The sequence below is a fragment of the Rheinheimera sp. EpRS3 genome, assembly GCF_001513785.1.
In the GTDB taxonomy this organism is placed as follows: Bacteria; Pseudomonadota; Gammaproteobacteria; order Enterobacterales; family Alteromonadaceae; genus Alishewanella.
In genome coordinates this window covers 1,265,761-1,323,431 of record NZ_LNQS01000001.1, presented here as the reverse complement: position 1 = coordinate 1,323,431, position 57,671 = coordinate 1,265,761, and the positions used below count along the sequence as shown (strand labels likewise).

Here is a 57,671-nt window from a genome sequence, read left to right as displayed (position 1 = left end):
CGGCAGCGAATGCGCCGCCCTCTGCGGCCGGAACGATGTTGTGTTGTGCCAGCCAGCGCAGTACATCTGCATCGCTGTGCCAGTATTCAACGGCCTTGTCGTCGTTACGCGCTTCGGTATTAAGCAGGTCCATCGCAAGGTGATCACCCAGCATCGGTGCGGCGCTCAGGTTGTCGTCGTGCGGTTTTGCAGAAGCAGCCATATAGTAACCCCTAAAATTTAATTTGACAGGTTAGCACAAGTGCGCCAGACTTGCACAATAACCATTAAATTACAATTTTAATGGTTACTTAATTCATCTTAAGCCAAACTATACGGAGCTATCATGACAACGCCCAAAATGCTGCTTGCCGCAGCAAGCTTAACCGCTTCTTTGTATGCCAACAGTGCAGAAAATCCGCCACAGGTGCACCACCAGACCATAGATATACAGGGTGTAAAGGTGTTTTACCGCGAAGCCGGTTCAGTACAGGCACCTACAGTGTTGCTGCTGCATGGTTTTGGTGCCTCATCGTATATGTTTCGTCAGTTGATACCGCAACTGGCAACGAAATATCATGTTATCGCGCCGGACTTGCCGGGTTTTGGCCAAACTACGGTTAACAGCGGCGTCAACTTTAGCTACAGTTTCGACAATCTGGCTGCTGTTATTGACGCCTTCACCGTGGCGAAAAAGCTGGACCGCTATGCCCTGTACGTGTTCGATTACGGAGCTCCGGTGGGCTGGCGTCTGGCGGTAAACAACCCGCAAAAAATTACCGCCATCGTTAGCCAGAACGGCAATGGCTACGAAGAAGGTTTAAGCGCTGGCTGGGCTGATATGCAAAAAGCCTGGGCTAATCCTACAGCGGAAAACCGTGAAGCACTGCGCCGCTTTAATACCGTTGACATGCTGAAATGGCAATACACTGAAGGCGTTACAGATACGTCGCTGATTGCACCGGAAACTTATCAATTAGCTTATTCGGCAATTGAGCGTATTGGTGTAGAAGCACAGCTGGATCTTTTGGTTGACTATGGTCAGAACATTAAGCAGTACAGCCAGTTACACGATTATTTCCGCCTCCATCAACCGCCGTTGCTGGCTATTTGGGGCGAAAAAGACCCGTTCTTTTTACCGGCAGGCGCCAATGCCTTTAAACGTGATAACCCCAACGCTGAGGTGCAGTTCCTTAACACCGGCCATTTCGCCATTGAAACTCATGGCGGTGAAATCGCCACACAGATGCTGCAGTTTTTACAGCAGAGCATTAAAGCAAAAACCGAATAACCGCGGCGACGGCGGGCCTTGCCGACCAGGCCCGCCGGCAAATCTGGCCTAGTACGTGCTGTGCCCGTATCGTTACGGCTGCCTTCTTTGTCAATGCTTGTGCTAGTATGCCAAATATTGATAACTGCTTGATGAAACACACGCTTTGCTGAATCTCTTCCTGCCCAAACAAAAGCAGGTGCTATTAATTGCCCTGCCGATGATTGCCTCTAACCTGACTATTCCGCTGCTATCCCTGGTGGACACCGCCGTGGTTGGCCACCTTGAACACCCGTGGTATTTAGGTGGCGTGGCGCTGGGTAGCAGCCTTATCAGCCTGTTGTTTTTACTGCTGGGCTTTTTGCGCATGAGCACCACCGGCTTAACGGCGCAGGCGTTTGGCGCAGAAGATGCCAATGCTATACGCAATAGCCTGCTGCAGGCGGCTCTGGTGGCATTAGGGTTAGCCTTACTGCTGTTACTGCTGCACCCGGCGGTAATGCCGCTGGTGCAGTTGTTCAGCAATGCCGGCAGCGACGTGCTGGAGCAAGCCGGTATTTATTTTCAGATCCGCATCTGGAGTGCGCCGGCGGCGCTGCTGAATATGGTGTTACTGGGCTGGTTTTTAGGCCTGCACAATGCCCGCTACCCTATGTGGCTGTTGTTATGGAACCAAAGCCTGAATATCGTGCTGGATTTACTTTTTGTGCCGGTTTTCGGCTGGAATGTGGCCGGTGTGGCGGCAGCGTCGGTAATTGCCGATTACAGTACCTTGCTGCTGGGGTTGTATTTACTGCGCCGGCTGTGGCGGGCGCAGCAGCTTGGCACGGTAAGGCTGTTACAGCTGCAACAGCTTAGCGGCTATGGCCGTTTATTTGCGCTAAACCGCGATATTTTTATCCGCAGCCTGTGCCTGCAACTGGTATTTGTGTTTATCGCCTTTCGCGGTGCTGCCCTTGGCGATAGCGTAGTAGCCGCCAATGCCGTGCTACTGAGCTTTTTAATGCTGGTGTCTTACGCGCTGGATGGCTTTGCCTATGCCGCCGAAGCCATGACCGGAAAAGCGATGGGCGCAAAAGATCACAGTGAATTGCAGCTGCTGTTTGCCATACTGGCGCAGTGGGGCCTGTTGCTTGGCATCACGTTTAGCCTGCTGTTTTGGCTGGGCGGCCCGGCGCTGATAACGCTGCTTACTTCTATTACAGAGGTGCAACACATTGCGGCAGTTTACTTGCCCTGGCTTATCGCCCTGCCGTTAGTGGCGGTATGGAGTTACCTGCTGGATGGCATTTATATCGGTGCTACACAAGGGCGCAGCATGCGTAACAGCATGTTACTGTCGTTCGCCGGCTTTGCCCTGTGTTACGCACTGGCGCAAAGCGCCGGCAACCATGCGTTGTGGTTTGCCCTGTGCGTATTTATGCTGCTGCGCGGCCTTACGCTGGCCTGGCCGCTACGCCGTGGCGCGGCGGTATTGTTTAAGTAAAAAGCGTCAGCGCTGCTGTTCGCTAAAACGGCGTCGGGTGTTGTTGTAAAAACAGTGTCATATCATCCAGCATGGCCGGGGTTAACGGCAGGCTAAACGCCGCGATATTCTGCTGTAGCTGCGCCATATCGGTAGCGCCGATAATGGTAGACGTAACCCCCTCCACCTGATTAACCCACGCCAGCGCCAGACTGGTGGCACTGACATTATGGCTTTGCGCCAATTCAGTAAACGCCGCTATGGCGCTGTTCGACTGCGGCGTATCGCGAAACAAACCGTTGCGCTGCAACATACTCCAGCGTGTCCCGGATGGGCGGGCGCCATTCAGGTATTTGCCGCTTAAAGCACCACCGGCCAACGGCGACCAGGGTAAGTAGGCAATGTTTTCGTGCACACACTGCTCAATTAAATAGGGCCAGTCTTTGGTGTGCAGCGGGCTAAACTCATTTTGAATGGATACCATGCGCGGCACTTGGTGCTGTGCGCTTAACTGCAGATACTGGCTGATACCCCAGGGCGTTTCGTTTGATAAACCACAAAAACGAATTTTACCGGCTTTTACACAGCTATCCAGCGCCTGCAGTAAACCCAGTATTTGCTCTGTTTGCTGCTCACTGTTTACCGCAGAAAAACCAATACGGCCAACACGATGCTTACCAAAATGCGGCGACACCCGGTTAGGCCAGTGCAACTGATATAAGTCGAGATAATCGGTGTTTAAGCGCTGCAAGGAGTCATCTACTGCTTGTAACAACGTAGCCGGCGTCATATCGCCACCACAACGCACATGCGCCAGGCCATTGCCTGCCATTTTACTGGCCAGCACTATATCCGCGCGTTTGCCGGGGTTACGGCCAAGCCAGTTGCCAATAATGCGCTCAGTGCTGCCATAAGTGTCGGCAGTGGGCGGAATGGCATACATTTCAGCAGTATCAATAAAATTAACACCCTGCGCCAGCGCATAGTTTAGCTGGGCGTCAGCATCAGCCTGGTTGTTCTGGCATCCCCAGGTCATACTGCCCAAACACACTCTTGATACGTTAAGCTTGCTGCTGCCCAAAACGGAATATTGCATAATGGCCTCTTTATATTCTTTGCACCGGCTTTATAACTTGTGCGGCACCTTAGCCCAATAGCCGGGTACAGGCAACCGGCTGGTAAGAATTACCTGAATGTTAATAAAAAGATGAAATAACTACGTTTAGTTATGTTACCCCGTCAGCATTGCACCGGGTTGCCCGCACAAAATCACAAACCATTTAAACCATAAAAATCAACAAATTAAAAACAAACAAACCGCTAATTTTACGCTGATTTTCATTCTGGCCCGCATACTGCACCTATACTATTGTCCTGCTGCCTGGACACGTTCACTACCGGTAACCAATATGGGTTGCCGTTGAAGTTTTACTTATTAAGGAGAACCTACTATGGCACAGTTAAATACCCCGGATATGAAACATGTATCAGACATTATTCAGGTGCTGAATAGCGGCATAGAATTTTATAGTGATGCCAAAGACAAAGTTGAAGATAAGCATCTGGTGCAATTTTTTGACCGCATGGTTACCGCGCGTCGTATGGTAAAAGAACAGTTACAGCCATTTGCCATACAGGATGATGGTAAGCGTGAAGAAGGCTCAGCTTTTTCAGTTGAAGCCCGCAAAGTGTATACCAAAGTTATTGGCGCCATGTCTTCAGATAAAGACCACACCTATATCAGCCAACTGGAAGAAGTTGAAGACAAAACCCTCGAAGAGTTTCGCATAGCGTTAAAAGAAAAGCAGCCGCCGCAGTATGAAGCAGCTTTGCTGCAATCTATGGCAACGATGCAAGAGTGCCACGACGAAATGCGGGCGCTGAAAAAATCAACCCGCCACTAAAGCATTAATGTAATTGCTGACAAAGCCCCAGCGTCTGCTAAAGCCGCCGGGGCTTTTTACTATCAGCTACTTACTATCAGTTACTGAATATTATGCTGCTGCAACCACATTTCCAGCAATGTGACCTGCCACAATTTAGAGCCAAACCGGCCGGTGAATTGCTCTGGCTGCGCTAACATAGTGTCAATGTAATCCATATTAAACAGCTGGCGCTGGCGCGCTACAGGCTGGCTGAACACTTCTTTGGCCAGTTGCAGGTATTCGCCCTGCATTTTACGCAGCGCAGGCACCGGGAAATAACCTTTGGGCCGGTCAATCACTCCGGCCGGAATAATCTCTCTGGCCACCTGTTTTAATAAATATTTACCACCGTCACGCAGCTTCAGCGGGTGTGGCATCTGAAATGCCAGTTCTACCAGTTCGTGATCTAAAAAAGGTACCCGCGCTTCCAGGCCAAATGCCATGGTCATGTTGTCGACCCGTTTCAGCGGATCGTCTACCAGCATAGCGGTAGTATCCAGATGTAACGCTTTATCTACCGGCAGGCGTGCATCACAGTTGGCAAAATACTGCTGAATATAATTTAGCGAATAATTACGAAGGCAGAAATCAGGCGCCATCACCTGCGATAACTGCGACTGGTCCCAGGAGAAGTAAGCATCGGCATAACGCTGTGCCGCGTTGCTGTCAGTGGCGTCGGTCATCGGTGGATACCAGTGATAGCCGGCAAAGACTTCATCAGCGCCCTGCCCGCTTTGTACCACTTTAACGTGCTGGCTTACTGCTTGTGCCAGTAAATAAAAACCAATCACATCATGGCTTACCATCGGCTCTGACATCGCATCGATACAAGGCCGCAAATGAGCAAGCAAGGTGTCATGCCGGGCATGAATTTTGTGGTGCCGGGTAGCATAGTGGCTGGCAATAATGTCGGAATATTTAAACTCGTTGCCCTCTTCTTCTGCCACATTGTCAAAACCAATAGAAAACGTATGCAACTGCTTTTGTCCCAGCTCGCTAAGCATGCCAACCAGTAACGAAGAATCCAGCCCGCCGGACAATAATACCCCTACCGGGACATCAGCTTCCAACCGGCGTTTGGCACTGGCAAACAACGCATCTTTCAAAGATTGCTGCCAATCCTGCTCGCTGCGCTGGTTACTGTTATCCACGTCGGCATGCAACTGCCAGTAGCAGCCCTGCTGTAAGCCGCCATCAGCGCTGACTTTCAGCCAATGCCCCGGCAGCAGCTTATACACGCCGCTAAACAGCGTGTCGGCGCCGACTATAGCGCGAAACGACATATATTGATGTACTCCCAGCGGGTTAAGCCGGCTGGGTACCTCAGCGCACTTTAGTAACGATGGTAAGGTAGATGAAAACCACAACCCATTGCCGTTATGATGATAATACAGGGGTTTAATACCCAGCCTGTCACGAGCGAAGAAGGTGCTGTTGCTATCACGGTGCCAGATAGCAAAGGCAAACATGCCATTAAACCTTGCCAGGCAGTGCTCTTGCCACTGCGCGTAGGCTTTTAAAATAACCTCGGTATCACTGGTAGAAAAAAACTGATGCCCCAGTTGTTCCAGCTCATGGCGCAGTGCTTTGTAGTTATAAATACAACCGTTGAACACTATCGTCAGCCCAAGCCCGGCATCATGCATCGGCTGCGCCCCGGCAGCGGTTAAATCAATGACTTTAAGGCGCTGATGACCAAAACACACATTACCCTGTGCTGCCACGCCTCTGCCATCAGGGCCGCGCGCCGCCAGCACTTCTAACATTGCATCAACATAATGCGTTGATGCCTTACCGTCGAATCTGATTTCTCCTGCTATTCCGCACATACTTATCCTCTGCATTAATTGCTTACGACAGCCGGATCAAGCAACCCGGTCTGCCCTGAATTTCAGCATGTCTTACCACTTTATCCGGCTTTGACATTACGCCAACCCAAATACAGACTTTTTAAGTGTAGCCTTAATTGGCGGCCCTTACCGGGCAATACATCAATTCCCCTGTGCTACACTTAACTTTTAAGCAACAATTACTGAGGTATAGTTGACATGAATATTTGTATTTTATCTACCGATCAGGAGAAAGACGACCACCGGCTGCTGGAGGCTGCCAGGGCTAAAGGCCATACTGCTGAGTTATATAATATCCGTGACATCAGTATGGTGCTGGATACCGACAAACCCACTATGTGCTGGCGCGACAAAGACATTACCAAAACCTTTGATGCTATTATTCCGCGCTTAAACGTTAACTTTACGGATTACGGCACCAACGTATTACAGCAATTTATTTGCGGCCGCACTTACGTTAGCGAGTCACCTGCTGCGCTACGCCTGGGGCGCGACAAATTAAAATGCCTGCAGTATCTGCTGGCCCGGGGTTTACCCTTTCCTGCTACCGGTATTGCTTACACACCAGAAGGTTTTCGCCAACTGGCTAAAGTAATAGGTATGCCAATAATTATTAAACTGATTGAAAGCACCGAAGGCACCGGTATTTTTCTGGTTAACACCATAAAAGAGATGGATAACATTGTCAGAACTTTTAGCCAGCTGGGGGCGTCCTACATTATTCAGCGCTTTGTAACAGAAGCATCAGGTACTGACATCAGAGCCTTTGTAGTGGGTGGTAAAGTAGTAGCCAGCATGTGTCGCCGCTCACAGGATGGCGATTTCAGATCCAATGTCGCGCTTGGTGGTTGCTCAGAGCCTTATCAGCTAAGCGCAGCAGAAGAGCAAATGGTGTTATCTGCCACCGCATCTATTGGTATCAATGTCTCCGGTGTGGATTTTGTCCGTTCTAATGATGGCCCTATGCTGCTGGAGATAAACGTTTCACCCGACTTTACCGGCGAGCAGGGTATAGAAAAAGTAACCGGAGTTAATATTGCTGATGCCATCATTGATTTTGCTGTATCGCAAGTACATAAATTCTATGAAAGCCGGTATCCCAGTGCCAAAGTGCTTGAATTACAAAGAGGTATCTTATGTGCAGATGGATAGCCTATACCGGTAAACCGATATATCTGGATACACTGGTCACCAAACCCGATCATTCGCTGGTAGTACAAAGCCGGCACAGCCAAATGAACTACACCAAGAGTGGCCAGTTACTAAGCATAAACGGAGATGGCTTTGGCATTGGTTGGTATGACAAACGCGCCAGCCCTGGCCTGTTTAAAGATGATTTACCCGCCTGGCACAACACCAACCTGAATAATTTATGTCATCAGGTTAAATCGCATACCTTTATGGCGCATATCAGGGCCACCACCACGGGGGATATCCAACGTGCCAATTGCCACCCGTTCAGGTATAAAAACTGGTTGTTTCAGCATAACGGCCATATCAGCCATTTCCCTAAGCTGCGCCGCCAATTACAGCTGAAAATTGCGCCTGAGTTATACCCGCAACTGCAAGGCACTACCGATAGCGAAACGTTTTTTTTGCTGGCGATCACCTACGGTTTACTCGACAACCCCAAAGCCGCAATGCAGAAAATGGTCAGAGAAGTATTGCAGGCATTACACCAGATTGATAAAGACGGCGTACTGAATTTGTCTTGTGCTATATCTGACGGAACCAAGCTTTATACTCTGCGCTATTCCTACAACGAAGCACCGATGACGCAGTTTGTCTCCACAGACAGCCGTTGCATGGCAGAGTTTGAAGGCGGTAAACCACCCATTCCATCTGGCAGCACCATAGTGGTGTCAGAGCCGCTGGATAATGTCAGTGAAAAGTGGACCAAAATTGCTAATAACACTTTTACCACTATTTACCGTAACGATATTAATACTGAGCCTTTTATGGATGACTAACCCTCTGGTGTAATTTGCCCGCTGATAATTTAGTCAGCGGTTACTGGCAGTGGTGAGGCGTTTTGTATCATAATCGCTGCACTTATTTTTTAACTGAAGCGTAATGATGAAAATTATCAGTATTCTCACGACCATCCTGTTGGCCGTTACCTTAACCGCCTGCTCTGACACCCCAGGTGACACTAAACTAAAACAGCTGCTACAACAGCAGTATGATGCCCGATTCGAAGGTTTAGTTGAGATTAACGAGCTAAAGAAGCTTAACGGCTGGTCGGACAATGATAGCCACTACAGTGCTGAGGTGGCTTACAACATAGTGTTTAAAAAGTCGTTTAAAGCCTTTATGGACGAGCAAACAGAGCGGCCCGGCAACCCACTGGAAAAAATGGCGACGGGCATGTCTGCCGGCATGTTAAAACTGCAATATGGCGATTTTAAAGCCGGTGACGAGTATCAGGTAAAACAACAAACCCTGACACTTCGCATGACAGACAACGGCTGGATGCTAACTAACTAAGCCACTGGTGCACCGGCAGATCGCTCTGGCCGGTGCACTTGCTCTGGTGATACTGCCTGCTCAGCTAAATCACTTTTAACCAGCTGCATATCGTCCGGCTCAAGCGTTACTGTTTGCTCACCGGTGGTTTTTCCTTCCAGACATAAGGTAATTAACAGCGGAAAATGATCGGAGCCAATGCTGGGTAAACGCTTTATTTGCTGCAGGCTAAAGTGCCGGCTGTGAAACAGATGATCCAGCGGCCAGCGGACAAAAGGGTAAGCTGCATGAAAACTGTTAAACATGCCCCGGCCGATGCGCGGATCAAGTAACCCACTGACTTTACGAAATAACCGGGTGGTTTCTGACCAGGCTACATCGTTCAGATCACCGGTAACAATCAGCGGTTGTTTACACTTCGCCACACTAACCGCCAATACCAGCAGTTCGGCATCCCGCTCAGAAGAACTTTCATTTTCAGTTGGGCTTGGCGGCGCCGGATGGACAAAATGCATCACCACCCGCAGGCCACTGCTTAGCTCTACTTCGGCATGAATAGAAGGCACATCAGCCTCAACCAAATACTGCACTGCGCCATTATGCAGCGGTAAGCGTGAATACACATGCATACCATATAAATTGTCCAGCGGGCACTTTATGCTGTGCGGGTAATCAGCACTTAGCGTGTCCAGTTGCTGCTGCCACCACATATCAGATTCCAGCGTTACCAGCACATCGGGCTTATGCTGCTGCACCAGCTCAATAAGAGCAGGGGCATTACGGTTTGTCATCAATACATTAGACGTAATTATCGATACCGTTTGCCGGTCGGCACTGGCGGCTTTGGTTAAGGGTACCTCTGTGCGGTGTAAGCGGGTGTATGGCCAAATCCACCACGCCTGTACTGCAAGGCAGCCCAGCGCCAGTAAGATCAGCAACTGGCTGCTACCCCTGGTTAGATCAAGCATCGCCAGTTGCATAACCAATAGCAAGCCACTTAGCACGGCCAGCTGCAAACGGGGAAAGTCCAGCCCGCGTACTAACCAGTGTTTAATACGGCTAAGAGGTAACAGGGTAAGTAACAACAATATGGCAGTTAATACAGCAAAACTGGACAGCATTGATTATTCCGTTTCGTTAATAGTGGTTAACACTAACTGATAGCACCGCCACAGGCAATGCAAAAGCGTTGTCTGGCGCGGCAAGCCTGTTGTTCTGCCATCAACAACAGACCTGAAGCCGCCATAAATAAAAACGGCCACCCGCAGGCAGCCGTTGTTATATATGCTTAACAGTGACGATTAAAACGCTACTTCAATTTCTACCCGGCGGTTTGCTGCCCTGCCCTGCGCCGTTTTGTTATCCGCTATCGGCTCTGACGGCCCACGGCCTTCGGCTACAAGTTGCTCAGCCGCTAAACCCTGCTGCTGCAAAAAGGCCATAACCTGCTCTGCCCGCTGCTGCGATAGTTTGTTGTTGTAGGCCAACTGGCCGGAGCTATCGGTATGCCCAAGCACTGTAACATTCTGATACATTGTGCCTTTTAGCGATTCAACCACTGCACTAAGCTGGCGTTGTAATTCATCGCTGATATTGGCTCCGTCATGCGAAAACGCCGTGATGCCCGGAAAAGACACTTTAATGCGGTTATCGGCCAGTTCAGCCGTTGTTACGCCCGCAACAGGTTGCAACCTGGCAGCAAACACGGTTTGTGGCTTGGCCGTTTCGGCATTTACCGCCGCCGAACTTGCTGAGGTGTCGTTTTTTGAAGTACTGACACAGCCGGTTGATAGTAGCGCCACCATAACTGCGGCGGAAAGCGGTAACATGCGCAACATTTATACTCCGTTATTTAATGTTAAATACTGGCGCATACTTTAATGGTTTTATTTAAGCAAATAAACACCTTTATTTAACAACAAACAAAATAAACCACTTACTTATTTTCAATTATTCTGTTAGCTATTTACTTAATGTCGTGGTTTAGCGGATTGAACTTTAGCCCCAGATCCACTATGGTATCGCCATGCAAAGCCCTGAATGTTTTACCGCCAACACGCCATGCGTGCTGCGCGCTTACAATATCGCTATCGCCTTCCATTCCTGGGCCGGTTTTGCCCTGCGCAAAGCCGGCTGAACACTTTTTCTGTTTAAACCCTTGATGTCATTTTTGCTTCTCTGATCCGGAGCCTCGATGTTTTTCTGTTATCCCAAACGGCCTTACGGCGCCGTTGGCCGCGCTATTGCGGCACTGGCCTGCCAGCAACTGTTACCACTTAGTGCGTTGCAGCTGGCAAACATTGTGCATTTTATTGCCGACGATACGGCCAGGCACCGGCTTAGCACCAATGCCAGTTGTATCCGGCCCGGCAGTTCCGTTGAGCTGCATAATACCGACACCGACGAGCGCGGCTGGCTGCAATTGGTTTATCCATCACAAGCCTGCTATCGCCGAAGCTGTATCTCAATTGTCTCACCGTTAGGGGCTGCGCTGATTGGCAAAGCTCCCGACGCCAGTATTCAGTTAACCGTACTGCGCCAGCGTCTGCATTTTCGCGTGCTGACAGTACTGAACGTAACACACCGCCAAACCAGGAGATCTTAATGAAAACACCCGATATCACCGTATCTACCACCGACTTTGACCGGCTGGATCAGCTGCTTAGCAGCCTGCCTGCCGATACCATTGGCAGCGACACCCTGCGTCAGGAGCTGGAACGCGCCAACTTAGTCGCGCCTCAGCAACTGCCTGACGATGTGGTGAGTATGAATTCTACTGTACGTTTTAGCTTTGGTGACGGTAAAAGCAGTTGCTTAACACTGGTATACCCTAAAGACGCAGCGCAAAGTGGTGCCATTTCAATACTGGCGCCGGTAGGCAGCGCTTTACTGGGCCTGCGCGTGGGCAATAGCATTAACTGGCCCCTGCCAGGTGGTGATATGTCAACCATCACGGTAGACGAAGTGCTATACCAGCCAGAGCGTGAAGGCGCTTATCACCGCTAATATGCAGTGCTGCGGTTAAGCTGTTACAGCAGGCCGCAGCACAGGCATAACCAGCGACAAAATGGTACACTAACGCCGCTATTGCCGTATTGGCCGATAAACACTTTAACCAGCAGAGTAGTATATGCGTTTATTTTTCCGCTTAATCCGTCTGATTTTAACCCCTTTTATGCTGTTAGCCGAAAAGCTGACAACACCCAAGGCAATGGTACGCAGCCCGGCTGAACAAGCTGCCGTGGATGCCGCCTGCCAACAACTGGCGCTGTATCAGTTCAGTGCCTGCCCGTTTTGCATTAAAGTACGCAAAGAAATAGCGCGGCTGGGGCTTACTATCAGCAAGCGCAATGCACAGCATAATCAGCAATACCGTAGCGAGCTGGAAAACGGCGGTGGCAAAATAAAAGTACCTTGCCTGCGCATTGAAACTGCTGCCGGCGACGTGCAGTGGCTGTATGAATCCGCTGAAATTATCGCTTATTTACAGCAGCGTTTTGCCGCTACAGCGGATAGCCAAAACAGCTGAACTGCTATAAAATGCGCCACCTTAATTTCGCCTGAGCAGTACGCAGCGATGATGTCATCCAATGCGTTATACACGGATTTATCCGGTTTTTACGATTTAATGTGCTGCGACATCAACTACCCCGCGCAAAGTAATACGGTACAGCGGCTGCACCAGCTGCTGGGCAACGGCGGCAAAACTCACCTCGATTTAGCCTGTGGCACCGGCCCGCACATTCGCCATTTTATCGACTATGGCTACCAAAGCAGCGGGCTGGATTTAAACCAACCGATGCTGGATTTAGCAAAGGCACGCTGCCCGCAAGCCCATTTTATGCTGCAAAATATGTGCAGCTTTACACTGGATCAGCCGGTTGATTTAATTACCTGCTTTTTATACTCCATTCATTACAGTGCCAATATTGCTCAGCTAAACCAATGCCTTGCCAGTGTGTACGCAGCGCTGAATGCAGGCGGAATGTTTTGTTTTAATGCGGTAGATAAAGACAAGATTTGCAACAACAGCGCTGTGCGTCACAGCACCACACACGATGATAGCCACTTTGTGTTTGAATCGCTGTGGCACTACAGCGGCGATGGCGAGCAACAAGCGCTTAAACTGCGCATCGCCAGAACCTGCGGCGAAAATGTCCAGCTGTGGCAGGATGAACACCCTATGGTTGCCATCAGCTTTGCCCGGTTGCAGGCGCTATTAAGCCCTTATTTTGAAGTACATATATTGGCGCACGACTATGACAAAATATCCCCATGGGATACTACCTCCGGCAATGCGCTGTTTGTTTGTGTAAAACGCTGATAACTGAAACGCTTTTGGCTTTAACTTAATAGCCTGTTTAATTTATTCGCATTACCCCTGCGCATTGGCCGGATCAAGGTCTTTTAGCTGTTCTACAATATCTTCAGCATACTGCTCAATGCCCTGCCCAACAATAGGAGCATTATTCAGCGTTTTCAGTTTGCGGATATCTTCTATGCGAAACAGAATGCTGCCAGCGTTTTCTTTATCTTTAAACGCATAAATAACATCGTCCGAACCCCAGTAATGGACATTTTGCAAATAGATAAAACCATTAGTTAGCTTATTGCCGTTGATTTTTTCCAGCAACGGTTTTGCTACTTCAGCAAAGTAGTAATAAGACTCTATATTACCGCCCTCTTCAGGCACGTTAAACTGAATAAAAGTCCATACCAGCTCTTGCCCGGTGTTGTCACTCAGGGTTTCTATCTCGTTTGCGACGTTGCATCCCTGCAGAAAAACCAATGTTAGTAACAAGCCAAATATTCTGAACACGCTGAATCCTTTCCGGTATTGTTTATAGACGGCAAATAATATACCCGACTCTAAATTAACAACAAAATATAATTTATGGCCGCTGATAATTGCAGCGGCAGAGATATCTGGCTATTTCAGATATGGAAAAACCACAGCATACGGCAAAAAAAACCAGGATTTTCTCGTCAGTACACCACCTAAGCGTTACTCTGGCGCTAAATACCCTAAGGAGACTAACAGATGCGAATAATGCTAATGCTTGCTTTAATAGTTAGCCTGCCAACATTGGCTAAACCACAACTGGAACTGCTGTGGCAAACCGACGGCTTTCGCGTGCCCGAGTCTGTATTGGTGTATAAGCAGCAAGACGATAAATTTTTATTTGTGTCTGAAATTGATGGTGAAGGTAATGCCGCCGATGGCGAAGGTGGTGTAGCCCTGCTCAATACCGATGGCACCATGCGTGAGCATAACTGGCTGCGCGGCTTAAATGCCCCTAAAGGTTTGGCACAATACCAGGGCAAACTTTATGTAGCAGACTTAACCGAACTGGTGATTATTGATATTGCCACCGCTAAGGTAACAGCAAAAATTCCCGCGCCGGATGCAGTGTTTTTAAATGACGTAACGATAGATGAGCACGGCGTGGTGTATATCTCTGATACGCGCAAAAACCGCGTATACAAATATGCCAATGGTGTTATCAGTATCTGGCTGGAAGATATTATTGCTGCTAATGGTTTAAAGAGTATCGGCAGCGACTTATACATAGCTGCGGCAGACCTGCTGCTAAAAGCAGATAAAGGCGGCGAAATAACGCAAATAGCCAAAGGCTTCTCACAACGCGCCGACGGCTTGGAACCGGTAGGTAACGGTGATTTTATTGTCAGCTGCTGGGCCGGTATTATTTACTATGTTTACGCCGATGGCCGGATGGAACCTGTACTGGACACGCAGCAGCAAAAACTCAATACCGCCGATATCGGTTGGGATGCCAAAACAAACACCCTGTACGTACCGACTTTTTTCGGTAATTCAGTGGCCGCTTACCGGCTAACATATTAAAGTTGTGACGTTTGCCAGCGACTGGCATCGCTGGCAATCCTCTTTTAGTTCAAACCGGCTTTAGTTAAACCAAAAGCGGCATCTTGCGAGCCTGGTTCCATCAGCGCCAGAATTTGCATCCGGTTCCAGAAGTTAATCAGGCCGATGCTATAGGTCAGCTCAGAAATTTCCACATCGCTGAAATGATCTTTGGTCGCCTGGTACAGCTCGTTGCTTACTCCGGTATCTGCCAGTTTAGTCAGCGCCTCTGTCAGTGCCAGGGCAGCTTTTTCTTTGGCATTAAACAGCGGAGATTCGCGCCAGATGGCAACATGATAAATACGCAGCTCACGCTCGCCTTTAATTTTTGCCTGTTTGATATGCATATCCAGACAAAAAGCACAGCCGTTTAGCTGCGATGCACGGATATCGATCAGGCTTTTGATCAACGGGTCAATCGAGGTTTTATACGCTGCCATGCTGGCATCCATCAGCGCTTTGGTTAAAGCCGGTGCGGTTTCAAAGTGGTTCAGTCGTGCAGTCATAGTTATTGCTCCAAGGTTTTAAGTTAAAGTTGCAGAAAATCAATAGCCGCCACAGCTTCAGGCACCGCTGCAGCTTTTGTTTGCGGGTGATGGGTACCATCCACCCGGATAAAACGCACATCGGTAATGCCGATGTAACGCAAAGCAGTTGTCATATAAGGGGTAAATTGGTCGTCTGCTTCGTTGGGCTGGCCAATAAGAGGTGTGCCGTTAGCCATCACCACCAACACTTTTTTATTGCTTACCAGGCCAACTTTTTCGCCTTCGGCAGTAAAAGCAAAGGTGCGGCCGGCACGGGTAATATGGTCAAACCAGGCTTTTAATACAGATGGCAGGCCCAGGTTCCACATCGGCGATGAAATAAGCAGCGTATCGTGTGCCAGCAGTTGATCAACCAGTTGCTCAGACAACGCTGCAGCTTGTAGTTGTGTTTCTGTACGCAATTCAGGTTTGGTCAAAAAGGCACTAACCGTTAACGCATCCAGATGCGGCAGCTGCTGCTGTGCCAAATCCAGCACTGTTTCAGTTAATGCAGGGTAGCGCTGTTGTAATTTAGCCAACAGGTGGCTGGCAACGATTCTGGACGCCGAGCCGGTTAAATTCGGGCTGACCTTAATATGCAACAGTTTCATACATTCTCCTGGCAAAGCCGCGATTAATTTCGGCTTACGGTGTTGTTCTGATGTGCAAAGTCTAGCCTTTCATGCCATATTTGAAAGATACAAAACTAATGAATTTAGGTAGGACATAATGACCGGTTATCAGGCTATTTATCAGCGCTATAAACAGCAAATCCTAAACGGCAACCTGAAACCGGGTGAAAAAGTGCCAGCAATCCGCGTACTGGCCGCTGATTTGGGCGTAGCAAAAAAAACCGTCGAAACGGCCTATAACATTCTGACTGGAGAGGGTTATTTAGTCAGCAAAGGCGCACGCGGCACTCAGGTTAACCCTGATCTGCAGCTAAATATTACTAAAGCGCCGATAACCGTGCCGGTTGAAGATAGCAAACTGCAGAACTTAATTGACTTACGCGACAACCCGGGATTTTTCCGCTTGGGTATTCCGTCGTTGGATCAGTTTCCGTATAAAAAGTGGTTGTTGTTATCCGGCAAAGCCATCCGGGCGATGCGGCCGGAGCAAATGTTGACACCGCCGGTAATGGGCTATCCGCCGCTGCGTGAAGCCATTGCTAACTACGTGAATATCTCACGTGGCCTGAATTGCAGCGCCAGCCAGATTTGCATTACCAGCGGCTACAAACACAGTATTGCGTTGATTTTACAAGCGCTGGCGACACGACAAGATAAGGTAGTGTATGAAGATCCCGGGTATTTTTTCGGCCAGAAGCTGTTAAAACGCATTGTTGAAAACCTGCACTATGTGCCGGTTGACCGCCACGGGTTGAATGTCGATTATTTGCTGCAGCACCATCACGATGCCCGTTTTGTTATTACCACCCCGGCGCACCACAGCCCGCTGGCGGTTACCTTGTCACTGCCACGGCGGCAGCAGCTATTGGATTGGGCGCAAACCCAACAGGCCTGGATAGTGGAAGATGATTACGATGGCGAATTTCATTACACCAAAAAAGTGCTGCCGGCACTAAAAAGCCAGGATCCGGCTGACCGGGTTATTTATGTCGGTACTTTTAGCAAAACTATTATGCCGGCCATGCGGATCAGCTACATAGTGCTACCCAAAGCGTTGGTCAGCCGCTTTCACGAAACCGCGGAAATCGTCGAAACCAGCCTGCCGCTGCTGCCGCAGCAGATCCTCAGCCGCTTTATTGCTGAAGGACATTTTTTTAAACACTTAAAAAAGATGCGCGCACTGTATCAGGCACGGCGGCAAATGGTTTTAAACGCCTTGCAGCAGGTTTACCCAACTCAGTTTTATGTCGAGCTAACCGATGGCGGTATGCATGTTGTGGCATTCTTAAAAAGCGGCAGCCAGGACGAACAGTTGGCCGAAATCTGGCAGCAACACCGCTTGTTAGTATTTCCGCTGTCGGTATGGTACGCCGGTAAAAGCAAACGTTATGGTCTGGTAATAGGCTATACCAATATTACATCAGAGCAGCAAGCCATCGATGCCCTGCGCCTGCCTTACCAACAAACGCTGGCGCTGCTTGGCAGCTAACAGCTTTTTACTGCGCGGTTTGCCCGCCAACACCAGCAGAAAGCCAATTAATTGGTTGTTTTTCCAGGTGTGAAACCCGCCAGCATTGTCCAATAACAACATCTGCGACAATACAGGCCACGCCGGCCAACTAAACCCGGCGTTATGCCTTAATTTTTCCATCTTTTAACAATAAGATACACTTATCCACACAGTATCAGCCAAAATGCCAGCTGGTTACCGTGTACTTTTCGCCATAGACTGATTACCCCATGGCCACCGGAGGTATTGAAACGATGCTAAAATTGCCAGCCTTATTATATTGCTTAGTTGCGGCTTTTCCGTTATTTGCTAAAGAGCAACTCAGGTGGTGTGTCTGGGAATTTCCCGGCAATGTTAATTTCAATAACCCAGCAAAAACAGCCCAGGGTGTTTCAGTAGATTTTATGCAGGAAATGGCTCGTCGCGCCGGTTTTGAGCTATCAATCAGCAAAGCTACCCCCTCCAGCCGCTGTCTGAAAGAACTTGCCGATGGCGACAGCGATTTGGTAGTAGGTATTCTTAAAACCGGTGATGGCAGAGAGGCAATTGAATATATCCCTTATGGGGCCCGCCAGCCGGATCGGGTTTATTTGTCTGCAACGGACAACCGCAGGCTACAGCAAGTCACTGAATTATCTACCATGACGCTGGCAGCAATACGCAACTATGGTTTTCACCCTAAAGTTACAGCAATAGTTAACGCCATGCCGCCAAGCCAGGTTATACGGGTAAACTCTATTTACTCCGCGCTTGAAATTGTTGCCAAACACCGGGTAACAGCTGCACTGCTGCCGCCAAGCCAGGTCAGCGCCGTGTTGCAGGAAAATCCGGAGCTGGCAGCCCAGATTAGAGAAGTCAGTTTTCCGCTCAATATTGTTACGCCACAACCCGTATATATCGGCTTAGCCAAAAGCTGTCAGTGCCCAAAAATCTCGCAAGCGATACAACAAAGTATTGCGACAATGACCGCAGATGGCAGCATAAAGCATATATTTGGTGACAAGCTCATCGATTTTACCGATTAGCATCATCGTTTTAATTCACATCAGCAAATTAGCTTCTTACTATACTAGTTTGGCGGTTGTTTAACTCAGTGTCTGATCCCCTTCAGCATCAGCACTGCAGATAATAATAAAACGTTAACTAAAAGGAAGCTGACAATGAATAGACAAACTTTTAAAACCAGAGCGCTGGCTGGCATGATAAGCATGTTGCTGGTATCCGGTGCCGCCTTTGCCAGTGACAAAACCATGACTAAACCAGCTGGTGCCTCAGGTCAGGGGAGTGCTCAGCAGGGTGCAGTAAGAACTAACCTGTTTTGGTGGCCACAACAACTTGATTTGTCTGTGCTACGCGATCACGATACACGCTCTAACCCTTATGGCGCCAACTTCAGCTATGCTGACGCTTTTAATAAACTGGATTTAGACAGCGTAAAGCGAGACATCAACGCCCTGTTAACGCAGTCACAAGATTGGTGGCCAGCGGATTTTGGTAACTATGGCCCTTTCTTTATTCGCATGACCTGGCATAGTGCCGGTACCTATCGCACCCTGGACGGCCGTGGCGGCGCCGGTGGTGGCCAGCAGCGGTTCGACCCGCTAAACAGCTGGCCGGATAACGCAAGCCTCGATAAAGCCCGACGCTTATTATGGCCGGTAAAACAAAAATACGGCGAAGCCTTATCCTGGTCAGATCTTATTGTGCTGGCCGGCAATGTGGCGCTGGAGAATATGGGCTTTAAAACCTACGGCTTTGCCGGTGGCCGTGCCGACGACTGGGAACCCGATCTAGTGTACTGGGGGCCGGAAGTTGAAATGCTGGCCAGCGACCGTGAAGATAAAGACGGTAAGCTGCAACGCCCGCTGGGCGCGACCCACATGGGGTTGATCTACGTTAACCCGGAAGGCCCTAAAGGCGTACCGGACCCGCTCGGTTCAGCGAAAAATATCCGTATCGCCTTTGAGCGCATGGCCATGAACGATGAAGAAACCCTGGCGTTAATCGCCGGCGGCCATACTTTTGGTAAAATGCACGGTGCCCGTAAACCGGCAGAGTGTATGGAGGCAGAACCTGCCGCAGCCGGGGTGGAAGAGCAAGGGTTTGGCTGGAAAAATAACTGTGGCAAAGGCCATTCTGAAGATACGATTACCAGCGGTTTAGAAGGTGCCTGGACTCAGACGCCAACGCGCTGGACATCGCTGTATTTAAGCAACCTGCTTAACTTTGAATGGAAACAAACCCGCAGCCCGGCCGGTGCTATTCAGTGGGTGCCAACCGATGAATCACTGCATAAACTGGTACCGGATGCGCATATCAAAGGTAAATTTAACCCGCCGGTTATGACCACTGCGGATCTGGCGCTGAAGTTTGACCCGGAGTATCGCAAGATTGCCGAGCGCTTTTTAGCGGATCCGGAAGAATACCGCTTAGCCTTTGCCAAAGCCTGGTACAAACTGACCCACCGCGATATGGGGCCACCACGTAACTTTTTAGGTAAAGAAGTACCAAAAGAGGCGCTGATTTGGCAAGATCCGATTGACGAAAAAACCCAGTCCAACATTAAAGCCGGTGATGTTAAAACACTGAAAGCCAGTATTTTAAAATCTGGTTTAACCGTGCCTGAGTTGGTGCGTGTAGCCTGGGGCTCTGCTGCCAGCTATCGTGACACCGATATGCGTGGTGGTGCTAACGGTGCGCGCATTGCATTGGTGCCACAAAAAGATTGGGCAGTAAATAACCCGGCTGAAACAGCAAAAGTAATCAAAGCGCTAACAGCCATCCAGCAAGATTTTAATACCAGCCGTAAAAAAGTGTCACTGGCTGACTTAATCGTGTTGGGCGGCACGGCAGCAATTGAAAAAGCCGCCAAAGACGCCGGTTATAACGTTACAGTGCCGTTTACACCGGGCCGTGGTGATGCCACTCAGGACATGACAGACGTTAATGCCTTTAGCCTGCTTGAACTGACAGCTGATGGTTTCAGAAACTACTTCGACGCGGCAGCAAGCTACAAATCACCGACTGAGATGCTGGTAGATAAAGCCGATCAACTGGACCTGAGCATACCGGAAATGACCGTGCTGGTAGGTGGTTTACGTGCGCTGGATGCCAACTATCAGGGTGCCAAACATGGTGTGTTCACGGCTAAGCCAGGCACGTTAAACAACGACTTCTTCGTTAATCTGCTGGATATGTCTACGGTGTGGAAAAAGTCTGCCACAGACGGCATATACGAAGGTTTTGACCGTGCATCAGGCAACAAAAAGTGGACCGCCACCTCTGTTGATCTGATCTTTGGTTCAAACTCAGAGCTGCGCGCCGTGGCCGAGGTGTACGCCTTTGATAGCTCGAAGCAGAAGTTTGTTGATGACTTTGTTAAAGCCTGGACCAAGGTAATGAACCTGGACCGCTAACCGGCAGTTGTAACTAAAAGCAAGCTCCATCACGCAAAAGCGCTGCAACCGGAAAAGCTGCAGCGCTTTTTTATTCAGATGCCTGCTTGTCGCATTCAAACGTCTGCCGCCTTAGCGTCACGCCGGGTTGCGGCCCCAATTCAACCCGATACAACAGGTTGTAGTCCTGCTCCGTCAATGCGGCCATTTCAATATCACTTAGCAACCTAACCAGTTGCGGCACAGTATTGCTGTGCCCTACTACCAATACCGGCTGCCCCTGCGCGGTTAACTGTGCCACTAACTGCCCACTCTGATTCGGGTCGTAATCTGTTACACTAAGCTGCTTGGCAGCGGCCACTGCTGCAGCTGTTTGCTGGGTGCGCTGATACGGTGTGGCATACACGGCGGCCAGTGGAATATTGGCAAAATAATCGGCCAGTGCTTGTGCTCTGGCTCTACCGCATTCTGACAAAGGCGGATCTTTACTGTCGCCTTGCTTTTCGGCATGGCGCACCAGATACACCGTGTCAGCACTTAGTTGCAGAGCCAATAAACAGCTTAACGCGCCAAACCAGGCCACGAGTTTATTTAGTTTCAACTTGAGGAACCTCTATGCGGTACAACACAGCATCTACATCCCCCAGCGCATCGCGGTGCAGATAACGTTTTACAAACTGCATACCCAGTTTACGCATAACGCCAATTGAGCCGGCGTTATCCGGCATGGCAATTGCCGACAAAAACTGAACATTGCTATTATTTCCCAGCACCGCATCAGCCACAGCCCGGGCGGCCTCGCTGGCATAACCCTGCCCCCAGTACTGCCGCTTAAAACGCCAGCCAAGTTCGATATCATCTGTGCTGGGGCTGGCCATGTTAAAACCCATCGGCCGTATTAATACCCAGCCGATATAAGCGTTATCTTCTAACCGCCGCACCTGCCAGATACCATAACCTTGCGCCGGGCTGCGGTACTGCATCATCCGCGGTATAAATACATCAACAATGCTTTGCATCGTTGTAAGCTTGCCACCGTTAAGGTAGCGCATAACTTCTTGATCCTGGTCTACTTCAAAAAGCAACCCGGCATCCTGTTCAGACAGCAGGGTAAAACTCAGCCTGTTACTTGCGGCAATTTTCAACATACTCTTTCACTCTTTTCTACTATTGCGCTCTGGTCGTATCTACTGCAGCTCAATACGGTACTGGGCAAACCCCAGCTCGTCGGTGCCCAGCTTGGTCATGGGCCACTGTTTATAGCGGCGGACAAAGTCTTCTGCTGTTTTGCTGTCTTGCGTGCTAAAGCGGATATCCAGCACCGCACTGCCGGCAACAGGCAGAAAACGCCAGTTATTGTCGGCCGCCGGATTTACCTGGCCGCTGTATTGCCCGCTGGCCGCGTCGTAGCCGGATTGCTGCCCGATATAACTTACCAGCGCTTCACGGTTGCTGTCGGGCAACTCCATTACCACATGCTCGCTGCCGGTACCGGCAAAACGGCCACCAAAAGCGCGGTAATTATTGGTTGCCACTATAAACTGCTTTTCGGCCAGTGCTTTACCACTAAATACTTTACCGCTGTTGTCGGTATAACTCAGGTTAACAATACGCGAGGCGGTTGCGTTTAGCAGCTCACAGTCGGGGCCAAATTTGGCTGGCTGGGTAACATCTATCTGATAGTTTACGCCATCGATTACATCAAAATTGTAGGTCGGGTGTTCATAGTTAATCAGCTGTTGTGGCGCACTGCTGGTCACATCAATGCGGTTAAACTGGTTGGCCGAACATTCCAGCCAGTCTTTTAATTCAGCACCGCTGAGTTTTACCGCCACCACAGTGTTGGGGTAAAGGTATAAGTCTGCAGCATTGCGAAAGCTTAACGTACCGGCCGACACCTGAATATACTGCTGTGCATCTGTCGGTGAACTGCGCCGCCCGCCAGCTTTAAACGGTGATGCTGCTGACAGTACCGGCATATGCTGCAGCTGTGCCGGTAGCATAGCAGTCACTTTGGCTATCTGGGCGTTAGCTACAATTTGCACGGTGGGGTCGTCCTGTACCTGGGCCAGAAAGCTATACATATCGGCCGACGCCACACCAATCTGGCGCTGCATAAAATCAATTGTGCCCTGATGTGCCTGCTGCACTGCGGTGTGAATACGTTTATCTGCCGCCACCAGCGGCGCTTTTTTAACCCCGTCATAAATAGCTACGGCTTTGGCAGTAGCATCAGTTACCTGCCATTTGCCGTGTTGCAGGCTAAGGGTGAAATCTACCTGGCCCATATTGTCGCCCCAACGCCCCGGCATTACGGCAGCAACGCCGGTAAGCAGGCCTTTTTCAATATTTGCTCCCGGTAAATCCTTATAGCGTGATGACGGAAAAACAGAATGGCTGTGGCCAAACAGCACCGCATCAATGTCCGGCACCTGGGTAATGGCATACACTGCGTTTTCAGCATTCGCATCGCCGGGGTTTTCGCTGGAGCCAATGCCCGAGTGCGGGATAGCAATAACCAGATCGGCCCCCTGCGCTTTCATTTGCGGCACCAGTTTTATTGCTGTTTCCACAATACCGGCAGCACGTACTTTGCCGGTTAAATGCTGCTTGTCCCACTGCATAATCTGCGGTGGTACAAAGCCAATATAACCAATTTTTAAACTGTGCTGCTTACCTGCAGTGTCGGTTACCACAGTGTCTTTGATGAGGTAAGGCGTAAATAAATGCCCGCCCTGTTTTATGCCGTTCCAGCACTGCGGCTGTGCGCAATACACATTGGCATTAATATACGGAAAAGCGGCACCAGCCAGGGCTTTTTGCAAAAAATCCAGGCCGTAATTAAACTCGTGGTTGCCAATATTGCCCACATCGTATTGCAGCACATTCATAGCCTGATACACCGGGTGTACCTCGCCGTCCGCCAGGCCTTTGTGTGCAGCATAATCGCCCATCGGGCTGCCCTGAATTAAATCGCCGTTATCCACCAGCACGGTGTTAACGGCCCCCTGCCGGGCGGCTGCAATCAGGCCGGCTGTGCGCGCCAGGCCAATGCTGGGATCCTGGGCGGCAGTGTAGTAGTTGTAGTCCATGACATTAGCGTGCAGATCAGAGGTTTCCAGCACCCGCAGTTTTACCGTCACTGCCTGTGGTGGTGTACTGACAGCACAAGACACCACACTCAGTGCCGCTGCTGATAGCGCTAATAAAGAAAAAGACACTTTAAACATAGTTAATTCCCGGCTTTTGCAGCCTGGCCAGAACCCAGAGTATTCCAGTCAGCTGTTGGCTGCTGTTGTAAATGACGCAGAAAAAAATCAAACTGGCGCCGTTGTATATAACGAATGGGGCCACTGGAGCGCCCGGTACTGTGCTCTCCGCCCGGCACCAGCAGTAAATCAAAATCTTTATCAGCGCTAATTAATGCATTAACCAGTTGCATGGTAGAGGCAGGGTCCACATTGCTGTCCTGCTCGCCGTTAATAATCAGCAGTTGGCCCTGCAGTTTTTCGGCATGTTCTGTTACCGACGAGGCAGCATAATGCGGCCCTACCGGATAGCCCATCCACTGCTCGTTCCAGCTTATTTTATCCATGCGGTTGTCATAACAGCCGGCAAACGCCACGCCGGTGGTGTAAACATCCGGATGAAACAGCAGCGCCGCTACCGTACTCTGGCCACCGGCCGAGGCACCATAAATGCCTATACCTGCGGCCATATTGTACCAGGGGAATTGCCGAGCTGCGGCCTGATGCCACAAAATTCTGTCCGGAAAACCGGAATCGGCCAGGTTTTGCCAGGCAACATCATGAAAGGCCTTAGAGCGGTTGCTGGTGCCCATACCGTCAATTTGTACCACCACAAAGCCTAAATCAGCCAACGCCTGCATACCAATAACTTTATCGCCGCCAGAATGAAAACCAAACGGCCAAAAGCTTTTGGGCACAAAGCTGTCGTGCGGCCCGGCGTAAATATTTTCAATTACCGGGTATTGCAGCTTAGGGTTAAAGTTTTGCGGCGTAACGATTAAACCCCAGATATCGGTTTTACCATCACGCCCTTTCGCCACAAACGGCTGCGGCGCTTTAAAACCAGCCTGAGTTAAACGGCTGATATCCGCTTTGGCCAGGGTGCGCAGCAATTTGCCGTCACTGGCGCGGCGCAATTCAGCCACATTGGGTAAATCTACCCGCGAATACAGATCAATATAATATTGCCGGTCTGCCGAAAAGCTCAGCTGATGATCAGCATTGGCACTGGTAAGAGCGGTAAGGCCGCTGCCATCGAAGTTAATACGGTAATAGTGCACAAAATAGGGATCCTGCCCGGCATTCATGCCACTGGCAGCAAACCACAGTTGCTGCGCCTGCTCATCGATATGCAACACCTCGCGCACCCGCCAGTCGCCTTTAGTGATCTGATTGTTTAACTTGCCGTCTTTATCATACCGGTACAAATGCGCCCAACCGTCCTGCTCTGACAGCCAGATAAAACCCTGCTCTGGCGTTTGCAGCGGCTGATAAAATGCAGCCCACTGGTCAATAAAGGTGTTGCTGCGCTCTGTCAGCAGTGCCTTTGGCTGCGCCGTTTTGGCATCTACGGCAATAATACGCGCCAACTGGTGGCCGCGTTCGGTATAACGAAAGGTAAAACGGCTGCTGTCGGCTTGCCATTGCACGTTGTCCAGCATATAAGGCTGGCTGAACAGCTGGTTATCTATCTGGGTTGCCTTAGCGGTTTTTAGCTGTAGCAGTACCGGCTGGTCAATATCTACTGCATCACCGGGTTTGGGGTAAAGCTGAGTCAGGGTTTTGGGTTCCAGCTGATCTTGCGGCGATGACAAAACCCGGCTAACAAAGCGTGCGGTGCCGGGTGTTACTTTCATCACCAGTAAAGCCGAGCTGTCGGGCGCCCAGCGGATAGATTCAGCATCGTAAAACTGCGCTGCGCTGCCGTCCTGGCTTTGGTACTTAACCGTGCCATCTGCTGCCGTAACCACCAGATTATGGGCTATTACCTGCGCCTGATAAGCTGCATCGGGCGATTTACGTGCCGGATTGTGCGCTGGCGTGCGCAAATCTCTTACCACACCAAAGGCTTTAGGCTGATTTTGCCGGGTTAAGCTTTCACATGCTGTGCCGTTAAGCGCACACTGCCAGCTTTGGTTATCATAATAAAACTGGATCTGCTGGCCATTATCGCTGTAGCGGAAACTATCAAACGGCAGTTGCAGCGCGTTAAACTGCTGCCCTGTTGCCTTACTTAGCGCCTGGCTGATTAGCTGATGATCAAAAGCAGGTTCAGGCTTTGCCGCCACTACCGTATCGCGGTAGAACATAAAACCGCCTTCCACGCTTAGCTTGTAGTGAAAGCTGTGGCCGGTGGCGGCCCATTGCGGTTCCAGCATCAGGTTGCGGGTGAGATTAATCCAGTTATCGCGCAGCGATAGCGAACGCTCAATCTGTGCAGGGCTAACATTTTGTGCCTGAGCAATGCCCGGCAACAACGTAATACTGCCAAACAGCACGGTGATACTGTATAAGGCATTGCAATAACCGCTTAATTTCATAGGTGTTAATTCCATTACTCCGCTAAGTAAGGTTAACCTATAGAAAAATAGCGCTAAACAAAAGCAGCAATCACAAATTCATGCTTAAAACACCACCACATCAGCCAGAAACACCGCCGCAATGTTAGTTGTTTTCAACCTCAATTTTATTTTGCACCGTATGCGCGCCCGCTGTGGCTAAGGTGATCTGCTCGGCCAGCATGCGTTGCTCAGCCGTATTCACTTTCCCCATCAGCGTTACATCGCCTTTACGGGTTTCAATATGAAAGTTAAATGGCTTAAGCTGCTCTTCACGTTGCAATGCCGCCATTACCGCACTGGATACGTTGGTATCATCAGCCAGCCCTTCTTTCACTACAGTGTCAGTCGCGGGTACACCGGTTTTTTCATTAATAATGTTTTTTTCGCAGCCCGCCACGCCAGCGGCCAATACACAAATTAAGCCCAGCGCAATAATGGGTTTTCCTGACGTATTCATAACTTACTCCTTAAAGATGTGAGTTTTAATACCGTTAAACACCATTAAGCGTGGCACAACATTATGAACATGGCCTGACTATATTATTTAGCGCGCTCTGGTTTTGTTTTAGGTTTGGCCTTGTTTGAGTTTTCCAGCTCTATTACGGTTTCAGTTGCTTTATTGGAGCGCCCGGTTAGTACCTTACGCGAGATACTTTTTAGCAGTGAACCACGGTTACTCACTTCAAAACCCGGCTTAACGATACGCTTAATAGCGCTACCCATTAGCTTTTGAATACGCTCTAAGCTTTGCTCTTCTTCACGGCTGACAAAAGAAATAGCCGTGCCAGCTGCGCCTGCCCGGCCGGTGCGGCCGATACGGTGCACATAGTCTTCCGGTAAATAAGGCAGGTTAAAGTTAATAACATAATCCAGCCCCTGAATATCCAAACCACGGGCGGCTACTTCAGTAGCAATTAAAACCTGTAACTTAGCCGATTTAAAATCAGCAATAGCACGGCGACGGGCGCCCTGGCTTTTATCGCCATGACATACTGCGGCATCAATTTTGCGCTGTTGTAAGCCGGCTAACAGTTGGTCGGCCTGCTCTTTAGTGCTGGTAAATACCAACACCTGAAACCAGTTGTTTTCTGCCAGCAGCTGTTCAAATAATTCAATCTTGCGGTTTTCTTCTACCGGGTACACCACATGGTTTACCGTATCGGCCGCACTATTGGTTTTAGCCACCCGGATTTGCTGATGATTATTTAAAATTTTGTGCGACAGCTCATTTACCGCAGGTGAGGTGGTGGCAGAAAATAGCAAAGTCTGGCGTTTAGCGGCTGTCATTTGCAGCAACTTCAGCACATCGGTGCTAAAGCCCATATCCAGCATGCGGTCGGCTTCGTCCAGCACGACAAATTCCACGTCACTTAAGATCACGTTACCCAAGGCCAGGTGCTCTAACAACCGGCCGGGGGTGCTTATGACCATATCAACGCCGGCGGTTAATTTATTCGCCTGGCCACCCATTTTTACGCCACCGTATAATGCCGTAACACTTAATGGCAAAAACTGCGCGTAGCTACTTATCGCATTGGCTAACTGCTCAGCTAATTCGCGGGTTGGTGTCAGGATCAACGCCCGCGGGCGGCGTTCCTCTGTTGCTTTGGGGGTATCCAGCATGCGTTGCAGCAGCGGAATAGCAAAGGCGGCGGTTTTACCGGTACCGGTTTGTGCGGTAACCTGTAAATCTTTACCGCGCCGTGCCGGCACAATCGCCTGAGCCTGCACCGGTGTCATCTCACTGTAACCATATTCAACCAGCGCGCGCAGTAAATCCGGCGCTAAATCTAACGATGAAAATTGCATAAAAGTTCCTCTGTAGCATAGCCACAGTCAAAATAAGGGGGAAGCTGGTGATAAAAATCAGTCTGCGGCTTCGTCATGTAAACGTGGCTTATGCTGGCAAGCTCTGGCCAGAATTTCGACATAAAATTCCGCCAGCTCTTGTGCTGCGGCAGCATCAATATGTTTATTGATTTCAGAGGTAAAAATCTTTTCGGCCGCCTCAGCTGAAGCACCAAAGCGGCAATCGAACGTCCAGTAGTTCATACCGTCAGGCAACGCTTTACGGCGCTCGCGGGCAAGGTACTTTTTAATCTCGTGTTTAATGGCGTCTGTTAAACGGGCCGTATTCAGCTTAGAGTGAGTTAAAGCGAATGTTTTTTTCATCAAAATTCCTACAGGTGTGCACTCAAAAGCTGAACGCGCTAATAAACCGCGCATTGTACATGGATAAAGCAAAGATAACTGCCACTATCTGCTGTTTGGCGGCAAAATCTAAGCAGTAAGCCACGCAAGATGCTGTGTGCATCTGAATACCGCCAAGCCCGAAGGCATAGGCTTGACATATGCAAAGCAACAACTACACTGACATATGCCTGTGATAGGCCAAACTTGAGGTGAGCAATGAAAACAGCAGCACTATTTACCAACGGCAGAAGCCAGGCTGTACGTATTCCGAAAGAACTTGAATTTGAAGGTGTGGCCGAAGTAGAAATCAGCCGCGAAGGCGACGCTCTGGTATTGCGCCCAGCCCGTAAAAGCTGGGCCAGTTTTGCCGACGCCCCCAAAGCAGATGCCGATTTTATGCAGGAGCGCTCTGACATAGTTGAAGATGGCAGGGTTGTGCTATGAAAGGCGCTTTGAAAAACCTGTACATGCTTGATACCAATATTTGCTCGTACATAATGCGCGAGCGCCCCGCCGCACTGCTGCACACCCTGCAACAGCATGTCTCCGCGAAACACCGGTTGGTTATTTCAGCCATTACCTACGCCGAGCTAAGGTTTGGCGCTATCGGCAAAAAAGCCTCGCCAAAGCATAATGATATTGTCGATCAGTTTATCGAACGTATCGACGCCATACTGCCATGGGATAAACCGGCTGTGGATGCTACCGCCCACATTAAGCGCTATCTGGCAGAGCAAGGTACGCCCATAGGCGCCAATGATGCGGCTATCGCCGGTAATGCAATAGCTGCAGGCTGTATCCTGGTAACCAATAACACCAGAGAACTTAAACGGGTAGCAGATCTACAGCTTGAAGATTGGTCGGTGTAAAACCCGGTCAACGCTAACTAAAGACTGCTGGCTGGTAAAGCGCATTTACCGCTTTCGTCACCGTCGATGGTATGCTGGCTTACTGAGTACTGACATATTTAACCCAAGGAGACACCACCATGCGCGCTGTTTACTGTGTATTACTACTACTGATGCTGGCAGGTTGTAACAAAAATGAAGTGGGCGACGTATCGCTGGGCGTATTTACCACCAAGGATATAAAGCTCGATGCCATTGTCGATCCGGTGGTAACCGGTGTTACCTGTCATGTCTCCAGTATCGAAGCCAATCTGAACTTATCCGACCCGTCTGACAGCTCTATCGCCTGTCGCCAAACCGGCCCCATCACAGCCGATATGATTGCCAAAATAGATAAGAGTAAAAATGGTGAGGTGCTGTTTAGCAAATCAAAAAGCATCTTCTTTAAAACCATGAAGATCCGCCGTATTCTCGACGTTGAAAACCAAACGCTGATGTATTTGTCCTACTCCACCAAAGAAACCTCCGGCAGCTTTAAACACAGCTTATCTACCGTGCCACTGTGGGGAACAGAAGCTTATGGTGCAGTGAAGGTGCAAGACTAATAGTGTAGCTAGATGTAAGCGGTGCCTTTTAAATACAGCACCGCAAACCCTGACACTAACACCCGATCATGGCTAAGACTGCAAAATAATATGCCGCCGCGCTGTGATGCCTGGTAAGCCACCAAGTCAGATTTAGCCAGTTGTTTCGCCCAATATGGCGCAAGGCCGGCATGAATTGACCCGGTTACCGGGTCTTCATCGCCACCGTTAGCAGGCCAGAAGTAGCGCGAAATAAAGTCATATTCGCTGGCTTTAGCGGTAACCACCACATCAAAGGGGGCTAACTGCTTCAGCTGTTCTGAAGAATAGCTCAGGCTTTTAGCATCGTGTTCCGATGCCATTACCGCAAAATAGGCCTGGCGGTTTTTTAATACCTGTATTGGTTTCACAGACAAACCGGCTAACAACGCAGCCGGCACCTGATCAACAACTTGCGGGCATTGGTTAGGAAAGCTCATTTCAATTTTGCCGTCACTATGCTGATTAACCAACAGTGCGCCAACTTGCGAGGTTAAAAACTCAATTTCACCCTGCCCGCCCAGATGATTAAATATTACATAGGATGCCGCTAATGTGGCGTGGCCACAAAAATCGATTTCTGTTAACGGCGAAAACCAGCGGATCTCATATTTATTGGCTGATAAGCCGCAGATAAAAGCGGTTTCTGAAAGATTATTTTCTGCAGCAATGTTTTGCATTAACTCAAGCGACAGCCATTCCTGTAGTGGCACCACAGCAGCAGAATTGCCTTTAAACTGCTGTTGGGTAAAAGCATCAACAATATAAATATCTAATTCCAACACCGATAATTTCCTTTTTTATTGAAAATTGTTAAGTCTGAATGTACAAAGAGAGTTAGTTTTTTAGCCAGAGAAGCATAAAAGTGAACAGAATCAGCACCTTATTAATGTCAGCATTTTTACTGATATGTTGCACCAATACCGCTTTGACTGCTGAAAGCATAATAACCAAACACAGCATTAAATCTGAGGTATTTGTTGAGGATTTCAACTTCTATGTAAAGCTACCAACGTCTTACCAAGCGGACTCTGGCCATAGCTATCCCACGATCTACCTGCTTGACAATGACCAGTACATGCAACTGTTTTTTGAAATTACAGACATTTTGTCTGAAGGCGGCTTGATGCCAGAGTTCATCATAGTTGGGATAAAACACCAACATCGGCTGCGGGATTTTACGCCTACCGCACTGAATGATCTGCCGGACACAGGTGGCGCCGATAAGTTTTTGCAATATATAGAAACAGAGTTAATCCCTCATATCACTAAACAGTACTCTACCAACGGCTTTAAAATTCTTGCCGGGCACTCAATGGCCGGGCTGTTTACCCTCCATACCATGCAAGCCAGGCCAGAGCTTTTTAACGCTCATTTCGCCTTTAGCCCATCACTGTACTGGGACAACCAAACAACAGTAAAGTCAGTAATGGCGTTTTTAAAATCCCGACGCGAATATCATAATTTCCTGTATATGAATATGGCAAATGAGGGACTCGATGACCCTTACGATAATTCTGTCGCTATGCGCAATGGCTACATAGAATTGGCAAAATATATTGAACAGAATGCGCCGGAGAAATTTCGATTTGCAGCCGAACATATGGAGCAAGAGTACCATATGTCCACTATTGCAGTTGGGCCGTTCTACGCACTACGCAGCCTATATCGCAAATTTCCATTACCAACAGCAAAAATCAAACAGGGCTTAGAAGCGATATTGCTGCATTATCAGGCATTATCTGTAGAAGTGGGGATAAAAATTACACCTACGCAAAGCAGAATGTACAACGCCGGTATGTATCATTTGTGGGCTAATGAAGATCTTGAAAAAGGCCTGGAAATATTAAAACACACTGTCGCTGCGCATCCTGAATCAGACTCGTTACATGATGGTTTAGCACAGCTTTATGCTGCTAATGGCCAGCTAAACAAAGCACTGCAACACAGTGAGATAAGCCTTAAAATCGCCACTCCTGCATCAGCTGGTTATCAAAATTACAAAAGGCGCTATGAGGAAATTAAGAACATGATAAAAGCCGACTAAAAACGAGCAAGGTAGCCTGGCAATGTAAAGCTAAAGGCAGCAATAAGGCCAATAACCTGGCGCTGGTGTATCTGCCCTACTCCACCAAAGAAGCCTGGGGTAGCTTAAAACATAGCCTTTCTGCCCTGCCGCTATGCCACCGCACACCTATTGTTACGACCCAATTCAAACTCCAAAGCGCTATCTTTTATTCCAAACAAACAGCAAGATTGATTTTAGAAACAACCGTGTTATGTTAGTTTTTTAACCATCCCCATAACAAACAATAAAGGCGATGGTTCATCAATAAAACCAGAGAGGGAATTTTATGGTTGTTGAGCAGCAGCTGGAGCGTGCGCGTCTTGAATTACTTGATATGGGTCTTAGATCCAACCCACAACTGAATTACCGCAGTGGCAGCAGATCTCTCGATATTATTGATGAACAATCAGCAAAAATTTTTGAAATGCTGGTTGAGCAAGAAACCACGCTCAGTTTTTTGCCACTTCCTGAAGAGTACCAACAGAAAATTGCCGACAACGAGGACGAAGGAACATTCTTTCAGTCTGATAACGAGTCCGAATTACCCCCGCTTGATTTATATTTAGAGCAAAAGAAAGGTGCATCCCGTTTTAGCGACAAATATCTGCAGACAGGTTTGATACCTGCCAAGTTGGATAAAGCACTGCTTAAGCTTGAGACTGAGGCTCACACCATGCTGCAGGAGCAAGGTGTGGAAGTGTTGTATTTAGCACTTGGTTTTTTGCAGTGGAATGAACCGACAAACTCATCTGTATCCAGGTACGCACCTTTGATTCTGGTGCCTGTTGAGCTTAATCGTTCTTCGGCCAGAGACAGCTTTAAGTTACGCTACACCGGCGAAGATCTGGGCTCAAATCTGACTTTAGCTGCAAAATTAAGAACAGAATTCAAGTTAATGCTTCCTGCCTATTCCGATGAAATGACGGTCTCGGATTATTATCAGGCTGTGTCAGATGCGATTACAGCGCAACCATCGTGGCGGGTGCATCAGGATAAAATTGGTTTAGGGCTATTCTCCTTCGGCAAGTTTCAGATGTATATGGACCTTGACCCGGCTGGCTGGCCTGAAGGAAAAAAACCATCCCAGTTGCCTTTGATTGGCCGCTTGTTCCGTGATGGTTTTGACCAGACTGCAGACATCAATCCGGCAGATCTGAATCATCCGGAAAAGCTCCATCTGGTAAAAGACGCCGACTCCAGCCAAATTGAAGCTATCTTAGCGATGAAGTCTGGCGCAGACTTGATTATTCAAGGCCCCCCAGGCACGGGAAAATCGCAAACCATTACCAATATCATTGCTGAAGCTGTTGCGCTGGGTAAGAAGGTACTTTTTGTCGCGCAAAAAATGGCCGCGCTTGAGGTGGTAAAAAAACGCCTTGATGAGACTCACATGGGCTTTGCCGTACTCGAACTGCACAGTCATAAAAGCACCAAAAAAACTGTCTTGGGTTCTATCGCAGAATCACTTGAGCAAGGACGGCCGCAAACAAAAAATCGTGAACAGGAGTTTTTGGATTTAGCCGAATCGAAAGCCTCGCTTGATGATTATGTGCATGCGATCCGGGCTCCGATTCTGCGCAGCGCTGTCAATTACATTGAGGCCTTAGGCTCCCTGCTGCAACTGAAGATAGAAGATCCCAACAGCTCATTACCTGTCTTACCCTTTAGCTGTTTCGAACAATGGACCGCAGAACAATACAGCAATGCCAGAAAGCTTGTTGCGGAATTAGTGCAGCAGTTAGAGCGAGTCGGCGTGCCTGAAGCACATCCTTTTGCTATGTCTGGCCGTACTGACTTTTCTCCTGCATTGCAGCAGGCGCTAAACTTAGCGCTGGCACAAATAAGCCAGTTACTTAGCCAACTTGATGTGCAAACTGAAACAGCCAGTACTTTTCTGCAGCTTGAGAAACCACAAAGCCTGCAACAAGTAACACCTCTGATTTCAACTTCAACCTGGCTATCGGAAGTGCCGGATCTCAAAGGTGTCAAAGTAGATAACCTGCTATGGGGCTCTGAGCAAAAAAGGATCGATAACGGCCTGGCCTGTTTAGCTAATTTCTTAACACTGAAAGCCAGTTGTGAACAACATTTTATCGCTCAGGCACTGGATGCCGATCTACTGAGTATCCGACAAGGGCTGATTGGAAAAACAGATAAATGGTGGCGTTTCCTGTCATCTGACTACCGACAAGCAAAAGCAAAGTTAGCCGGACTTTGGCGTGGCACTCTACCCGCCTCCTCTGCAGAGTGGCTAACCACGTTAGACACCGCTTTAGCCTATCAAAGCGCCAAAAAAGAGCTCGCCAGTTACCACTCGCTATTAGCTGAAGTTTTTGGCTCTCAGTGGCAAGGCGAATATTCAGAGCAAAGTGACTTAACTCAAATTCACAGCTGGATCAGTACCTTTTATAACAAAGTTGCCCGTCTTGAATTGCCTCAGTCACTGGCAAAGCTGATTGATACAGGCGTTGATAAAAAACTGCTCCGCGACCAGGCAAACTCTCTGACAAAACTTTGTGACGGCATTGCTATACAGGTACAAACGCTGAATGAGCTGATACAGATAGATAACAGCAATCCAAACTACGACTTAGCGTCACTGCAATTTTCGCAACTCAATGTTTGGTTAGAAGGCTGGAAAAACTCAGCGCTACTTTACGATTTCGCACGGTATAACCAGATTATTCAGTCACTTGAGCTTTATAAAATCAAGGCTCTCACTGAACTGGCTTACTCATGGAATGCCGCCCCACAACTGCTAATGACAGCATTCGAACTTAGCTATTATCGCGGCTTGGTTGATCATGCCTACGACAGCTCGGAAGCAATACGCCGATTTGACCGTAATAAACATGAGCAAAGCCTGCGCGACTTTAAACGCATAGATGGCGACAGTTTATTTTTCGCGCAAGAGCTGTTGGTAAACCGCCTGTACGAGCGCTTGCCCAAGAAGACAGCTAAAGGTGAAATGGAACTGGTGCTGCGCGAGCTTGGTAAGAAAAAACGCCATATTCCGATCAGAAAACTTCTGGCGGAAGCCGGTAACGTGATCCAGCAAGTAAAGCCCATTTTTATGATGAGTCCTATGTCTATAGCTACTTACCTGAAACAAGGTGCTTTAGATTTTGATTTGGTGATCTTTGATGAAGCCAGCCAAATTCCGGCACCCGATGCTTTAGGCGCCATGCTGCGCGGACGGCAAGTGATTGTCGTGGGTGACAATAAGCAGATGCCACCAAGCAACTTGTTTGGTAAAGCCGTTGAACTGGAAGAAGAAGAGCTGGAAAACAGCGCCACAGCCGAAATGGAAAGTATTCTGGCGCTGATGGAAGCTCGCGGTGCAGCCAGTAAAATGCTGCGCTGGCACTACCGCTCCCGTCACGATTCGTTGATTGCAGTATCAAATGATCAGTTCTATAAAAACAAGCTGCTGGCCTTTCCAAGCCCTGGCTTTCACCCCGATGCAACAGGGCTGAAATTTCATTATTTACCGGACACCCACTACGACAAGGGTGGCTCCCGCACCAATGCGGGTGAAGTTGAAGCGGTAGTAGCGAAAGTGCTGGACCATGCGTTGACCAAACCGCATTTATCTTTAGGCGTGGTCGCGTTTAGTCTTTCGCAGCGTGATGCCATATTGCTGGAACTGGAAAAAGAGCGCCGCCTGCACCCTGAAACCGATGAGTTCTTTGCAAGACATGCAGGTGGTGATGAGTTTTTTGTAAAAAACCTGGAGAACGTACAAGGCGACGAACGCGACGTTATTTTTATCAGCATTTGTTATGGCAAAACCAGTACCGGCCAGCTAAGCCAGAACTTTGGCCTGCTGAATAAGCCCGGCGGTGAACGGCGATTAAACGTATTAATCTCACGTGCGCGACTGGCGATGGAAGTATTTGCCAATTTCAAAGGTGATGAACTGAAAGTTGGAGCCGACAGCCCTTTTGGAGTTCGTTCACTGCAAATCTTTTTGCAATTTGCCGAATCAGGCCAGTTAAGCAAATCTCATGAAAAAGAGCAGGAGCAAAACTTTGCGTTTGGTGCTCTGCTGCATCAGGCAATCCAGCGCTTAGGTTTTCAGGTAGCCACCCGGGTCGGCAGTCAGGGTTATTACATCGATTTAGCTATAAGGCATCCGGACAACCCTGATAAATTTGTGTTGGCACTGGAGTATGACGGCACCGGCTATTACGAGGCAGCGTCGGCACGCGACCGTGAGCGGCTGCGCCAGAGTGTGCTCGAAGGACTGGGCTGGAGCTTTGAGCGCATTTGGTCCACCGATTGGTTCAGAGACCCAGAGGCTGAGCTACACAGGCTGAAAGTGCTGATAGACCATGCTATAGCACAACACGACAAGCTGATGCTGTCGATGGCAGCGCAAGCTAACAGTACCCAACAAGTGAAATACAAAACTGCCGCGCCAGAGCCCGTTGCAGCGCCTATTCTGCGGGTTGAAGAAGAACAACCGGAATTTGAAGCCTGCACTACGCCGTATAAAAAAGCTGATGTGTCTAAGCTGAATATTCCGCATGTTGATGATTTCAGTGCCATCCCTCTAAGCATGTTGGTGTACGCCGTAGAGCGTATTGTTGAGACCGAATACCCGATATTCGCCAGCTTAGTTGCCACCCGCTTAGCAAACGCCGCAGGCTTAACACGTGTTGGCGCGAAAATTAAACGCACTGTAGACCAAGCCATAGCAAGTGCTGCCGCCAAAGGATTAATTCAGGTAGATGCAGACGAAGTGCTATGGCCGCATGGCCGCAACACAGTCAAGCTAAGAAACTGGAACAGCACAGACATTGCCACCCGCAAGCTGGAAAATGTGTGCGATGCCGAGCTGACTAATGCTTTGTTACTAACAGTACAAGACGCGCACGCCATCAGTGTATCGGATGCAGCATCTGCTGCTTTGGGCCTGCTGGGCTTTCAGCGCGCAACGGCTCAGGCAGCAGAACGGATGAGTAAATTGGCACAGCTTCAATGCGATAAAGGTGTGTTGGTTTGTGAAAATGAGCGGTTGAAGATTGCCACAAAGTAGCAGTACGAAATATTCATAAAACAATGGGCTAGTTTTATTAACTATCAAGGAACATAAATGAACTTTGAGATAATTATTTATGAAAATGCAAATCCCCTTTGATAGTCAAATCAAAAAAATATAACACAGCAACACAGATGAGACTGTTACTGAAACATATAGAAAACAAACGACATTAGCACATAAAGATTTAATTAGGGTTTGGACAAAGGTGAAATATTGAGTACAAGAAAAAATTCAGCTAACTCTGGTATAGATGCCTTACTTGGTTTCGAGTTTCAGCGAAATTGTGCATTATATTTGCTTCTAAGCGACTACGATAGCTTCAAGGACAGAGAGTTCTTCCTAAGTATTGAGCACCATGATGATTTTCTTTATTGCTATAGAACTGGTTGTAGAAGCAATATAGAAGAAGTTCGTTCCTACCAAGCCAAGAAACTGTCAGGTAACGTTTGGAAAATTGATGAAAGGTTCTCCGAAGTAATAGCGAAAATTCTTGAGGTTGGAAACAGACTAAGAGACGATCCATCACCAAAATGCCATACTTACACGCATGAACTGACATTCATTTCGAACTCTGATATTGAGCTTAAATTTCGGCCTAATAAAAAGGAGAAAGATGCTGGAAAAAAAGAACTAACTCATGTATTCAATGAACAGAATTGTAGACATAACTATGATTCTATACCCGATGATATCAAATATTTTCTCAGCAAAAAGGTAGAAAACTTTTGCAAGAGTAATGGAGCGGAATACTTCGAGTCAGAACTGAACAACCTTCACATTCAATGGGTCGATTTTCCAAGAACAAAACAGACTCAAAAAGACTGTCTCGTTGGCCTAATGAGTAGAAAGTTTTCGCACGTATCGGATTCAGCTGCAGCAGTTGAACTACTTTTGACAATGTTCAGAGAGGTTGAAGCGACATACAACCAAGGTAAGGTTATTACGTTACTCGACAGTTCGAAAAGAGTCGAAGGCGATGATATCAAAAAAGCTATCGACATTATTGAAACAGAGCAAAAGACTTTCCAGCTTTGGAGAGAATATTCCGCAGAGTTAGCTCGCAAGTTTCGCATCCCTATTGGCATCCAAAACAGTTACGAAAACTATATAAGGAATACATTCGAATTATTAAAAGATATGACGAATAATGAGCATCAAATCATCAAAAATTTTGTCCATCAAAATGATTACTCGATGAATCACTACAGTCATAGCAAAATGTTTGAAGCCTACGTTTCTGATATAAGAGGTAAATTCAACCTCAACCTCAAAGAGATCGATATTTTCTTCACAGCTTTATGCGCTTTTGTTGAACACCATGGAGAGGCCATTTAATGAAAACAACAATAACGTTCGACAAATTATTTGTGAGTTCAGAGTCTCACAACCGATGTTTCAGCGAAGAGTTCTCTCCAAGTGTTAACTTAATAAGCGGTAGAAATACATCAGGTAAAAGCTCATTAATTCAGAGCTTAATGTATACGTTTGGTGTTAACGATGTGAGGGAAAGCCTTTCTGAGATTCTTACTTATCAACCAACCTTCCGTGTTGACTTTACGATAAAAAGTAATCAATCAACGCAAGAATACTGCATAGTCAGAGATTCCAAATCAATATACATAAAAGAACCTAAGGGTAGAATTATCCCTTTTCATGGAGTGAACGCAGACAATAGCGCTGAACACGTGAAGCTAAAAGACTACATAAGAGATTTAGTTGGTTTCTCTTTGGTCCTTGAACAAAAAGGTGAACTTAAGTCCGCGCCGCTTGAAAGCATGTTCTTGCCTTACTATATTTCTCAATCAGTCGGCTGGGTTTACTTACGTGAATCATTCTCCAATCTCCAGTATTACAGAGGATTTCAAGAGGACTACTTGGATTATTATCTCGGTGTAAGTAATAGTTTTGACCGAGTCGAACATAGGAATCTTAGTAAAGAAAAAGATCGACTATCAAATGATATTAGCAATTTAAAACGTTACAGCAAAAAATCTGAATTCCAATTTTCTAACTTAGTAGATGAGACTTTCGGAATTGAAGCCGAAGAATACGTCGAAAAATATGTACAAAAATCGAGTGCTCTTGAGGAAGAACGCAATAAATATATTAGGTTGTGCAATGAACTTTCTTTGCTGCAAAATCACCATAAAATATTGAAGAGGACAAAAATAAATATCAAGAGCCAAAATTATAACGATATTGATAGATGTCCTGCATGTACTCAGATTTTATCTTACTCTCTTGAAGGACTGTATAGTCATTATCAGAAATACAACGACACTATTGAGCTTGAATCACATATCACACAGAAGCTTATTGATAAGATGTCTAGCATCAATACCTCTAAAAAGAATATTGATAAAATCACTACAGAAATCAATGATGATTACGGTGTCCTATTGAAAAAAAATATTGATGGACTTACATTTTCTCAGTGGGTTGAAAACAAAGCTAACATCACCCTTTACAAGAAGATGCAGGAAGATATTAGTTCTTATCAAAAAAAACTAGAGGAAGTAAAAGAGTCATTAGCTTCAATGGGCACCGAGCAAGAAACATTTTCAGTACGCGCGCTCAGAGAAAGAACGTTTAGGGAAATTTTTACAAACTACACAGGACAACTAGCACTAAAACCGTTGACAGACCCAAGATACCTAGACTTGTACAAAATTCATTCGTTCCCTCGACAAGGTGTTGAGTTACATAAAACAGTCATGGCATATCATTTTTCTTTAAACGCAATGATAGAAAAAGCAGGTGTAGCTCATCGATTCCCATTTTTACTCGATGCCATACTCAAAGAAGACATAGATAAAACGAATTTAGAAAATATTCTTTCTTTCGTTGGTAAGAACCTGCCAAACGATACACAAACATTTGTATCCATATCTGAACATATTAACGACTCTGACGATAACAAAGAAAAAGCGCAGGATACAAAAGCAATTCAGACGATCCGAGTTAAAGATGCAATGAACTCTTACTTTCCTCAAGGCACAAAACTTATTTACATTGGTTGCGGAAAAATTGAACGCGGATTTCTTTCTCAGTCGCTGGATAACTATTCAGATCTATATAACGATACTATTGAGATTACTGCTATCCAGTAATTAGCAATAAAAAGCGTTTTATGCCGATGAAAGAGGGCTGGCTTGGAGTCATTCGATAAGATTCAGCCTGTATCACTCACCAAGCTCGACTTAAATCTCACTTATTATTGAACGAAAAAAAGCGAACCGTGGGTTCGCTTTTTTCGTTTCACTAGTTTACCCGCTTACTGTTACCCAAGGACGCATCCCTCACTAGGCAATCAGCTACAACCGACCGCAGTTGGCAAACTGGGGTCAGAGCCAAACCGCTGCGCGGTGTTGGATCTGACCCCTTTCAATTACCGATACGCTTCCGGGCTTGGGCAAGAGCAGATCAGGTTGCGGTCGCCGTATACGTCATCGATACGGGTAACCGTTGGCCAGAACTTGTTCTCTGCCACGAAGGCTACCGGGAAGGCGGCATATTGGCGCTCGTAGGCGCGGTCCCATGCCGGGTCGAAAATGTCTTGCATGGTATGCGGTGCGTAGGCCAGTGGGTTGTTGTCCACTGTCCACTCGCCTGCTTCTACCTTGGCAATTTCGGCGCGGATGGTGCTCATCGCTTCAATAAACTTATCCAGCTCGGCTTTGCTTTCTGATTCGGTGGGCTCAATCATCAGCGTGCCGGCTACCGGGAAGCTCATGGTTGGTGAGTGGTAACCAAAGTCCATTAAACGCTTGGCAATATCCATCTCGGTAATGCCGCTGGCTTCTTTTAACGGGCGAATGTCGATAATACATTCGTGCGCTACCCGGCCGTTAGTGCCGCGGTACAGTACCGGGAATAACGGGTCGAGTTTTTTCGCCATGTAGTTTGCGTTCAGGATGGCGTATTCAGTAGCTTGTTTTAAGCCCTCGCCGCCCATCATGGCAATATACATCCAGCTGATTGGCAATATACCGGCGCTACCGAATGGTGCAGCAGATACTGCGCCGTTGTCGCTACCGGTGCCGTCGATGCTTACCACAGCGTGGTTAGGCAGGAACGGTGCCAAATGGCTTTTCACACCGATAGGACCCATGCCCGGACCGCCACCGCCGTGTGGAATACAGAAGGTTTTGTGCAGGTTTAAGTGCGATACGTCTGAGCCGATAAAGCCAGGTGCCGTTAAGCCTACCTGAGCATTCATATTGGCGCCGTCCATATACACCTGGCCGCCGTAGCTGTGAATAACGTCGCATAGCTCACGGATACTTTCTTCAAATACACCGTGGGTAGATGGATAGGTCACCATGATAGCGGCTAAGCGGTCGCCCACTTCTGCGGCTTTGGCTTTTAGATCCGCCATATCGATATTGCCGCGCTTGTCACACTCTACCAGCACTACGTCGTAGCTGGTCATGGCGGCAGTGGCCGGGTTAGTACCGTGCGCTGATACCGGAATTAAACAGATATTACGATGGCCTTCGCCGCGGCTTTCATGGTACTTACGAATAGCTACCATACCGGCGTACTCACCCTGAGCACCCGAGTTTGGCTGCATAGAGATATTGTCGTAACCGGTGATGTTTACCAGCCAGTCACCCAGTTGGTTAATCATCTCGTAATAGCCTTCGGCCTGGTCACGCGGCACAAACGGGTGCAAGGAACCAAACTCAGGCCAGGTTACCGGGATCATCTCAGCAGTGGCGTTTAGCTTCATGGTGCATGAGCCAAGCGAAATCATCGAGTGGTTTAATGATAAGTCTTTGTTTTCCAGCTTTTTGATATAACGCAGCATCTCAGTTTCACTGTGATACTGGTTAAATACCGGGTGGCCCAGCACGCTGTCGTTACGCACTAGATCGGCCGGAATAGACTTGCTGCCGTCTTTAACAATAGTGCTGTCCAGCGTGTCTACGCTTAAACCGTGGCCTGTGCCCAGTACGATATCAAACAGCTCAGCGATATCAGCGCTGTTGGTTGCTTCATGGAAGCTTACCGCTAATGAGTCGGCAACGTCGGTACGCAGATTCACACCGGCCGCTAAAGCACGGTTGATAACGTCGGCACGGTTGGCCACTTTAAAGGTGACGGTGTCAAACCAGTGGCTGTTTACTAATGCCACGCCTTTGGCTTGTAAGCCGGCAGCAAAAATATCGGCATTGCGGTGAATACGCTGCGCGATATTTTTCAGCCCCAGCGGGCCGTGATATACCGCGTAGAATGAGGCCATATTGGCCAGCAACACCTGAGCAGTACAGATGTTCGAGTTAGCTTTTTCACGGCGGATATGTTGCTCGCGCGTTTGCATCGCCATACGCAGTGCCTGATTACCGCGACGGTCTTTCGACACGCCGATAATACGGCCCGGCATTGAGCGCTTGTACGCATCACGGGTAGCAAAAAACGCGGCGTGCGGGCCGCCGTAGGCCATAGGCACGCCAAAACGCTGGGCGCTGCCTAATACTACGTCAGCACCTAACTGGCCCGGCGCTTTTAACAGCAGCAGCGCCATAGGATCGGTAGCTACCGCAACTATGGCTTTTTTCGCCTGTAACTGGGCAATTAATTCGCTGTCGTTACGGATATCACCGTTAGTGGTTGGGTATTGAATTAACGCACCGAATACGTCGTGCGCAGCTGCATCGGTTGCTTTGCCTACCAGGATGTCAAAACCGAACATTTCGGCGCGGGTTTTTACCACGTCGATAGTTTGCGGGTGTACATCGTCGCTAATAAAGTACAGGTTAGACTTGCTCTTGGTTACGCGCTTGGCCAATGCCATGGCTTCAGCTGCGGCAGTGGCTTCGTCCAGCAACGAGGCGCTGGCCAGCTCCATACCGGTTAAATCCAGCGTTAATTGCTGGAAGTTTAACAGCGATTCTAACCGGCCCTGAGCAATTTCCGGCTGGTATGGCGTGTAAGCCGTGTACCAGCCCGGATTTTCCAGCACATTACGCAGGATCACATTCGGCGTTAACGTTGGGTGATAACCCATACCAATGTAAGATTTGAACATTTTGTTCTTTGCCGCAGCTTGCTTTAATACAGCTAACGCATCGGCTTCAGTGCGGGCCGGGCCGGTGGCCAGTGGCGTCGTCAGGCGGATATCCGCCGGTACGGTTTGGGCAATCAGCGCTTCAATGCTGTCTACACCCAGCTCACTTAGCATGGCAGCGGTTTCTGCCGCGTCCGGGCCGATATGGCGCTGAATAAATTCGTCGTGGTTCGCAAGTTGCGACAGGGTTTTCACAGCGGAGTTGGTCATGCCTTGAATGTCCTGGTAAGGTTTTGTTGCTACTAAAAGTTAAGCCCCGTGGCTTAACAGGTAACTACTACGGGCACGGGGCTTAAACGGATTTGCTAAGTTGGCTTACTCGTCGATAGAGTTTTTGTAGCCGGCAGCGTCTAACAGTGCTGACAGTTCAGCGGTATCAGACACTTTAATTTTAAACATCCAGCCATCTTCGTACGGGCTGCTGTTTACCAGCTCTGGCGAGTCGGCCAGCGCTTCGTTTACTTCAACAATTTCACCTGACAGCGGCGCATAAATATCAGAGGCCGCTTTTACTGACTCGGCTACGGCGCAGTCATCGCCCTGAGTTACGGCATCGCCTACGTCTGGTAATTCAACAAACACCATATCACCCAGCAGGCCCTGGGCATGCTCAGTAATACCTACAGTGTAGATACCGTTGCCTTCATCGCGCGCCCACTCGTGGCTGCTGGCGTATTTCAATGTGTTAGGAATTGAGCTCATTGTTTAATCCTTAGCTGGTGTCGTCTTATTTAGTCTGTTTTTTTAATTACTGTCACAGTTTAGATAACTTTCTTACCCATGCGAACAAAAGCAGGTTTCACTACCTTAACCGCAACCATCTTACCGCGAATATCCACTTCGGCTGTATCGCCTGCAGTTGCAGGTACACGGGCCATGGCAATACTGTAGCCTAGTGTTGGCGAGAAAGTACCTGAAGTAATTTCACCTTCGCCACCTTCTACCACTACGCGTTGGCCATGGCGTAATACGCCTTTTTGCTCCATCACCAGGCCAACCAGCTTAAAGGTGCCTTCGGCTTTGTGTTGTTCAATAGCTTTACGGCCAATAAAGTCACGCTCTTGCGGTGCCCAGGCAATGGTCCAGCCCATATTGGCTGCCAGTGGCGATACGGTTTCGTCCATATCCTGACCGTATAAGTTCATGCCGGCTTCTAAACGCAGGGTGTCACGCGCACCTAAACCGGCCGGTGCTACACCGGCGTCCAGCAGTTTTTGCCAGAAATCGGCGACCTGCCCGTTTGGTAAGGCAATCTCGTAGCCGTCTTCACCGGTGTACCCGGTGGTGGCAATAAATAAATCGCCGGCCTGCACACCAAAAAATGGCTTCATACCGGCAACTGCAGCTTGTTGCTCAGCGCTTAATAAGGTGGCCACTTTGGCTTTAGCATTTGGGCCCTGTACCGCAATCATCGCGAACTCAGGGCGCTCAGTCACGGTTACATCAAAAGCCTTGGCTTCGTTGTTGATGTGGGCTAAATCTTTTTCACGGGTGGCCGAATTGACCACCAGACGGAAGAAGTCTTCCTGCAGAAAATAGACAATTAAATCGTCAATCACGCCACCGGCTTCATTTAACATGCCACTGTACAGCGCTTTGCCCGGCACGGTCAGTTTAGCGACATCATTGGCCAGTAAATAACGCAAAAAGGCGCGGGTATTGGCGCCTTTTAAATCAACGATAGTCATATGAGAGACGTCGAACATCCCGGCGTCGCGGCGTACCGCGTGGTGTTCTTCAATTTGTGAGCCGTAATTGATGGGCATGTCCCAGCCGAAGAAGTCGACCATTTTGGCACCGGCTTCGAGGTGTTTGCCATGTAACGCAGTTTGATTAGCCATTGTTATGTCCTGCTTAATGTAAGGCCCGCAAGGCGCCGGAAATTCAGCGCCACTGCTTAGTTTTAGTTAACTTATGCAGCATCGGCGGATAAAAAGGCGCTCGGATTATAACGCAAGGCTCCCGTTGCCAACAGCCCCAGATTAATTAGTTTTTGTAATGCGACAGCCGTAATTACCAAAAAAACTAACTCAGGCACGGCGCGCGGTTTTTGCCTGTGGCTGTGCCAGTTTTGGCAAGTCGCCACTGTTGCCAAGGGCTGCAGCAATGATCTGAGCTTTTAACCACGGCAACTGATTAATACCGCTCATACCAACAGCTCTTACCAGCTTTAGCAGCGGCTGTGAATTACTGAAACCACGTTTAAAAGCTTCCATCGCGGTAATCAGGGTTTGCGCCTCGGCCTTACGCCAGCGCTCATAACGGCGCAGCAGGCGGTTGTCGGTAAAGTCTTTATTGTCACGCACATATTCACTGATTAGTTCTGCTAATGCAGCAACGTCCATCAGGCCTAAATTCATACCCTGCCCCGCCAGCGGATGTATGCTGTGAGCGGCGTCGGCCACCAACACGACGCGGCCACGCAGCCAGCTACCGGCATAGCGCATTTTCAGGCCAAAGGCTTTGGGGTCATTATGCAGTTGCAGTACACCCAGTACGCTGTTACTGGCAGCAGTAAGGGCCTGATTAAACTGCTGTGCCGGCATGGCCAACAGCTCTGCCGCGCGCTCGGGGTTACAGCTCCAGACAATAGAGCATTGCTGCGGATCAGGCAGCGGTAACAGCGCCAGCGGCCCGGTCGGTAAAAATACCTGCCGTGCAGTACTCTGGTGTGGCTGTGCGGTGTTGATGGTCGCCACAATAGCCTGCTGCTCATAATCCCAGTGGGTAAGCGGTAGCTGCATGGCAGTGCGCACCATAGAATTTACGCCATCGGCACCTACCAGCAGGCGGCTTAACAGCAATTGTTGCCGGTTAATATTAATCAGCACATCGCGCTCGCTTTGCGCCAGGCTGTTAATCGTGCAGTTAAACTCTAAGCGTACATTGCTGTGCGGCTGTAATTGCTGATACAGCGCCACACGCACTTGCTCGTTGTCACAAATCCAGCCAAGTTCAGATAAACGCTCGGCTTTTGCATCAAACTCAATTCTGGCAAAGCTGTCGGCGTCCCACACCTGCATCCGGTTATAGCTTTGTGCCGTAGCGGCAATAGCTGGCCAGGCGCCAATATGGCTAAGCACGCGCATCGAGGCCAGGTTGAGCGCACTGACGCGCTGATGGTTAATATTGCTGCTATGTGGCGCATCGCCCTGCTCCAGCACCACGATACTCAGCCCCAGTGGCGCCAACAGCAAAGCCAGCGTTAACCCGGCGCTGCCGGCTCCGACAATAGTGATATCAACATTTTGCATTTTAGCTCCGCAGCCCCATGGCCTGTTCGGCCACAGGACGTTTTAATTCATCGCACAGTGTCAGCGCCAGTAAACCGGTGTTACGTGCCAGCGCCATTAAGCGCGAGCGGTTAGAGAAAATACGCACCAGCGCATCGGTGGCGGTGGTTACGGTGTTGATATCTTGCTGGCGGGCCTGCTGGTAGGCGCGCAGCATGGTATAACCGCCAATATCATGCGGCGCAGCGTTAACCTGGCGTACCAGTTCGGCAATGTCACGCAGCGCCAGGTTAAAGCCCTGGCCGGCTATCGGGTGCACATTGTGCAAACTGTTACCTAACAGCGCAGTGCGATGGCGCACTATATCGCCGCTGACACGTAAACTAAGCGGGTAGCTGGCCCGCTTCCCCGCCCCACTGAAGATACCGGCGCGGTAGCCAAATGCCTGCTGTACCTGTGTTACAAAAGCAGTGTCATCAAGCTGCATTAATCTGGCTGCTTCATCCGGTGTGGCGGTGTACACCAGCGAATAGCGCTGTTTGGTAAGCGGTAGTAATGCGATGGGGCCATGTTCAGTAAAACGCTCAAAGGCTGTGTGCTGGTGCCCCTGTACTAATGCCAGATTGGCAATCACAGCATGCTGCTGATACTGACGCTCCAGCACACTAAAACCTGCCAGGCTGCGGCTGGGCGATAAACCACCTTCGGCAATCAGCAGTAATTTAGTCTGCAGTACTGTGCCATCATTTAATGTCAGCACCTGCTGTTGTTGCGTTGGCGTTATTGCCGCCAGGGTATTGGGAGCAAAGCGTTGCAACTGTTTATAGCCTGCTAGTTTTTCTGACAGCAGCGCGCCTAAATGCTCGACTTCCAGCACATAACCCAGCGCCTGTTGCTGATATTCCGCCGCACTAAGCCGGGTTTTACCGAAATGGCCGCGGTCAGATACGTGAATATGCTCAATAGCACAGGCTTTAGGCTTAATATCTGCCCATAGCCCCCATTGCTGCAGCAAATCAACATTGGCTGCGGCCAGCGCTATGCTACGGCTGTCAAAACTGGCCTGGCTGATTGTTTCAGCCTGCTGTTCAATAATTGCCAGCTTAAGCGCCGGATTAGCCTGCAGTAATGCCCAGGCCAACGTGCTACCGGCCATGCCGCCGCCACTGATCACTATATCAAACAGCGGGAGATCTGAAGTTACAGCAGTCTGTGTCATTTAATGTAATGTCTTATTACCGACAGGTTTAGGGCTAAATTTCTGCCCCACTTCGGTGTAGCAGGCCAGCGCCATAATACGGATATGTTCCAGCACCAGAAAATACGCCTCTTCGTTTTCCTCACTGCTGCCATCATCGGTGGTGTGAATATCAATACGGGTAACTTCGCTCAGTTGATCCAGTGCTTCACGCACATCATCTGATACCAGTGACAAATCGGTTTGCTGTACTGCAAAGCCGACCAAAAATGCCTGGGTCCACTCTACCATCGCATCCAGCCGCTCTGGCAGGCTGTCATCGTCGCTTGGCAATAACATGCTGAAACTAAAATCGTTTTGTGCCAGTTCCTTGTGGGTAAGCTCAATTAGCCCGGCAACATGTTGCTTAACCTCTGCCGGCAATGCCTGGCCATCATTAAGAAAATCGTGCAGCACTGGCAGCAGTTGTTGTGCATCGGGCTCTACCCCGGCGCTTAACAAACCGGCAATTAAACCATGCACTTCGGCTGCAGACGCCATAACATAAGCCTGATCCAGCTTGTAGGTCCATTCGTCGTAGCTTAATAAAAAAGGGCTGCTCATATAACTGTTCGTGCTGTGATTACCTGCCTTTATGCTACCACCACAGCGAAAAAGCGCCAACCTTCGCACTGCAGTTTTAATAATGGCTTAAAGCGTAAACAAAAGTTGCTGAAAAACCATGCAACTAGCATAAGCCAGCACAAAACTGCGATGAATAACCTTATACAGGGCAAACTGCGGTGTTATACTCAAGCCTGTTCTCTGGATTGTTGGTGATCAGGTGGATGTCCCTGAGCCGATAATTGTTTTTACCTAGGGATTCTTCTGCGCTGCCAGTGTGCAAGCCCGGCCCGTACCGGGAAGCCTGAGGCAGCCATCTGACTCCCGCCTTGAACCTATGGTTCAAGGGCTAACACCAGACACGGCAATTTGGAGAACCTCTTTTATTCTGCCACCGTTCAGGCATACTCAATTATATGACTACCGCCACACTGAACTCTTCTTTGCCCGATACAACAAGCCAGCGCCAGCAACTGAGAAAAATAACCCGCACTAAAAGGCAACAGCTAAGCGCCGAGGCCCAGCAACAGGCTGCTACTGATTTAGCCGCAAAGGTGCTCGCCAGCGACATTATTGCGCCAGGCCAGCATATAGCACTGTATTTAGCCAATGACGGCGAGCTGGATACCTATCCGCTTATTCAGGCCCTGTGGCAACTGGGCAAAAGCGTGTATTTGCCGGTGTTGCATCCCTTTGTAGCCGGTTATTTGTTGTTTGTGCGCTACGATAAAGACACCCTGCTCTACCCGAATAAATTTGGCATACCAGAGCCTTTAGCAACCTGCCACCGGCTAATACCGCTGCAGCAACTGGATATTATTTTTACGCCATTGGTCGCCTTTGATGCAGCCGGCAACCGCCTGGGCATGGGTGGCGGTTTTTATGATCGCACTTTGTCGCAGCTCTTCCCCGACAGCCACTGTCAGGTTATCGGCCTGGCGCATAACTGCCAGCAGGTTGAAGCCGTGCCGCGTGAGGCCTGGGATATTCCGCTAGAGCAGATTATTACGCCGGGTAAATATTTTGATTTTCGCTGAACGCTTGTTGCTTAAACCACGAAAGCAGGCCAGAAACGCGATCTGGTCGTCACAGAGTGTCTGAGCCCTGCCGCAGGCAGTAGGGCGAGTTGCTGTGACGAGCCAGAGCGGGTATTGTGGCCGGCGTTTACTCACTGCAACACCCGAAAACAACTGTTTTGCCGTTTTTCTGTTTTTGCCCTTTTGTCGGCAGGCCCTTTCGATATAATATCCATCTGTATGGCTAAACGAATTTGGAACAGCTGATGACACAAGATGAAATGAAGAAAAACGCTGCCTGGGCTGCACTGGAGTTTATCCCGCGTAATACCGTGGTTGGCGTAGGCACCGGCTCTACGGTAAATCATTTTATCGACGCCCTGGCCAGCATTAAGTATGACATTAAAGGTGCGCTGTCCAGCTCGGTACAATCTACCGAAAAACTCAAAGCGCTGGGTATCGAGGTGCTGGATTTAAACAGCATTGACAGTTTTAGTGTTTACGTTGATGGTGCCGACGAAATAAACGCGCAAAAACATATGATTAAAGGCGGTGGCGCTGCCCTTACCCGTGAAAAAATCGTGGCGGCGGTCGCCGATACTTTTATTTGCATTGTTGATCAAAGCAAACAGGTTGAAGTGCTGGGTAAATTTCCATTGCCGGTAGAGGTGATCCCAATGGCCAGCAGCTATGTGGCACGTGAGCTAACAAAACTCGGCGGCCGGCCGGTATTACGTGCCGGTGTTACTACCGATAACGGTAATGTGATTCTCGATGTACACGATTTAGCCATTACCGAGCCACTGGTATTGGAGCAGCAAATTAATAATATTGTCGGCGTAGTCACTAATGGCATCTTTGCGCAGCGCGCTGCCGACATGGTATTGGTGGGCAGTGCCACCGGTACACAGGTTATTCGCTAAATAACAGCTCAAGGCCACGAAAAACTATAACAATAATAACTAACCAACTGATTTTACTTTTAATTTATTGAAGAGACGTGACATGGAAAAATTTTCGCTGGCCAAAGACAAAATTAAAATATTGCTATTAGAAGGCTTGCACCAAAGCGCCGTGCAAAGTTTTAAAAACCAGGGCTACAGCAACATTGAGTATTTAAAAACTTCCCTGCCGGAAGACGAGCTGATCGAACGCATTAAAGACGCCCACTTTATCGGGATCCGCTCGCGCACCCAACTGACGGAAAAAGTGCTGGATGCCGCCGGTAAGTTAGTTGCTATTGGTTGCTTTTGTATCGGAACCAACCAGGTAGATTTAACCGCAGCATTAAAACGCGCTATCCCGGTATTTAATGCACCGTTCTCTAACACCCGTTCGGTAGCCGAGCTGGTACTGGGGCAAATTATTATGTTGCTGCGCGGTATTCCGCAGCGTAACGCCGCCGCCCATCGTGGCGAATGGCAAAAAACGGCTAACAACTCTTTTGAAGCACGCGGCAAAACCCTCGGCATTATCGGCTATGGCCATATCGGCACTCAGCTTAGCATTATGGCCGAGAACATCGGTATGCGGGTGCAGTTTTACGATATTGAAGACAAGCTGGTGCTGGGCAATGCTACCCAGGTTAACTTCGGCACCTTGCTAAAAACATCAGACGTGATAAGCCTGCATGTGCCAGAAACACCGCAAACCAAGAACATGATTGGTGAAGCCGAACTTGAGTTAATGAAACCTGGCAGTATTTTAATTAATGCCTCGCGCGGCACTGTAGTGGATATTGATGCGTTAACTGAGGCGCTGCATAGCAAAAAGCTGGCCGGTGCCGCTATTGATGTGTTTCCGGTTGAACCTAAAGGTAACGATGAAGAGTTTATCTCGCCACTGCGCACCTTTGACAACGTGATCCTGACACCGCATATCGGTGGTTCAACCCAGGAAGCGCAGGAAAATATTGGCTTTGAAGTGGCCGGTAAAATGGTGAAATACAGCGACAATGGTTCAACCCTGTCTGCAGTGAATTTCCCGGAAGTTTCACTGCCGGAACATAAAGGCCGTTCGCGCTTGTTGCATGTGCATAAAAACCAACCCGGTGTACTAACCAAAATTAACGAAGCTTTTGCCCGGCTGAATATTAATATTGCCGGCCAGTACCTGCAAACCAATGCTGATATCGGTTATGTCGTCATTGATATTGATTCAGACGATGTAGAGCAGGCATTGAACGAGTTAAAAACCATACCGGGAACCTTACGCGCCCGCGTATTACACTGATTTTTCAGCAGTAAAACTCAAAGACAAAAAAGCCGGTTTTCACCGGCTTTTTACATCAGAACGTATACACCAGCGAAGCTGATGTTTCAGTGTCCATCTGCTTACGATCCCCTTCGGGATCAGAGTTAAACTTCACCACAAAATTAAACCGCATTGACAGCCGGTCGGCTACCTGAGTAGTCAGGCTACTGCGGCTTAACACGGTAGAGTTTTCACCGTTCAATGCCATAGCGCTTTCCAATGTCTGGCGAAATTTGCTGGTATCGTATAACTGATAATCCAGATTCGCCGCCAGATACCAGATCAGGCCAGTGTTGGTGTTACCCGACGCTGCTTCCTGATGGCCGAAACCGGGACCGGTTTCCAGATCAAAGTAGTCACTTTGTTTTTCATAAAGCCGGTTACCGTATCCCACCACCAAAGAAGCCTGCTCTGTAAAAGCACCAAACTTATCATGCAAATAGGCACCGCGACCAAACACCGTTTGCCTGCCGGTAACAATTTTATAGTTACTCTGGCCGGTAAAACCGTAACGACTGGCCGTGGTAACCTGGTTTTTGTCACCGGTGCTGGCATCGGTCACGTTATTTTTTTGCAACAGGCTTTGCAACTGGTACCGGTTACGAAAATATTCCAGCTCATGTACCAGTTCACTGTTTGCCCGGATAGCAAAAGAGTCGGTGTTGCCTGATGTCAGCAAAAACCCCAGCTCCACATCACCTGTCACGGTGCCAAAGAAGCCTATCGGCTGCAGTGGCTCTTCGCTACTGGGTAAGTGCTCTGTTTCGCTCGCTTGTACCCCATACAAGCAAAGCATCAGCACAGCGCTGATACCTTTGTAAAAAGAAGGCATTATTCCGTCTGGTCACTCCTTTTGTATGATTAGTTACCCATGAGTTATATTGCCATCCCGGTTGTTATTATTTGTTCCCTGCCTTTCGGCTTTTTTATTGTATCAGCCAACATAACCCTGCCCAGTGATACTGAACCGGGTTATCCGGGCTTTTACCGCTTATTGCTCAGTTTGCGCCGCGCGCTGCTGCACGGTAGTAATCGCATTTTGCAACCGCGCCAGGCTGCGTGTTTTGCCAATCAGGGTTAGCGTAATATCCAAAGCCGGAGAATTTCCGCCACCGGTTACCGCCACCCGCAGCGGCATACCAATTTTACCCATGCCCACACCCAGCTGCTCTGCCGTGGCGTTTATCGCATCGTGAATGGCCGATACTGACCAGTCGCTTAATGCTTCCAGTTTGGCTGCAACGGCCTGCAAAGGTTCCAACGCGACCGGGCGTAAATGTTTTTTTGCAGCATCAGCATCAAATTCACTGAAGTCTTCATAGAAATAGCGGCTTACCTCAACCATTTCTTTAAGTGTTTTTACCCGCTCGGCCTGAGCTTTCACCAGTTCAGTTAACGCCGGGCCATTGCTGATATCCAGCTTTTGTTCAGTAATATGCCACTGTAGCTGCGCTGCTACCTGCTCTGCTGGCAGGGTTTTCATATAGTGCTGGTTTAACCAAATCAGTTTATCGGTGTTAAATGCCGACGGTGCGCGGTTACAGCTATCCAGATCAAACAGCTGCACTAACTCGTCTTTGCTGAAAATCTCCTGATCGCCATGCGACCAGCCCAAACGCACTAAATAGTTAAGCAAGGCCTCGGGTAAAAAGCCGTTGTCGCGGTATTGCATTACGCCCACCGCGCCATGGCGTTTGGATAAGCGCTTGCCATCATCGCCCAGGATCATTGGCACATGGGCATATTTTGGAATATCTGCACCCAGCGCGGCCAGAATATTCATCTGCCTTGGCGTGTTATTAACATGGTCATCGCCGCGGATCACATGGGTAATGCCCATTTTCCAGTCGTCAACCACCACGGTAAGGTTATAAGTTGGTGTACCGTCGCTGCGGGCGATAATTAAATCGTCTAGCTCGCTGTTGGCAATTTCGATACGACCTTTAATGAGATCGTCAATTACCACAGTGCCGCTTTGCGGATTTTTAAAACGGATCACGAAGGGTTTATCCGCCGGATGATCGGTACGGTCACGCCACATACCGTTATAACGCGGTTTTTCACCGGCGGCTGTTTGCGCTTCACGCATAGCGTCAACTTCTTCTATGGTACAAAAACACTTATAAGCTTTACCGTCAGCCACCAACTGTGCTACCACTTCTTTATATAAATCAAAGCGCTTGGTTTGGTAATACGGGCCTTCGTCGTAATCCAGCCCCAGCCAGGTCATGCCTTCTAAAATGGCATCAACCGATTCTTGGGTAGAACGCTCTAAGTCGGTATCTTCAATCCGCAGAATAAATTTGCCGCCCTTCTTTTTGGCATATAACCAGCTGAACAAGGCAGTACGGGCGCCACCAACATGTAAATAACCGGTTGGGCTTGGCGCAAAACGGGTAACAAGAGACATAGTTTATCCATCACAGTGCAATAATGGCGGCTATTGTAACAATGCCGCGCGCCGGATGCACCCGCTAAGGCGGAGCGGCTACAACTGTTTTGCGTTAAAGCACGGCAGAATGTTTACTTTTGCAGCAGGCAAACCACAATTGCCAAAATAATGTTGACAGCTTTTTCATGCTCCCTATAATGAGCGCCATCAAACAGCGTGGATTGTTAGCTCAGCTGGGAGAGCACCGCCCTTACAAGGCGGGGGTCACTGGTTCGAACCCAGTACAATCCACCACTTGATGTCTTATCATGAAAAGCACCGCCCGCTCTTCACGACGAGACGGTGGACACTGATTAAAACCCAGTACAATCCACCAATCTTAAAAGCGTTTGATAACAAATTGATATCCCATGGATTGTTAGCTCAGCTGGGAGAGCACCGCCCTTACAAGGCGGGGGTCACTGGTTCGAACCCAGTACAATCCACCAATCTTAAAAGCGTTTGATGAAAAATTGATATCCCATGGATTGTTAGCTCAGCTGGGAGAGCACCGCCCTTACAAGGCGGGGGTCACTGGTTCGAACCCAGTACAATCCACCACTTCTTGATAAAGCCATAGCAAAGCACCGCCCGCTCTTTATTAAGACACGGTTGCCACTGCGCCGAAGCATTGCATGCCGCCCCAGTACAATCCACCACTTCCTGATAAAACCATAGCAAAGCACCGCTCTCTCTTTACTAAGACACGGTTGCCACTGGTTCGAAGCATTGCATGCCGCCCCAGTACAATCCACCAAATCCTTTGATATTTCCCTGTTCTGTATTGTTAAAAAGTTGCTATAGTAACGACAGTAATCTGCCTGGGATCTGTTTTGCCTCTATGGAACCTGCCGTTAAACGCGACGAACGCATTCTGATAATTGATGATCAAAGCCTGAGCCAGAGTTTTCTGCGTTATGCGCTGGAACAGCTGGGCTATCAGAATATTGCGCTGGCCGATCGGGCACAAACAGCTCTGCAGCTTTGCCGACAAAATAGTTACGACTTAGTGATCTGTGACTACAACTTGTCTAAAGGCAAAGATGGCTATCAGCTATTTGATGAATTAAAAACCCGCGGTTTGCATAAGCCAGCCTGCGGCGTGATTTTTATCAGCGCCGAGACCGACCCCGCCCTGGTACACAGTGTGCTGGAATTACAGCCGGATGAGTTTATGGCTAAGCCGTTTATTATCCGCGATTTGCAGCAGCGCATTGAGCGGGTGCTAAAACGTAAACAGTTGCTACGGCCGGTTTATGATTTACTCGAACAGAACGCGCTGGACAAAGCATTGCAGCACATCAATATCCAGCTTGGAAAAACGGAACTGCATAAGCTGTTTCCACTGCTACTTAAAATTAAAGGTGATATTTTACTGCAACAAGCCAACTGGGACGATGCCAGGGTATTTTTTACGGCCATGCTACAAATTCAGCCATTTAGCTGGGCCAGAATTGGCCAGGTGCGCTGTTTATTGCAACAAGGCAACGAACAACAGGCATTTACTGAGCTGGAACAGATGCTAAAACGGCAGGAAACCCGGCTGTTTGCACTGGATTGTTTAAGTGATTTGGAGTTTCGTCAGCAGCATTACCAACAGGCTCAACAACACATTCTGGCTGCTGCTAACATAGCGCCACGTAATTTGCTACGCCAGCAAAAGCTGCTGCAATTGTCACGGCTGAACCACGATTATGAAATTCAATATCGTGCCGCCCGGGATATGGTTAAATTTGCCCGTAATTCAATTTATGAACAACCCGATTTATATCTGAATATGGCCCGCGCCAGTATAGATTTTGCCCTGAGCACTGAGGACACTGAACAGCAATCGCGGCTGAACCGTCAGGCCACGTTGTCACTGAATATGGTGCAGCACCAATTTGCCAGCCATAAACTGACCGAACAACAGCAGGTATTACAAGCCCGGCTGATGTACCTGCAGGATCATCGCGATAAGGCCCGGCAATTGCTGGCAGAGCTTGAACCGCAACCTGAAATTACTTCACTGGAAGATGCGCTGGATAAAGCCAAAGCCTTGCATGAAGTAGGCTTAGCTGATGCGTCCAGGCAACTGTTCCGGCAAATTACCGAGCATTGCCGTAAACAACAGCCTGAGCCGGTATTTATGCAGTACCTGCACCAGGAGCAGCAAGAACGCGAACGTATGCCGCAGGGGCCAAGAGAGCTGAATAACAATGCAGTGCGCCTGTACCAGCATGGTAACTGGCAAGAAGCGTTTGCCGCTTTTGTTATGGCAGCACAAGTTATGCCGAAAAACGCCGGCATAGCGCTTAACCTGCTACAAACACTGTTAACAGCCCCACGCCCGCTTTGTCCGCCGCAGCAACGCCAAAACCTGCTGCAGCAATGCCAGTACCTTATTGACAGCAGTAAGCTAAAAGCCGGGCAACAGGAGCGTTATCTGCAGTTAAGGCAAAAGTATTTAAACGAAACCGCCGTTTAAGTTAGCCTACGCTTGGAAACATACGTACAATATACGTTCATTATTTACTTGACTTTGGCATCCTGCTCTCGCAGTATGGATACGTACAACAACCGTACAGGAGAGATGGCATGGCTTCATTAGCGTTAAAAAAAGATGCCCGGCTGGATTTGAAGACCACACAGCGAAATAAGGAGTTGCTGGCACAGGCAGCCCTTTTGCGCGGGGTCGATATGACGAGTTTTATCATCGAACCAGCATTAAAAGCCGCAAGACAGGTAATAGAACAAGCGCAACTGCAACACTCAGAACAAGTTGCATTATTTAGAGCATTATCTAAACCTGCACAACCTACTGAAGAGTTAAAGGACTTACTTTCAGCAGGAACTTTTAGTGAGCGATAAAAAATTTATTATAGAGCAATATGATACGGGTAAAACGTATTTCCGGCAGAAGAAATTCGACTGCGGAAACAAGATTATTAATAAGTTTGTTCATTCTTCACTGAAAAAGCAGATCAGCCAGCACTTCTCTCAGGCATATGTATTATTAGATACCGGGAACAGTGAATGCTTTTCTGCTTTTTATACCTTAGCGTCCTTTAAATTATCAGCACCAGAATTAGACAAGCTGTCTCAGGGCAGTTTACCCAGAGATATTCCCTGTGTCCGCTTGGTGATGTTAGGCGTAGATAAAAGCCTGCAAGGGCAAGGTATCGGAAAAAGAATGATGTCTGATGCATTACACAGGGTACACAGAGCATCAAAAGAAATTGGTATTTACGGACTCTACCTGGATGCCGATCCTGATGCCATTGCCTTTTACCTGTCACTGGGATTTACCCGTCTCGACGAAGGCGGAAAAGCCGATATTGCTAAAATGTTTCTCAGCATCCAAACGATTAAAGCGTTACTCGGATGAGCAATATTCTCACCACTGTTCAACAATTAAGGCTTGTGCGTTGTTTTATCCGGCTCCGGCCATTCGGCAAACACCGCTTTAAGAGTGCGCGAACGCAACAACCACAAACAGCCAACCAGTATCAACACTGGTGATAACATACGCCAGGGCGCGTCCAGCATCACCTGTGATGGCAAGTGCACTATGGTTAATATCAGGTCAGGTATGGCTACAAGCAACATTAAGCCA

52 protein-coding genes, 3 tRNA genes and 1 other RNA gene (2 of these 56 only partly in view) are annotated in these 57,671 nt (G+C 48.6%); 31 read left to right on the top strand and 25 right to left on the bottom strand.

Features of this window, described 5'->3' with window-relative positions; genetic code table 11:
• Window positions 1-202, bottom strand: partial view of a CGNR zinc finger domain-containing protein gene (locus AR688_RS05940; RefSeq protein ID WP_068230421.1) — the 5' portion only. Its footprint begins 395 nt before the window's first position; only the first 202 of its 597 coding nucleotides appear in the window; it begins with the start codon at window positions 200-202; its stop codon lies beyond the left edge, outside the window.
• 123 nt (window positions 203-325) lie between these two features.
• Between AR688_RS05940 and AR688_RS05935 the strand changes: the two genes are divergently transcribed.
• Entirely contained in the window at window positions 326-1,270 is a 945-nt protein-coding gene (locus AR688_RS05935; RefSeq protein ID WP_082694683.1) for an alpha/beta fold hydrolase, read from the top strand.
• 145 nt (window positions 1,271-1,415) lie between these two features.
• Window positions 1,416-2,735 (top strand): MATE family efflux transporter DinF, encoded by a 1,320-nt coding sequence (gene dinF, locus AR688_RS05930; protein WP_231731977.1) that lies wholly within the window; start codon window positions 1,416-1,418, stop codon window positions 2,733-2,735.
• A 22-nt stretch (window positions 2,736-2,757) separates the two neighbouring features.
• On the opposite strand, the gene AR688_RS05925 is transcribed toward dinF, so the two are convergent.
• Complete coding sequence (locus tag AR688_RS05925) at window positions 2,758-3,810, bottom strand: aldo/keto reductase (RefSeq protein WP_068230419.1); 1,053 nt, start codon at window positions 3,808-3,810, stop codon at window positions 2,758-2,760.
• A gap of 355 nt (window positions 3,811-4,165) precedes the next feature.
• Here AR688_RS05925 and AR688_RS05920 point away from each other — a divergent pair, with 355 nt between their 5' ends.
• Window positions 4,166-4,618 (top strand): ferritin-like domain-containing protein, encoded by a 453-nt coding sequence (locus tag AR688_RS05920; RefSeq protein ID WP_068230415.1) that lies wholly within the window; start codon window positions 4,166-4,168, stop codon window positions 4,616-4,618.
• Between the two features lie 80 nt (window positions 4,619-4,698).
• Here AR688_RS05920 and AR688_RS05915 read toward each other — a convergent pair whose 3' ends face one another.
• Window positions 4,699-6,468 carry an N-acetylglutaminylglutamine amidotransferase gene (locus AR688_RS05915; RefSeq protein WP_068230414.1) on the bottom strand — a complete coding sequence of 590 codons (1,770 nt, stop codon included), beginning with the start codon at window positions 6,466-6,468 and terminating at the stop codon, window positions 4,699-4,701.
• A gap of 219 nt (window positions 6,469-6,687) precedes the next feature.
• Here AR688_RS05915 and AR688_RS05910 point away from each other — a divergent pair, with 219 nt between their 5' ends.
• From AR688_RS05910 to AR688_RS05900, 3 genes are all read left to right on the top strand, one after another.
• Window positions 6,688-7,641 carry an ATP-grasp domain-containing protein gene (locus AR688_RS05910; protein ID WP_068230413.1) on the top strand — a complete coding sequence of 318 codons (954 nt, stop codon included), beginning with the start codon at window positions 6,688-6,690 and terminating at the stop codon, window positions 7,639-7,641.
• Entirely contained in the window at window positions 7,626-8,459 is an 834-nt protein-coding gene (locus tag AR688_RS05905; protein WP_068230411.1) for a class II glutamine amidotransferase, read from the top strand. The genes AR688_RS05910 and AR688_RS05905 overlap by 16 nt, the downstream gene beginning before the upstream one ends.
• 103 nt (window positions 8,460-8,562) lie before the next feature.
• Window positions 8,563-8,976 (top strand): hypothetical protein, encoded by a 414-nt coding sequence (locus AR688_RS05900; protein ID WP_156420212.1) that lies wholly within the window; start codon window positions 8,563-8,565, stop codon window positions 8,974-8,976.
• On the opposite strand, the gene AR688_RS05895 is transcribed toward AR688_RS05900, so the two are convergent.
• Complete coding sequence (locus AR688_RS05895; RefSeq protein ID WP_068230405.1) at window positions 8,973-10,076, bottom strand: endonuclease/exonuclease/phosphatase family protein; 1,104 nt, start codon at window positions 10,074-10,076, stop codon at window positions 8,973-8,975. The two genes, AR688_RS05900 and AR688_RS05895, sit on opposite strands and share 4 nt — an antisense overlap.
• 180 nt (window positions 10,077-10,256) lie before the next feature.
• On the bottom strand, window positions 10,257-10,793 hold the full coding sequence (locus tag AR688_RS05890) for an OmpA family protein (protein WP_068230402.1): 537 nt from the start codon (window positions 10,791-10,793) through the stop codon (window positions 10,257-10,259).
• Window positions 10,794-11,149: 356 nt separating this feature from the next.
• Here AR688_RS05890 and AR688_RS05885 point away from each other — a divergent pair, with 356 nt between their 5' ends.
• The 4 genes from AR688_RS05885 (at window position 11,150) to AR688_RS20135 (ending at window position 13,279) form a co-directional block, all read left to right on the top strand.
• On the top strand, window positions 11,150-11,560 hold the full coding sequence (locus tag AR688_RS05885) for a GreA/GreB family elongation factor (RefSeq protein ID WP_068230399.1): 411 nt from the start codon (window positions 11,150-11,152) through the stop codon (window positions 11,558-11,560).
• A complete protein-coding gene (gene rnk, locus AR688_RS05880; RefSeq protein WP_068230398.1) occupies window positions 11,560-11,961 on the top strand; it encodes a nucleoside diphosphate kinase regulator in 402 nt (133 codons plus the stop codon). The genes AR688_RS05885 and rnk overlap by 1 nt, the downstream gene beginning before the upstream one ends.
• A 124-nt stretch (window positions 11,962-12,085) precedes the next feature.
• Entirely contained in the window at window positions 12,086-12,484 is a 399-nt protein-coding gene (locus AR688_RS20140) for a glutathione S-transferase N-terminal domain-containing protein (protein WP_068230397.1), read from the top strand.
• 48 nt (window positions 12,485-12,532) lie between these two features.
• On the top strand, window positions 12,533-13,279 hold the full coding sequence (locus AR688_RS20135) for a class I SAM-dependent DNA methyltransferase (protein ID WP_269433680.1): 747 nt from the start codon (window positions 12,533-12,535) through the stop codon (window positions 13,277-13,279).
• Window positions 13,280-13,330: 51 nt separating this feature from the next.
• On the opposite strand, the gene AR688_RS05865 is transcribed toward AR688_RS20135, so the two are convergent.
• Window positions 13,331-13,774, bottom strand: a complete 444-nt coding sequence (locus tag AR688_RS05865) for a hypothetical protein (protein ID WP_068230394.1) — start codon at window positions 13,772-13,774, stop codon at window positions 13,331-13,333.
• Window positions 13,775-13,996: 222 nt separating this feature from the next.
• Between AR688_RS05865 and AR688_RS05860 the strand changes: the two genes are divergently transcribed.
• Window positions 13,997-14,821, top strand: coding sequence for a GTP-binding protein (locus AR688_RS05860; protein ID WP_068230391.1), 825 nt, complete (start codon window positions 13,997-13,999; stop codon window positions 14,819-14,821).
• 44 nt (window positions 14,822-14,865) lie between these two features.
• On the opposite strand, the gene AR688_RS05855 is transcribed toward AR688_RS05860, so the two are convergent.
• The gene (locus AR688_RS05855; RefSeq protein ID WP_068230388.1) at window positions 14,866-15,345 is read right to left on the bottom strand and encodes a carboxymuconolactone decarboxylase family protein; all 480 of its coding nucleotides are present in this window, start codon (window positions 15,343-15,345) and stop codon (window positions 14,866-14,868) included.
• A 23-nt stretch (window positions 15,346-15,368) separates the two neighbouring features.
• Entirely contained in the window at window positions 15,369-15,977 is a 609-nt protein-coding gene (locus tag AR688_RS05850) for an FMN-dependent NADH-azoreductase (protein ID WP_068230385.1), read from the bottom strand.
• A 118-nt stretch (window positions 15,978-16,095) separates the two neighbouring features.
• Here AR688_RS05850 and pdxR point away from each other — a divergent pair, with 118 nt between their 5' ends.
• The 3 genes from pdxR (at window position 16,096) to katG (ending at window position 20,924) form a co-directional block, all read left to right on the top strand.
• Window positions 16,096-17,487: a MocR-like pyridoxine biosynthesis transcription factor PdxR gene (gene pdxR, locus AR688_RS05845; RefSeq protein WP_068230382.1), complete on the top strand. Its 1,392-nt coding sequence runs from the start codon at window positions 16,096-16,098 to the stop codon at window positions 17,485-17,487.
• A gap of 275 nt (window positions 17,488-17,762) precedes the next feature.
• Window positions 17,763-18,533, top strand: coding sequence for a substrate-binding periplasmic protein (locus AR688_RS05835; RefSeq protein WP_068230378.1), 771 nt, complete (start codon window positions 17,763-17,765; stop codon window positions 18,531-18,533).
• A 135-nt stretch (window positions 18,534-18,668) separates the two neighbouring features.
• Window positions 18,669-20,924: a catalase/peroxidase HPI gene (katG, locus tag AR688_RS05830; protein ID WP_068230377.1), complete on the top strand. Its 2,256-nt coding sequence runs from the start codon at window positions 18,669-18,671 to the stop codon at window positions 20,922-20,924.
• Between the two features lie 70 nt (window positions 20,925-20,994).
• Here the strand turns inward: katG and AR688_RS05825 are convergent, their stop codons facing one another.
• The 7 genes from AR688_RS05825 to AR688_RS05795 all read right to left on the bottom strand — a co-directional run bounded on the left by AR688_RS05825 (window position 20,995) and on the right by AR688_RS05795 (window position 28,665).
• Window positions 20,995-21,504: a SixA phosphatase family protein gene (locus tag AR688_RS05825; RefSeq protein ID WP_068230376.1), complete on the bottom strand. Its 510-nt coding sequence runs from the start codon at window positions 21,502-21,504 to the stop codon at window positions 20,995-20,997.
• Window positions 21,491-22,051, bottom strand: coding sequence for a GNAT family N-acetyltransferase (locus AR688_RS05820; protein ID WP_068230373.1), 561 nt, complete (start codon window positions 22,049-22,051; stop codon window positions 21,491-21,493). The genes AR688_RS05825 and AR688_RS05820 overlap by 14 nt, the downstream gene beginning before the upstream one ends.
• Before the next feature lie 39 nt (window positions 22,052-22,090).
• Complete coding sequence (locus tag AR688_RS05815) at window positions 22,091-24,133, bottom strand: bifunctional 2',3'-cyclic-nucleotide 2'-phosphodiesterase/3'-nucleotidase (RefSeq protein ID WP_068230368.1); 2,043 nt, start codon at window positions 24,131-24,133, stop codon at window positions 22,091-22,093.
• A gap of 2 nt (window positions 24,134-24,135) precedes the next feature.
• Window positions 24,136-26,487, bottom strand: a complete 2,352-nt coding sequence (locus tag AR688_RS05810; protein ID WP_197412122.1) for a DPP IV N-terminal domain-containing protein — start codon at window positions 26,485-26,487, stop codon at window positions 24,136-24,138.
• A gap of 109 nt (window positions 26,488-26,596) precedes the next feature.
• The gene (locus AR688_RS05805; protein WP_068230365.1) at window positions 26,597-26,950 is read right to left on the bottom strand and encodes a BON domain-containing protein; all 354 of its coding nucleotides are present in this window, start codon (window positions 26,948-26,950) and stop codon (window positions 26,597-26,599) included.
• A gap of 83 nt (window positions 26,951-27,033) precedes the next feature.
• Window positions 27,034-28,302: a DEAD/DEAH box helicase gene (locus AR688_RS05800; RefSeq protein ID WP_068230362.1), complete on the bottom strand. Its 1,269-nt coding sequence runs from the start codon at window positions 28,300-28,302 to the stop codon at window positions 27,034-27,036.
• Window positions 28,303-28,359: 57 nt separating this feature from the next.
• Window positions 28,360-28,665 carry a DUF6172 family protein gene (locus tag AR688_RS05795; RefSeq protein ID WP_068230360.1) on the bottom strand — a complete coding sequence of 102 codons (306 nt, stop codon included), beginning with the start codon at window positions 28,663-28,665 and terminating at the stop codon, window positions 28,360-28,362.
• 237 nt (window positions 28,666-28,902) lie between these two features.
• Between AR688_RS05795 and vapB the strand changes: the two genes are divergently transcribed.
• The 3 genes from vapB (at window position 28,903) to AR688_RS05780 (ending at window position 30,139) form a co-directional block, all read left to right on the top strand.
• A complete protein-coding gene (gene vapB, locus AR688_RS05790) occupies window positions 28,903-29,130 on the top strand; it encodes a type II toxin-antitoxin system VapB family antitoxin (RefSeq protein ID WP_068230357.1) in 228 nt (75 codons plus the stop codon).
• Window positions 29,127-29,555 carry a PIN domain-containing protein gene (locus AR688_RS05785; RefSeq protein WP_068230354.1) on the top strand — a complete coding sequence of 143 codons (429 nt, stop codon included), beginning with the start codon at window positions 29,127-29,129 and terminating at the stop codon, window positions 29,553-29,555. The genes vapB and AR688_RS05785 overlap by 4 nt, the downstream gene beginning before the upstream one ends.
• A gap of 119 nt (window positions 29,556-29,674) precedes the next feature.
• A complete protein-coding gene (locus tag AR688_RS05780; protein WP_068230350.1) occupies window positions 29,675-30,139 on the top strand; it encodes a CreA family protein in 465 nt (154 codons plus the stop codon).
• A gap of 8 nt (window positions 30,140-30,147) precedes the next feature.
• On the opposite strand, the gene AR688_RS05775 is transcribed toward AR688_RS05780, so the two are convergent.
• Entirely contained in the window at window positions 30,148-30,942 is a 795-nt protein-coding gene (locus AR688_RS05775) for a PhzF family phenazine biosynthesis protein (RefSeq protein WP_231731976.1), read from the bottom strand.
• A gap of 104 nt (window positions 30,943-31,046) precedes the next feature.
• On the opposite strand from AR688_RS05775, the gene AR688_RS05770 reads away from it, so the two are divergent.
• The 4 genes from AR688_RS05770 (at window position 31,047) to AR688_RS05755 (ending at window position 40,382) form a co-directional block, all read left to right on the top strand.
• Window positions 31,047-32,204, top strand: a complete 1,158-nt coding sequence (locus tag AR688_RS05770; RefSeq protein ID WP_068230347.1) for an alpha/beta hydrolase-fold protein — start codon at window positions 31,047-31,049, stop codon at window positions 32,202-32,204.
• Between the two features lie 307 nt (window positions 32,205-32,511).
• Entirely contained in the window at window positions 32,512-37,266 is a 4,755-nt protein-coding gene (locus tag AR688_RS05765; protein WP_068230346.1) for a DUF3320 domain-containing protein, read from the top strand.
• A gap of 219 nt (window positions 37,267-37,485) precedes the next feature.
• Window positions 37,486-38,607 (top strand): dsDNA nuclease domain-containing protein, encoded by a 1,122-nt coding sequence (locus tag AR688_RS05760; protein ID WP_068230345.1) that lies wholly within the window; start codon window positions 37,486-37,488, stop codon window positions 38,605-38,607.
• On the top strand, window positions 38,607-40,382 hold the full coding sequence (locus tag AR688_RS05755) for a hypothetical protein (RefSeq protein WP_068230342.1): 1,776 nt from the start codon (window positions 38,607-38,609) through the stop codon (window positions 40,380-40,382). The genes AR688_RS05760 and AR688_RS05755 overlap by 1 nt, the downstream gene beginning before the upstream one ends.
• A gap of 278 nt (window positions 40,383-40,660) precedes the next feature.
• Here AR688_RS05755 and gcvP read toward each other — a convergent pair whose 3' ends face one another.
• The 6 genes from gcvP to AR688_RS05725 all read right to left on the bottom strand — a co-directional run bounded on the left by gcvP (window position 40,661) and on the right by AR688_RS05725 (window position 48,376).
• Window positions 40,661-43,552: an aminomethyl-transferring glycine dehydrogenase gene (gene gcvP, locus AR688_RS05750; RefSeq protein ID WP_068230332.1), complete on the bottom strand. Its 2,892-nt coding sequence runs from the start codon at window positions 43,550-43,552 to the stop codon at window positions 40,661-40,663.
• A gap of 105 nt (window positions 43,553-43,657) precedes the next feature.
• Window positions 43,658-44,044: a glycine cleavage system protein GcvH gene (gene gcvH, locus AR688_RS05745; RefSeq protein ID WP_068230331.1), complete on the bottom strand. Its 387-nt coding sequence runs from the start codon at window positions 44,042-44,044 to the stop codon at window positions 43,658-43,660.
• 59 nt (window positions 44,045-44,103) lie between these two features.
• On the bottom strand, window positions 44,104-45,183 hold the full coding sequence (gene gcvT / locus AR688_RS05740; protein ID WP_068230330.1) for a glycine cleavage system aminomethyltransferase GcvT: 1,080 nt from the start codon (window positions 45,181-45,183) through the stop codon (window positions 44,104-44,106).
• A gap of 189 nt (window positions 45,184-45,372) precedes the next feature.
• The gene (locus tag AR688_RS05735) at window positions 45,373-46,596 is read right to left on the bottom strand and encodes an FAD-dependent monooxygenase (protein ID WP_068230328.1); all 1,224 of its coding nucleotides are present in this window, start codon (window positions 46,594-46,596) and stop codon (window positions 45,373-45,375) included.
• 1 nt (window position 46,597) lies between these two features.
• Window positions 46,598-47,794 carry a 2-octaprenyl-6-methoxyphenyl hydroxylase gene (gene ubiH, locus AR688_RS05730; RefSeq protein WP_068230326.1) on the bottom strand — a complete coding sequence of 399 codons (1,197 nt, stop codon included), beginning with the start codon at window positions 47,792-47,794 and terminating at the stop codon, window positions 46,598-46,600.
• Window positions 47,795-48,376: a UPF0149 family protein gene (locus AR688_RS05725; protein WP_068230324.1), complete on the bottom strand. Its 582-nt coding sequence runs from the start codon at window positions 48,374-48,376 to the stop codon at window positions 47,795-47,797. It lies immediately after the preceding gene.
• 195 nt (window positions 48,377-48,571) lie between these two features.
• Here AR688_RS05725 and ssrS point away from each other — a divergent pair.
• The 4 genes from ssrS to serA all read left to right on the top strand — a co-directional run bounded on the left by ssrS (window position 48,572) and on the right by serA (window position 51,624).
• Window positions 48,572-48,756, top strand: a non-coding RNA gene (gene ssrS / locus AR688_RS05720) — 6S RNA.
• Window positions 48,757-48,792: 36 nt separating this feature from the next.
• Complete coding sequence (locus AR688_RS05715) at window positions 48,793-49,413, top strand: 5-formyltetrahydrofolate cyclo-ligase (protein ID WP_068230322.1); 621 nt, start codon at window positions 48,793-48,795, stop codon at window positions 49,411-49,413.
• 245 nt (window positions 49,414-49,658) lie between these two features.
• A complete protein-coding gene (gene rpiA, locus AR688_RS05710) occupies window positions 49,659-50,315 on the top strand; it encodes a ribose-5-phosphate isomerase RpiA (protein ID WP_068230317.1) in 657 nt (218 codons plus the stop codon).
• Between the two features lie 82 nt (window positions 50,316-50,397).
• Window positions 50,398-51,624 (top strand): phosphoglycerate dehydrogenase, encoded by a 1,227-nt coding sequence (serA, locus tag AR688_RS05705; protein ID WP_068230316.1) that lies wholly within the window; start codon window positions 50,398-50,400, stop codon window positions 51,622-51,624.
• 55 nt (window positions 51,625-51,679) lie between these two features.
• Here the strand turns inward: serA and AR688_RS05700 are convergent, their stop codons facing one another.
• Both AR688_RS05700 and gltX read right to left on the bottom strand, forming a co-directional pair.
• On the bottom strand, window positions 51,680-52,477 hold the full coding sequence (locus tag AR688_RS05700) for a DUF481 domain-containing protein (protein ID WP_068230315.1): 798 nt from the start codon (window positions 52,475-52,477) through the stop codon (window positions 51,680-51,682).
• 159 nt (window positions 52,478-52,636) lie between these two features.
• Window positions 52,637-54,055: a glutamate--tRNA ligase gene (gene gltX, locus AR688_RS05695; RefSeq protein ID WP_068230314.1), complete on the bottom strand. Its 1,419-nt coding sequence runs from the start codon at window positions 54,053-54,055 to the stop codon at window positions 52,637-52,639.
• Between the two features lie 200 nt (window positions 54,056-54,255).
• On the opposite strand from gltX, the gene AR688_RS05690 reads away from it, so the two are divergent.
• From AR688_RS05690 to AR688_RS05665, 6 genes are all read left to right on the top strand, one after another.
• Window positions 54,256-54,331 (top strand) — tRNA-Val (locus AR688_RS05690).
• A 118-nt stretch (window positions 54,332-54,449) separates the two neighbouring features.
• A tRNA-Val gene (locus AR688_RS05685) sits at window positions 54,450-54,525 on the top strand.
• A 36-nt stretch (window positions 54,526-54,561) separates the two neighbouring features.
• Window positions 54,562-54,637, top strand: a tRNA-Val gene (locus AR688_RS05680).
• 280 nt (window positions 54,638-54,917) lie between these two features.
• The gene (locus AR688_RS05675; protein ID WP_068230312.1) at window positions 54,918-56,543 is read left to right on the top strand and encodes a response regulator; all 1,626 of its coding nucleotides are present in this window, start codon (window positions 54,918-54,920) and stop codon (window positions 56,541-56,543) included.
• A gap of 110 nt (window positions 56,544-56,653) precedes the next feature.
• Window positions 56,654-56,926, top strand: a complete 273-nt coding sequence (locus AR688_RS05670) for a type II toxin-antitoxin system TacA family antitoxin (protein ID WP_068230309.1) — start codon at window positions 56,654-56,656, stop codon at window positions 56,924-56,926.
• Window positions 56,916-57,443 (top strand): GNAT family N-acetyltransferase, encoded by a 528-nt coding sequence (locus AR688_RS05665; protein WP_068230307.1) that lies wholly within the window; start codon window positions 56,916-56,918, stop codon window positions 57,441-57,443. The genes AR688_RS05670 and AR688_RS05665 overlap by 11 nt, the downstream gene beginning before the upstream one ends.
• A 26-nt stretch (window positions 57,444-57,469) precedes the next feature.
• Here the strand turns inward: AR688_RS05665 and AR688_RS05660 are convergent, their stop codons facing one another.
• On the bottom strand, window positions 57,470-57,671 hold the 3' end of the coding sequence (locus AR688_RS05660; RefSeq protein WP_068230305.1) for a DUF2919 family protein. Its footprint extends 287 nt past the window's final position; only the last 202 of its 489 coding nucleotides appear in the window; its start codon lies beyond the right edge, outside the window; it ends in the stop codon at window positions 57,470-57,472.

Bases quoted from the DNA above. Each gene is read 5' to 3' on its own strand.
- AR688_RS05920 (WP_068230415.1), top strand. From the start codon at position 4,166: ATGGCACAGTTAAATACCCCGGATATGAAACATGTATCAGACATTATT.
- AR688_RS05755 (WP_068230342.1), top strand. From the start codon at position 38,607: ATGAAAACAACAATAACGTTCGACAAATTATTTGTGAGTTCAGAGTCT.
- gcvP (WP_068230332.1), bottom strand. From the start codon at position 43,552: ATGACCAACTCCGCTGTGAAAACCCTGTCGCAACTTGCGAACCACGAC.
- AR688_RS05850 (WP_068230385.1), bottom strand. From the start codon at position 15,977: ATGAAACTGTTGCATATTAAGGTCAGCCCGAATTTAACCGGCTCGGCG.
- AR688_RS05900 (WP_156420212.1), top strand. From the start codon at position 8,563: ATGATGAAAATTATCAGTATTCTCACGACCATCCTGTTGGCCGTTACC.
- AR688_RS20135 (WP_269433680.1), top strand. From the start codon at position 12,533: ATGATGTCATCCAATGCGTTATACACGGATTTATCCGGTTTTTACGAT.
- AR688_RS05925 (WP_068230419.1), bottom strand. From the start codon at position 3,810: ATGCAATATTCCGTTTTGGGCAGCAGCAAGCTTAACGTATCAAGAGTG.
- rpiA (WP_068230317.1), top strand. From the start codon at position 49,659: ATGACACAAGATGAAATGAAGAAAAACGCTGCCTGGGCTGCACTGGAG.
- AR688_RS05855 (WP_068230388.1), bottom strand. From the start codon at position 15,345: ATGACTGCACGACTGAACCACTTTGAAACCGCACCGGCTTTAACCAAA.
- AR688_RS05885 (WP_068230399.1), top strand. From the start codon at position 11,150: ATGTTTTTCTGTTATCCCAAACGGCCTTACGGCGCCGTTGGCCGCGCT.
- katG (WP_068230377.1), top strand. From the start codon at position 18,669: ATGAATAGACAAACTTTTAAAACCAGAGCGCTGGCTGGCATGATAAGC.
- AR688_RS05765 (WP_068230346.1), top strand. From the start codon at position 32,512: ATGGTTGTTGAGCAGCAGCTGGAGCGTGCGCGTCTTGAATTACTTGAT.
- AR688_RS05935 (WP_082694683.1), top strand. From the start codon at position 326: ATGACAACGCCCAAAATGCTGCTTGCCGCAGCAAGCTTAACCGCTTCT.
- gltX (WP_068230314.1), bottom strand. From the start codon at position 54,055: ATGTCTCTTGTTACCCGTTTTGCGCCAAGCCCAACCGGTTATTTACAT.
- AR688_RS05860 (WP_068230391.1), top strand. From the start codon at position 13,997: ATGCGAATAATGCTAATGCTTGCTTTAATAGTTAGCCTGCCAACATTG.
- AR688_RS05800 (WP_068230362.1), bottom strand. From the start codon at position 28,302: ATGCAATTTTCATCGTTAGATTTAGCGCCGGATTTACTGCGCGCGCTG.
- AR688_RS05905 (WP_068230411.1), top strand. From the start codon at position 7,626: ATGTGCAGATGGATAGCCTATACCGGTAAACCGATATATCTGGATACA.
- serA (WP_068230316.1), top strand. From the start codon at position 50,398: ATGGAAAAATTTTCGCTGGCCAAAGACAAAATTAAAATATTGCTATTA.
- AR688_RS05815 (WP_068230368.1), bottom strand. From the start codon at position 24,133: ATGTTTAAAGTGTCTTTTTCTTTATTAGCGCTATCAGCAGCGGCACTG.
- AR688_RS05715 (WP_068230322.1), top strand. From the start codon at position 48,793: ATGACTACCGCCACACTGAACTCTTCTTTGCCCGATACAACAAGCCAG.
- AR688_RS05785 (WP_068230354.1), top strand. From the start codon at position 29,127: ATGAAAGGCGCTTTGAAAAACCTGTACATGCTTGATACCAATATTTGC.
- gcvH (WP_068230331.1), bottom strand. From the start codon at position 44,044: ATGAGCTCAATTCCTAACACATTGAAATACGCCAGCAGCCACGAGTGG.
- AR688_RS05735 (WP_068230328.1), bottom strand. From the start codon at position 46,596: ATGCAAAATGTTGATATCACTATTGTCGGAGCCGGCAGCGCCGGGTTA.
- AR688_RS05810 (WP_197412122.1), bottom strand. From the start codon at position 26,487: ATGGAATTAACACCTATGAAATTAAGCGGTTATTGCAATGCCTTATAC.
- ubiH (WP_068230326.1), bottom strand. From the start codon at position 47,794: ATGACACAGACTGCTGTAACTTCAGATCTCCCGCTGTTTGATATAGTG.
- vapB (WP_068230357.1), top strand. From the start codon at position 28,903: ATGAAAACAGCAGCACTATTTACCAACGGCAGAAGCCAGGCTGTACGT.
- AR688_RS05820 (WP_068230373.1), bottom strand. From the start codon at position 22,051: ATGTTGAAAATTGCCGCAAGTAACAGGCTGAGTTTTACCCTGCTGTCT.
- AR688_RS05890 (WP_068230402.1), bottom strand. From the start codon at position 10,793: ATGTTGCGCATGTTACCGCTTTCCGCCGCAGTTATGGTGGCGCTACTA.
- AR688_RS05725 (WP_068230324.1), bottom strand. From the start codon at position 48,376: ATGAGCAGCCCTTTTTTATTAAGCTACGACGAATGGACCTACAAGCTG.
- rnk (WP_068230398.1), top strand. From the start codon at position 11,560: ATGAAAACACCCGATATCACCGTATCTACCACCGACTTTGACCGGCTG.
- AR688_RS05915 (WP_068230414.1), bottom strand. From the start codon at position 6,468: ATGTGCGGAATAGCAGGAGAAATCAGATTCGACGGTAAGGCATCAACG.
- pdxR (WP_068230382.1), top strand. From the start codon at position 16,096: ATGACCGGTTATCAGGCTATTTATCAGCGCTATAAACAGCAAATCCTA.
- gcvT (WP_068230330.1), bottom strand. From the start codon at position 45,183: ATGGCTAATCAAACTGCGTTACATGGCAAACACCTCGAAGCCGGTGCC.
- AR688_RS05700 (WP_068230315.1), bottom strand. From the start codon at position 52,477: ATGCCTTCTTTTTACAAAGGTATCAGCGCTGTGCTGATGCTTTGCTTG.
- AR688_RS05780 (WP_068230350.1), top strand. From the start codon at position 29,675: ATGCGCGCTGTTTACTGTGTATTACTACTACTGATGCTGGCAGGTTGT.
- AR688_RS05805 (WP_068230365.1), bottom strand. From the start codon at position 26,950: ATGAATACGTCAGGAAAACCCATTATTGCGCTGGGCTTAATTTGTGTA.
- AR688_RS05675 (WP_068230312.1), top strand. From the start codon at position 54,918: ATGGAACCTGCCGTTAAACGCGACGAACGCATTCTGATAATTGATGAT.
- AR688_RS05770 (WP_068230347.1), top strand. From the start codon at position 31,047: ATGTCAGCATTTTTACTGATATGTTGCACCAATACCGCTTTGACTGCT.
- AR688_RS05835 (WP_068230378.1), top strand. From the start codon at position 17,763: ATGCTAAAATTGCCAGCCTTATTATATTGCTTAGTTGCGGCTTTTCCG.
- AR688_RS05910 (WP_068230413.1), top strand. From the start codon at position 6,688: ATGAATATTTGTATTTTATCTACCGATCAGGAGAAAGACGACCACCGG.
- AR688_RS05895 (WP_068230405.1), bottom strand. From the start codon at position 10,076: ATGCTGTCCAGTTTTGCTGTATTAACTGCCATATTGTTGTTACTTACC.
- AR688_RS20140 (WP_068230397.1), top strand. From the start codon at position 12,086: ATGCGTTTATTTTTCCGCTTAATCCGTCTGATTTTAACCCCTTTTATG.
- AR688_RS05670 (WP_068230309.1), top strand. From the start codon at position 56,654: ATGGCTTCATTAGCGTTAAAAAAAGATGCCCGGCTGGATTTGAAGACC.
- AR688_RS05795 (WP_068230360.1), bottom strand. From the start codon at position 28,665: ATGAAAAAAACATTCGCTTTAACTCACTCTAAGCTGAATACGGCCCGT.